The following is a 56,428-nucleotide window of genomic DNA, read 5'->3' on the forward strand; positions in this document are numbered from 1 at the left end:
AAGGCGATCAAATTGCTCCGACAAATAAGCAAGACCTTGTTTATTTTGGTCACGACAATATTCAATAAATGCTTTGTCAGCAAGTGCTGCTTTCGCTGCAGCTTGTGCCGCTCGCGACGTGTTGAATGGTTCACGTACCTGATTCGTATAACGAATGACATCAGGATGCCCAACGCCATAACCAATCCGCAATGCAGCTAGGCCAAAAATTTTCGAAAAAGTTCTCAGCACGATTAAATTGCGGTGTTCGCGCAGCAATTGTATTCCGTCTGGAAACTGCGGATCATCGATATATTCCCCGTAGGCTTCATCAAGGACAACAAGCACGTTCGTAGGCACCTGCTGCAAAAACTCAGAAAGCTCAGACAGTGTGACAATGGTACCCGTTGGATTATTCGGATTGCAAATCCAAATGATTTTAGTTCGCTCAGTAATTTTAGACAGCATTGCAGGCAAATCATGCTTGCCTTCTTTTAGAGGAACCTCTATGATCGTTGCATTCTCAATTTCTGCATTATGCTTGTATTGCGGAAAAGTTTCGTCCGCCATAATCGTTTCGTCGCCAGGAACGATAAACGCTCTATTAATCATAAGAATAATTTCACTGGAGCCCGTGCCAAAAATAATTTGGTTCGTATCTACGCCAAGCTCTTCCGCAAGTGCAGCCGTTAGTTCAACGCTCGCACCATCTGGATAAATATTAAAATTGCCTAATTCTTCAATGACTGCTGCTTTAACTTGTTCAGAACAGCCAAACGGATTTTCATTAGATGCAAGTTTGATGACTTCTTTTAACCCTAGCTCCCTCTTAACATCTTCAACCGGCTTTCCAGGTTGATAGACGGGAAGGTGGACGATATTACTTTTGGGCTGCATGAGCCGTTCACCTCTTTTATAATTGACTAGTCTCATTACTCGACATCCATTGTCTCATATCTGTGTTAGGTTTTAAAGTTTTTTTAACACAAGATTGGTCTATTGCGCAAGATTATATCGAAATTGTGATATATGTTTAATGAACTTATGATGCAAAAGGGTCTTTTTTTAATCAATGGTTCAGTTTCTGTATAAAAAATGAAGTGAAGAACATCCGCTTCCATGCCAAAAACAGTTTAAAACCATCGCTTGAAACAGTCTATTTAATTTCTTCATTCAAATAACGGACATCAAGATCCCTTATTTAATGATAATCATGCTTTTTCTCGATATAACGGACATAGGATCCCTTATATCGTAAATTTACATACAATTGAACGCCTTTTAGGCATAATAACGGATTCTATGTCCGTTAAATAAATATTTTAGCCAATTATTCTAAAATAACGGATCCTATGTCCCTAAGCTAGCTTCAAAAATTACTTTTCAAATCAACAGCTTCGTGCTTCTCCATTTATCCTTGTGCTTTACCATCCGTCCTCTCCACCCCCGAATCACCGTACCGAAATCCCTCCCAAACAGCTCCCTGCTACAAATCCCCCTCTTATCCCGATAAAGCAAAAAAAGCTCTCCTAGACCAAGTCTAGAGAGCTTTCCGCTATTTTTAATATCCTATGTCAATTACAAGCCACTTCCGCAGCGTATAACTTCAATTATCTAAAATAGTCTGCTTACCCTTTAAGCTGAGCAACAAAATCGCCGATTTGTTTAAGTCCCGCTTCACGCGTATCAGCAGAATTCAGTAGTGGAATGGCATCTTCTATCGTACGCACAATCGCACTGCCCACGATCACACCGTCACATTGCTTTTCAAAGCGAGCAACCTGCTCACGGCTGGAAATGCCAAAGCCTACCGCGATTGGCAAATCGGTCGCTTCGCGTACCATCGAGAGGAATTCATCAATACCCGTATGAAAATCAGCTCTCACGCCTGTTACGCCAAGTGATGAAACGCAGTAGACAAATCCTTTTGCTTTGCGTGAAATACGTGTGACCCGATCCTTGGATGTCGGTGCCACAAGAGGAATAAGATGTACATTAGCTGCTTCTGCAAGCAGCCTAACCTCTTCATCTTCTTCGATTGGCAAGTCAGGAATAATGAGACCACTGATGCCTTTGCTCTGTACAAGCTCGAAAAACGCTTCAAGCCCATATTGAAACACCGGGTTGTAATAAGTGAACAATATGAATGGAATTTTAACGCCGGCCTCACGCGATTGTTCAGCTATTTCAATACAATCCTTAATTGTAATGCTGTTATGGCGCAATGCTCGCTCAGATGCACGCTGGATAACAGGACCATCCGCTAGCGGGTCGGAATACGGCACGCCAAGCTCGATCATGTCAGCGCCTGCCTTCTCGAGCGTTTGGATGATAGCAACCGAAGTGGCTAGATCAGGATCACCCATCGTAACAAAAGGAATTAGCGCCGTTTTGCCTTCAGACTTCAGCCTTGCAAATGCTGTATCAATGAGATTCATGCTTATTTACCCCCAAGTAACCCATAATTGCTTCTACGTCCTTATCTCCACGTCCGGATAAGCTGACAACGACGACTTTGTCTTTATCAAGCGTAGGCGCAAGCTTAATCGTCTGAGCGATCGCATGTGCTGATTCCAGTGCTGGAATAATGCCTTCTGTGCGCGATAGCAGCTGCAACGCATCAAGCGCCTCGGCATCCGTTACAGGAACGTATTCAGCACGTCCGGAATCTTTCAAGTAGGCATGCTCTGGTCCAATACCAGGATAATCAAGTCCCGCTGAAATCGAATGAGCAGGTTGTACCTGTCCGTACTCATCCTGCAGCACATAGCTCATCGAGCCCTGGAATACACCGTGACGCCCTTTGGTCATTGTTGCCGCATGCTCAATCGTATCTACACCGAGGCCAGCAGCCTCAACGCCAAGCAGCTTCACGCTGTCATCATTGATAAATGGATAGAAGATACCCATTGCGTTGCTTCCACCGCCAACAGCTGCTACAACATAATCCGGCAATCGACCTTCTTCTGTTAATATTTGCTTACGAGCCTCGTCGCCAATGATACGCTGGAAATCACGAACCATCATCGGATAAGGATGTGGGCCTGTAACTGAACCCAAAATGTAATACGTATCTTCAACATGGCTAACCCAGTAGCGAAGGGTTTCATTACATGCATCTTTAAGTGTTCTCGTTCCAGACAGAACTGGCACAACTTCAGAGCCAAGCAACTGCATCCGGAAAACATTAAGCTGCTGACGCTTCATATCTTCCTCGCCCATAAATACTTTGCATTCTAGACCAAGCAAAGCAGCAATCGTTGCAGAAGCAACGCCGTGTTGTCCTGCGCCTGTTTCTGCAATGATTTTTGATTTACCCATACGTTTGGCAAGTACGCCTTGACCAATCGTATTATTAATTTTATGTGCACCTGTATGGTTCAGGTCTTCACGTTTTAAGTAGATTTTTGCGCCGCCAAGATGCTCGCTAAGTCGTTCTGCATAGTATAGTGAAGTCGGACGACCTGAGTATTTATGCAACAAGTAAGTAACCTCGTCTTGAAATGCTTGGTCCTTGGAATAATGCTGATAAGCTTCCTCTAGCTCTAATAATGCTGTCATTAATGTTTCTGGCACATATCTACCGCCAAATTTGCCGAAGCGTCCATTCTCATCTGGTACTTGTGTCATGCTTCCATCACCCTTCTTACAAATAATCGGATTTTCTCGATATCTTTCCGTCCATCCGTCTCAACACCGCTTGATACGTCTATCCCGTTTGGCGCATATGTCTTTAGCAGCTCTTGCACATTTCCTTCATGCAGACCACCAGCTACATACAGAGTAATGCCAAGCTCTTCAGCTGCTTGCTTATATTCTTTTATCGCTTCCCAATCGAAGGTTTGACCCGTGCCGCCGCCAGGTGCGTCTATCAGTACGGCATCAACAGCTGCTCGGTATGGCGTTAACCGCTCTAGAGCAGACATTGGCGTGCTGCCCTCGGCTTCCTTCTTCATGGAAAATACTTTCCATACTTTAACGTTCAGCTGCTCACGCACCATTTGGCAAAACGCTGCCGATTCATTGCCATGCAATTGAATCACATCTAAAGGAGCTTCTAACAAAAGATTTTGCAGATTAGCAAAGGTTTCATTTACGAATACGCCAACCGTTCTCGGGCGCTCACCGCCAGCTGCCTTTAACTTCGCAGCTGCTGATATAAGCAGCGATGCAGTCGACTTTTCCACCAATCGCTTGCTGGGTGCAAAGATGAAGCCGATTTCGTGAATAGGCAATCCATCCATCTGCTGAATCGTTTGCACATCCATCAGACCACAAATTTTGATACGCGTCTGCTGCTTCATCGAACGGTTACCGCACCCATTAAATCAGTAACCGATTGTCCAACTTGCTCATGCCGCATAAAATATTCACCAATCAATACACCATGAGCACCGATTGACTTTAAGTAATCCATATCGCTATTACCCGCAATTCCGCTCTCACTAATGACAGTAACATTTTTCGGCATAAGTCCGATTAACTCTTCGGTCGTTTTTAGATCCGTAACGAATGTTTTCAAATCGCGGTTATTAATGCCGATGAGCGTTGCTTTGTCCAGCTCAAGAACGCCTTCCAGCTCATCTTTGTTGTGCACTTCTACGAGCACATCCATCCCAATCGACTTCGCAAGATCATGAAACTCACCAAGCTGCGTTGGCGTAAGAATAGCTGCTATGAGCAAGATTGCGTCCGCTCCGATTAAGCGAGCCTCATAAATTTGACGATGGTCAATCGTAAAATCTTTTCTTAATAGAGGTACCTTTACCGTTTTTTTCACGGCTTGCAGAAATTCATTAGATCCTTGAAAGTAATCACGATCCGTTAACACTGAAATACAATCCGTACCAGCTGCTTCATATTGTGCAGCAAGCGTGGTTGGCTCAAAATCAGCACGAATCAGTCCTTTTGATGGCGACGCCTTCTTTACCTCGGCAATCAATCCCATACTTCTGTTGCGGCCAGCTGCCGATAATGCATGTTCAAAGCCGCGGCATGCTTCCATCTCCGAAATTTGTTTCTCCACCTGTGCAAGGTCAAAGCGAGCCGCCAGCTCCTCAACCTCAGTTCGTTTTGTAGCTACAATTTTATCCAGAAACATTTGCCAACTCTCCTGTCGTATGAATAAGACTAACGAGCTTCCGCTGCGCCTCGCCTGAATCGATCACCTTGGCAGCAATCTCTGCACCCTCGCGAAGCGATTGTGCCTTCCCGCCTACATATATACATGCACCTGCGTTGGCAAGCACGATATCACGATAAGCACCGCGTTGCTCTCCTGAGAAAATAGAACGAATAAGTGCTGCGTTAACTTCCGGCTCACCACCCATAACATCCGCAATCGGCCACCGTGTTAGTCCAAGTTCCTCTGGCGTAACATCGTAGGTTTTCACAACACCGTTTAATAGCTCAGATATTTGTGTAGGTGCAGAGATGCTAATTTCATCAAGCCCATCATGGCTGCTTACAACCATTGCACGTTTCAGTCCAAGCTCACCAAGCACCTCGGCAACCGTAGAGGTGCGGCTCCGATCGTAGAATCCAAGAAGCTGTCTATCTGCTCCAGCTGGATTTGTGAGCGGGCCAAGCATGTTGAAGATTGTTCGAATACCAAGCTCACGCCGCGGAGCAGCAGCATGGCGAAGCGATGGATGATACAACTGCGCAAACATAAAGCAAATGCCGATATCCTCCAAGCATTGTGCGGCTTGTTCAGGAGTTATCGTAATTTGTACGCCAAGTGCCTCCAGCACATCAGCACTGCCCGTTTTCCCAGACATTGCGCGATTGCCATGCTTGGCAACTCGGATGCCTGCCGCCGCAGCAATAATGGAGGAAGCTGTTGAGATGTTGAATTTATGAATACCTGATCCTCCGGTGCCACATGTATCGAGCAAACCTTCTTGTTCGGTATGGAGATGGCTCGAATGCGCGCGCATTGCCTCAGCGAACCCGGTTATCTCGTCCTTCGTCTCGCCTTTCATCCGCAGCGCAGTTACGACTCCGGCTATTTGAACAGCTGTTGCTTCACCGTTCATGATGATGTTCATCACCATTTCTGCTTGCTGCCTCGTCAAACTTGAGCCGCCAATAAGCTGGTTCAGCGCTTGCTGCATCGTTATCGCTTCGGTTGCCTGCATTATTGACCAATCCCCTCTCCGACCTTGACGTAATAATCCGAGTTAATGGAATTGAAGGAATCCGGTGCACTTTTTGGCTGTGCAAAAATCGCCTCAGCTGCACGAATCGCTTTAAGGCTGCCTTTCGCCTTGTTGACCGTCTCCAAATATTCGCTCTCCGGAACAGAATCCCAAACGATTCCCGCTCCTGCTTGTACATACGCTTTGCCGTTCTTAAAAATAATGGTACGGATCGTAATACAAGTATCCATTGTGCCGCCAAAGCCCAAGTATCCAATAGCGCCTGCATATGCGCCGCGTGCTTCATTCTCCAGCTCCGCAATGATTTCCATCGCTCTTAATTTAGGTGCGCCAGATACAGTGCCTGCCGGTAAACAAGAGACAAATGCGTCAAAAAAGTCTTTATCCTTGTGCAGCTTGCCAGAAACGTTCGATACAATATGCATGACATGGGAGTAACGCTCAATTTCCATAAACGAATCACATGTTACCGAACCAAACTCCGATACGCGTCCGATGTCATTGCGGCCAAGATCAACCAGCATTAAATGCTCAGCACGCTCTTTCTCGTCTGCAAGCAGTTCTACCTCGTAAGCCTTATCCTCTTCCGGCGTCTTGCCGCGCGGCCTTGTTCCCGCAATCGGTCTTGTTTCCACACGGTCGCCCGTTACTTTCACTAGCGCTTCCGGCGAAGCGCCGACAATAACTTCCTCGCCCATTTTCAAATAATACATATACGGTGAAGGATTCATCATGCGGAGCACGCGATATACATGCAATGGATCAACATCTGTATCAATGCTAAAGCGCTGTGACAATACGACTTGGAAAATGTCACCTGCTCGAATGTACTGCTTCGCCTTCTCAATGTTTCCGATGAATTGCTCCTTGGTCACATTTGATTGTACATCACCTAACTCGTAATCAACTTCAATTGAGCGCCCAGTCGTTACTGGAATGGTCACCGGCTGCTGCAAACGTTCTATGGTTGCTTCAATTTTGGCAACTGCCGCTGCATAGCTCTTCGCGATTTCCGCATCCGTAGAGCCTTCCGCGATATGAACATTTCCAACGATTTGCAGCTGCTGCTTAAAGTGGTCAAACACAATGATTTGATCACAAAACATAAACTGCATGTCATTCATATTCAAGTCGTCGATGCGGTGGGCAGGAAGCTTCTCATAATATTGCAGTAGGTCATAGCCAAAAAATCCGATTGCTCCACCTGTAAAAGGAGGAAGCTCTGGCAGCGACGGGCTGCGGAAGGAACGCAAATGAGCTTTTAGAAGCTCAATCGGCTTGTCATTAAGCACATGCTTCACGCCGTGATGCTCAAGCACCATCTCACCATTTTTACCGTAAAGCATCATGAACGGGTCCGTTCCTATAAACGAATAACGCGCCCATTTCGCTCCACCCTCGACACTCTCCAGCAGAAAAGCATGATCCTCTTTCGCAAAATGCTGGAATAGTCGAATTGGTGTTTCAGTGTCCGCCATCATATAGCGAACGATTGGAATTAAATTGTACTGACTGGCAAGACGGGTGACGTGCTGCAGCTCATTTGACATTCCGAACAACCTCCCTCAGTAGTGAAAATTCTATTATTAAAAACAAAAAAAGCTCCTGCCAGAGCAGGAGCGTTGGTTTAGATGATGACGGAAGTGTGTAAGCGGAAAAGACGCATGTGTAGATACGTTGAAGCAGCACTTTTACAATCCTGTGTGCCATTGCACATAAGATCGTTCAGCTTTTTCTCAAACTCGCGTATCTCTCATTGCCTAACTCTGCTTCTCTCAACTAATCTCGACTCATCTCTACTCAGCTCATAAAACTACTCTGCTACTCTCACTTACGTAACTAAATATACAACAACGTACAGCTATGCGTCAACAAAGGGATTTGTTCTTTATGAGCTAAAGTCAAAGCTTTATGCTTTAGACAAGTCTGGACGAAGCGCCTGCGCGCCGTTTAAATAAACGTGACGAATCTCCGCTTGCGTCTTGTCCGTGTTGATAAGAACCATTAATCTAATACAGCGCTCAAGACTGCCTTTAACCGGAACTTCAAGCGCGCACATAAGCGGAACAAGCTCCCAGCCCTTCATCTGGCGAATAGCTCTAGCAGGGAATGTCTCGTCCAGATCGCTCGTAACCGTCACGAACACGCTGCAAATATCGTCAGGCACGATCTCATTATCGGCCACAATTCCATTCAACATTTCAATTGTTGCATTCAAAATGGGTTGTTCTTCATTAGCATCTACAGTAATAGCACCACGAATTCCTCTAACACTCATTATTGTTGCACCTCCTGCTTTAATTGCTCTACGATCTCACGTACCCATTGGATGCGGACATCGGATTTTATTTCAACTGAACCTATTGCAGTTGGCACAACAAAAACCATCGTACCCTCAGCAAATTTCTTGTCATGCATCATTGCTTCCATAATCTTATCTACGTCCAAATGCTCAGGGAGCCGCACTGGCAGTCCTGCTTTCGCAAGAACGCGCTTCGTTATGGTATATACCTCTTCTGGAGCACCATATCGCATACCCAGCTTAGCCGAGCCTACCATCCCGATGGAAATGGCTTCCCCATGGAGCAGCTCCCCATATCCAGCTACCGCTTCTAGGGCATGGCCAATCGTATGACCCAGATTCAAGATCGCTCTCAAATCGTTTTCGCGCTCATCCTTCGATACGACTGCCGCCTTCACGCTGCAGCCTTTATACAAAGCATAACCAAGTGCTTCCGCATCAAGAGCGCGCAGTTTCTCCGCATTCTCTTCACACCATGCGACAAAGGATTCATCCCAAATTAGTCCGTGCTTGATCACTTCTGACAAACCAGCGCTTACTTCTCTTGGAGGAAGGGTTTGCAGCGTGTTCAGATCATACAGGACAAGCTCAGGCTGATGAAAAGCACCGATAATATTTTTGGCAAGCGGATGATTGACGGCAACTTTGCCGCCCACACTGCTGTCATGCGCCAATATTGTCGTTGGAACCTGTACGAATTTGATGCCTCTCATATATGAAGCGGCAACAAATCCAGCAAGATCTCCAACAACACCGCCACCAAGTGCAACGATAGCAGACTTGCGGTCGAGACCTTCCTCCAAAGCTTTAGCGACAAGCTTTTCGAGCATAGCTAGCGACTTTGAGCTTTCTCCAGCTGGAACAACGACGCTTGCCGTTTTAAAACCTGCGCCAGTAAGCTCAGACTCAAGCGTTTGCAAATGAATGTCTGCAATGTTCGAGTCAGTAATGATGAGCAGCGGCGATTTTTGGCTAATGCCATGCTTGATAAAATAAGAGGATGCCTCCTTCAAGAGGCCTTCCCCGATATAGATAGGATAAGAGCGATCACCAAGTTCAACTGTAAGCTCACGCATTTTTAATACCGCCCTAGCTGTTCAAGATAATTGTTCAAGTTGGTGCGAATTTCCTCAATGGAATCGCCGCCGAATTTTTCAAGGAATGCTTTGGCAACTTCCCATGCAACGACATGCTCCATAACGACGCTTGCCGCTGGGACTGCACAGCTGTCCGAGCGCTCTACTTGAGCCGTAAACGGTTCTTTAGTATCAATATCCACACTGCGAAGCGGCTTGTATAGCGTCGGAATCGGTTTCATTACACCGCGTACGACGATTTGCTCCCCGTTCGTCATGCCGCCCTCGAAGCCGCCAAGACGATTCGTTGCTCGATGATAGCCGCGCTCTGCATCATACATAATCTCATCGTGTACTTGCGAGCCGCGAAGCTTGGCTGCTTCGAAGCCAATCCCAATCTCACAGCCTTTGAATGCATTGATCGATACGACCGCTTGCGCGATACGTCCATCGAGCTTGCGATCCCACTGCACGTGGCTTCCTAGACCAATTGGCACGCCTTCGATAATACATTCCACGATACCGCCGATCGAATCGCCTTCTGCTTTAATTTGATCGATATAATCAGTCATCTTTTGTTCGGTTTCTTTGTCAACGACACGAACCGAGGATTCCTCCGTCAAACGGATCAACTCATCCACGGATAGTTGATTAGCTGGTGCTTCGATTTCACCGATGCGAATAACTTGTCCAGCTACTTTAATCCCGAATTCCGCGAGGAATTGACGAGCTACCGCCCCTACAGCTACACGTGCTGCAGTTTCACGAGCACTAGAGCGCTCAAGCACATTGCGCAAATCCTTCAAATCATATTTAAGTCCGCCATTCAAATCCGCATGACCAGGGCGCGGACGATGAACGCGGCGCTTATCTTCATCGCTGCCTTCAATCGGTTCAATATTCATAACGGAAGTCCAGTGCTTCCAATCGTTGTTTGCAACGATCAGCGCTACAGGAGCACCAGTCGTTTTGCCGTGGCGTACGCCCCCAACGATGTTTGCTGTATCCTTCTCGATTTGCATCCGGCGTCCACGACCATGACCCTTCTGACGACGGTGCAGCTGGAAATTCAGTTCCTCAAAATCAATTTTCAAATTGCTTGGCAATCCTTCAATAATCGCGGTTAATTGGGGACCGTGTGTTTCCCCTGCGGTCAAATATCTTAAAGTCAACTAAAGCTCCTCCTCAAGTGTAAACGACTAACACAGTCCATTGACGGCACAAGCTCGTTTCGCGATGAAATTTTAGCGATTTTATAAGTACATCACTTATAAAATTATAAATTTTCAAAACAGCTTTCAAGCGCCTGCTATGCTTTACAGCACTAAACATCTTTGCTCATTATAGTACACAGTTACAGGTTTGACAAGAATTTGGACACCTTGAAAGCCGCTGTAACCGTATAAAAAAAGGGCTGGTGGAACTGTCATCTAAAATGACAAATCCGCCAGCCCGGGCAGCGTGCAGTTAATTTGCTGTTAACCGATCTTTTCTAAGTATCGTCGTGCCTTCACTCGTCAGCAATGGATCATCAACAAGTCTTGTCATTTGTCCACTGTCCACTCCGATAATTTGCGCACATTCCTGAATAGAAATAAAACCACGCCTATAGGCAGCTATAACCTTACGTTTATCCATCGGTTGCTTCATCCTCCAAGTTTATTACATACTAACTAGTATAGGAGAAGATGGAAAACGGTATACATGCCGCTTATACCCGGCGATAAAAGAATGTATCTGCGGTCTCAAATCCGTATTGCGCAGGGGAAAAAATTTGTTCCGTACTGCCTACAAACAGCAGTCCGCCCGGTTTAAGTGCATTAGAAAATTTATGATACAATAAGTGCTTTGCTTCTTCTGTAAAATAAATCATTACGTTTCGGCAAACAATTAAATCAAATGATCCATCAAACGTATCATGGAGCAGATTTTGCTGCTTGAATTGAATAAATTGCTTCAGGGAGTCTGAAATCAAATACGCTCCCTCTGCCTGCTTAAAATATTTTTGCCGGCAAACCTGCGGAACATCGCGCAGCGATCGCTCTAAATAACTGCCTTCCATTGCCTTTTGCAGCACATTTGAATCGAGATCAGTTGCAAGTAGCGAGGAACGCTGCAAGGCGCTGAGCTCCGATAAAATCATAGCGAGCGTGTATGGCTCCTCGCCTGTTGAGCATGCCGCACTCCAAACCTTTAGACGATTAGAAGCAGCAAGCATCTCGGGGAAAAAGCGCTTTTGCAAAACTTCCCAGCGGGAAGGATTTCTCCAAAACTCAGAAACATTAATCGTCATACGGTCCAAAAACTCATTTAGCATCGTCCGATTTTGCTCAATCGCCTTCCAATACTCATCGAACGTTTGATAGCCGTGCTTCATTCGTAATGTAGTCAGCCTGCGTTTCATTTGAGCTTCTTTGTACTGCGACAAATCAATGTCGGTCTTTTGCTTTATTCGAGCAATAAACTGTGCAAAATCACGATCTTCAAGCATAGGCTCCTCCATCGCTTGTGGGCGAAATATTAAATCCACCGTTGAATTGTATGCTCATATTGCACCAGCTCCGCTGGCGTGAAGTAAATGCCGATCTCTTTTTCCGCATTAGCTGCCGAATCCGAGCCATGAATAAGATTGAAATTCGTATGTACAGCAAAATCAGAACGGATAGTGCCGGGATGAGCATCTAGTGCATCCGTTTTGCCAATAAGGGCACGCGTCAATGCAATGACATTGTCACCTTGCCATACCATCGCAAATACAGGACCTGACGTTATGAATTCGAGCAATGGCTCATAAAAAACTTTGCCTTTGTGCTCCTCATAATGCCGCTCGGCAAGCTCATGGCTCAAAACCATAAACTTGGCTGCTGCAAGCTGCAATCCCTTTTTTTCAAATCTCGAAACGATTTCGCCAATTAATCCGCGCTGAACGCCATCAGGTTTAATCATCAGAAAAGTTCTTTCCATCCCCAACCATTCCTTTCTATTTTGCACGATTAATAATTACGTTTACCAAACAAAATCGCAATATCGCTCAAGTTCTTCTTCGCTGTGACGTTCGGCAATCCCTCTAATGCTTTGAGAGCTTTTTTAATATATCGGTTTGCAAGCTGATCTGCTTGATCTCCGCCATCGCTCTTGCGAATCATTTCGATGGCTCGTCCAGCATCTCGTTTCCCGCCTTGCTCCCTGATTAAAGCAATTTCCTTTAACAAAGGATCGCGGGTTTTGGGGTCCTGCAATGCAAGGAGAACCGGCAATGTAATATTTCCTTGACGCATATCTGAGCCTGAAGGTTTGCCGATCTGTTTCTCTGTTCCATATAGATCAAGCAAATCATCACGGATCTGGAATGCCATACCCACATTATAACCATAGCGATATAAGCTATTTGCTGTTTTTCGGTCCGTTCCCGCAGCAACAGCGCCAAGCTGGCAGCTAATAGCAATTAATAAAGCTGTTTTGCGTCTAATCCGAAGCAAATAATGCCGTACCGATTGTTCTGTGTTGAAGAAATCACGAATTTGTTCCATTTCTCCGATACACATTTGTACAAGCGCATGTGACAAAATTTGATGTATCTGCGGATTTGGAAGCTGAGCAGCGATTGACAATGCTTTGCCATGAATGAAGTCGCCCGTATACATCGCTATTCGATTGTCCCACTTGGATTTTACAGTGAGCTGTCCACGACGTGTTTCCGCGTCGTCAATAACGTCATCATGTACAAGTGAAGCCATATGAATAAGCTCGAGAGGGACGGCGACGCGCTTCATTATATCCAGCTGATAATCGCCAAACTTGCCTGCCAGCAGGACAAACACCGGTCTAATCCGTTTACCGCCAGCTCTAAGCAAGTGCAAAGAAGCTTCGCCAAGCAGCACATGATCATCCGAAATGCTGCGCTCAAGCTCCTGCTCGATCTGATTTAGGTCGCCTTTCATCTTTGCATACAAATCTAGTAGTTTCATTCTTTCACCTATTGGGCAGATTGGTCTTCAAAAAAAGTAAGCTCCACGTCATTCGATAGCAACCCTAGCTGCTTAGAATAATTGAAATATAATTTAAGTCCTTCTTGCAGCTTGCTCCCAAAATCATATTGAAGCGAATGAAAATACATCTCCCAGTAAGTTGATTCTCCTCCAAGCTGCATACAGGCCTGTTCAATTAGTGGACCAAGATGGCTCTTATTATACTGTTTGCTCGCATTTAACGCTTTATATACTGCACGAACGGCTTCTGGGGCTGCAAGAGCTGCTTCTTTACGTGCAGCAACAACAGCGTAAGTCATGCCAAGTCCCGTCCACTCATTCCATAATTGTCCTAAATCAATGACATGAAGGCCGTGGTTTTGCCAAGAAGCATGAATGGCAGGATCGCCTATGATGAGTGCAGCATCGGCTGTCTCCAGCATACTTTCCAGATTTGGTGCGGCAGTGACATACTCTGGGTTGCATTCAAAGTGCAATGTCATCAAAATTTTCAACAGATTAACTGAAGTTGCTGATGTTGTCGTTACTGAAATTCGCTCAGGACGTTTACGGCTGATCGGCTCTTTCAGAAATAAAAAGATCGAGTTGACCTTCCCTACCGAACCTACGGACAATTCTGGCAGCAGCACATAATCATCCGCATTTAATCCATATGCAAATGATGATATAGCCGAAATATCCAATTCACCAGCTTGCAGAAGCCTATTTAATTCAGAAGGTACACGTTTAATGACCTCAAAGCTATCCCCATCCATTCGCTCTTCGAGCTGATGGAAAAGAGGCCATGCATTCGCGTAATCAATTCTTCCGATGGTGATCGGGCGATTCATGCCCATTCTGTTCATCTCCCCATCTTCTGTACAAATCATGTTCGATTGTCATATTATCAAGTACTTTACCAACTAAAAAGTCAATCATTTCATCCATCGTTTGCGGTTTGTAATAAAAAGCCGGCATAGCCGGTATGATCCTAACGCCAAGACGAGCCAGCGTCAGCATGTTTTCAAGGTGAATCGCATGAAGCGGCGTTTCTCTTGGAATAATAAGCAGCTTCCTGTTTTCCTTCAACATTACATCGGCGGCTCTAGTCATCAAATTATCGGAAATGCCGTGCGATATCGACGCAAGCGTCCCCATCGAGCACGGCACAATAACCATTCCTTGAACCCGGTAAGAGCCGCTTGCAATGCTTGCGCCAATATCCGCATTGGGATGAAAAACTAGTCTGGCTTCCGCGATAGCATCGCCAAAACGTTGTTCAAGAGCTGCTGAACGACGAGTCGTCTCCCAGCCCAGTTCTTCTTTTAGTACTCTCCAACCAGCTTCTGTTATGACGAGATGAACCTCGTATTTCATCTGAAGGAGAACTTCAATAAGCCTTATTCCATAAATTGAACCGCTTGCTCCTGTAATGCCTACTACCCATCGATTCGTCCAGTTGGTTTCGTTGCGGCCGTCTACCATTGGTGAATAACCAATAAATCAACGATAACAAACAGAAAAAGCACGACGCTTAATGTACCGTTCATTCCAAAAAAAGCAGTTTGGACGCGCGACAAATCGTGTGGCCGTACCATCCAATGTTGGTAGAACAGAAGCGAAATCGATATCAAAGTACCAAGCAAGTACATCCAGCTAAGGTCTGTCAGCCAAAACAATGCTATAAAACCGATTGCCGTAACGACATGAAAGGACCGAGCAATCCAGATAGCCCCTTTAATACCGAATCGAGCCGGAATCGAATGCAAGCCAGCATTGCGGTCATACTCAAAATCCTGTGTTGCATAAATAATATCAAATCCAGCAATCCATAAAGAAACGGTAATATATAATATCCAAGCAGCTAGATCAAATTGACCTGTTATGGCAACCCAGCCGCCAAGCGGCGAGAGTCCAATTGTTAATCCCAGCACAACATGGCATAACCATGTAAAGCGTTTTGTGTAAGAATAAAGAACAAGCAAAGCTACCGCGATTGGCATAAGTTTCATTGCGATTGGTGCCAAGTTCGCAGTTGCTACAAACAACAAAACGAAGGAAACAATGATAAATAACATGACTTCTGCTGATTTAAGCAAGCCAGCCGGAAGTGCTCTTTTTTCAGTACGCGGGTTGCGTAAATCGATAGCCTTATCTATCAGTCGATTCAAGCTCATAGCAGCGCTTCGAGCACCAAACATCGCAAGCGTTACCCAGCCGATCTCCCCCCATGAAGGAAGGCGCTGCTCCATCATTACTGCACCTAGAATCGCTCCCATAAAAGCAAAAGGCAAAGCAAACACAGTATGTTCAAACTTAATCATTTCCAAAATAATGCGTAATTTGCGAATCATTGCTATTTCTTCTCCTTTGTCCCCATATGCAGCGCAGCTACTCCACCGGTCAGAGGATATGCCTTCACCTGATGAAGACCCGCTTCTTCAAACAGCTCAGCAAGCTGCTGTCGACCGGGAAACATTTTCAGTGATTCGGGCAGCCATTTGTATTCACTGAAGCTTTTGGCTACCACTTTACCCATAACTGGCAATATACGTTCGAAATAAAGATTGTACATCGATTTAAATGGCTGCCAGGTTGGTTTGGATACCTCTAAACATACAACTAAACCGCCTGGTTTAACAACGCGGTGCATCTCCTTCAGTACCTGTAAATAATCAGGAACATTGCGCAGACCAAATCCAATCGTAACATAGTCAAAGGAATTATCCTCAAACGGCAAGCTCATTGCATTTCCTTGGACTAATGTAATTTGCTTATTCAAGCCCATCTTGTTTACTTTGACAGCACCCACATCAAGCATGTTTTGGCTAAAATCAAGTCCTACGATTTGTCCAGTACCGCTCGCTTCTGCAAGAGCAACCGTCCAATCACAAGTGCCGCAGCAAAGGTCAAGTGCTGTTTGTCCTTTTGCAACGCTCATTTTTTTCATCGTAAACTTCCGCCATGCCTTATGTCTTCTAAAGCTGATCAGATCATTCATCAAATCATATTTTGGAGCAATCCTCTCAAATACGCCATGCACATGGCTCTTGGAGTTCGTATCCACCCTTGCAAGTCACCTCGTCTAATTGAGTGCAGGCGTGTAATCGGTTTTTTCGTTCAATAGATTATCGACGATAGTCGTCAATTCTCCGAGCAACTTGTCCGATTCCAGCTTGCCAGCCAAAACCTTCACTGAATCTGCTGAGACCTTCAGCTTCGCTATAAGCTGGCTGCGCACCTTATATTTTTCCTCTAAACTGTTAATAAATGCAGGTTCATACATACGCTGAGAGAGCTGCATGCGCTCATCTTCTGACCCCGCTTGCATGATATGCCAATAGGACCAGCTTTTATCGAACGTAGCTGGGTTCTCGCTGCGCTTGATTTCATCAACTATAACCTCGCACCGGCAAATGCCATCCAGAATCCCTGGCCAGACGCGAGAAAGCTCGCCCTCCAGCACCTCTGTGAAAATCTGGAACAACGTGCTCTTAAGCTGAACCGCAAGACCTAAGTATTCTTCTGAGGTCATCTTAAGCTGCCTCATTCGAACGTAAAGATTAACTTTTAGTCTGTTGACCTCACTAACCGCGCTGCTGATTTTGGAAACCATCTCAATTTCGCCGGCTTGCGAGAGCAATTGATAAAAAGTTGCGCTAAAGTAGTCCCCTGCCAGCACCTTAAGCTGCCTTGAACGCATCTCCGGCTCAGAGCGCTGCTCTTGGTGTGTGTCGATTAAATCATGCGTATCCATTCCTAGCTGAACGAGAGATACGACGAGCGTGTAGAGCTCACTGTGGGTCTGTAGCGACGCTTGCTGGCTCAGGAAGGCGTGTAGCAAGCGAAGCCTTGCATTCGCTAAGTCAGGAAGAGACGTATGCTCCTCGATCATGTCATATTTCACATATTTTTGAGCTATTTCAGGTATACGGTATGTTCTCATTGGGGAAGCCTCCGAACAGAGAAGCGCAAATCGCCGCTCAATAATCTAAACTATTATAGCACAACTTAATCTAAAGAACATATGATTGAGCCTGCTTGTTCAACAAATTGCAATATACATCACCTTTATTGCTGCGAAATGGAGGAAGGCTTTACAGTAAATCCCGATACTGGTCCAAAACGTTTTTCCCAGGCCGATGTAAAGCTAACTCTTAGCCTCTTTCTCCACAGCTCATCATGCACAGGATCCGCTTGTACAAGATGATCCAGCTCCGTAATAAGCCAATCGTCGGTTTTCCGCACATCAACAGCAGCAAGCAGAGCATCGCCTTCTGATTGCGCCTCAATGATCCGAATCAGAACACGCTTCACATTCTCTAGCTGTATAAAAGAGACACGAATAAGCTTCTCAACATCCGAGAACCAAATTGCCGGCCGGCCTTCAATGGTGCTTACCCGCATATCGATCGATAAAACGCCGTTATTCCATTCCGCTTTATTCAACCGCTCATGAAGCTGAGTTGCAATGAGCACATCTACCAAATTGTTATTGGAGAGCCTTACGACCGGCGTCGTGCGAAAAACAGCCACGTCGCCGCGGTTTGCCGAATGCTGCCATCCTGCATGAGGAAGCCATGTAAATAATAATGTAGCTGCTATCGCAGTCACACAAGCTGTTAGAAGTGGTTTTCCGATGTTCACTCTGCACCTCCGAATATAAACTTATCACCTTAACCTTTAAATTCACTCGATCCGCATGAATATAAAGTCCCATCTCTCATTGTACGAGCGGTGCAGGATGATTATTCGGACTGCCGGCAGGCAAAAAAAAGCAGGCATAGCCTGCTTTGCACATTCGTTGTTACTGATCGGTTTCCATCGTACCGTATTTCGTCATCACGACCGCTTTACCTCGAATTTTTATAGCTGAAGTATGATCGGTAAATTGGCAAATTAAAATTTCGTTCTTATCCAACTTTTCCGTATGATGAAATTTTGTGTCAAGCCCGCGTGTTAATCCGATGACTTGAACGCCTTGATCTTTTGCCTTTACGACAATGTACTCGCCATGTGTAGGCTCCATCGTTATCCCTCCGCATCCGTAATTCCATACTATCCATGTGAATTATAGTGGATGTGTAACGTTTGTGCAATCCATTCTATCATGCAAATAAACAAATAACGCCCGAACGGTATCCCGTTCGAGCGAAATTAGACCGAATTATAAGCAGCAACATCAAGCTTATATTCCGTGGCATATGGATGCTTGCCGCCAAACATCGGCGTCAATGCAGTTAAGCTGGAGTATGCTTAATTGGATACGAGGTCCTTGAGTGATTTTCCTGGTTTGAATGCAGGCGTTTTGCTTGCTGCGATCTCAATAGGATCTCCAGTTTGCGGATTGCGGCCTTTACGTGCTTGGCGCTCGCGAACTTCGAAATTACCAAACCCAACCAATTGGACTTTATCCCCGCTTTGCAGCGCATCGGATATCGCATCAAAAACAGCATCAACTGCTTTCGTTGCATCTTTCTTCGAAAGATCAGTCAATTCAGCTACTTTTGTAATTAAATCTGTTTTGTTCATTGTTTCACCTCCTCCAAAGTGCTTTGTGTACTTTTTTTTGGTGTAAGCATATAAACTCTCATCTTATCCCTCTTATTAACGGAAAACTTCAAAAATATACCTTTTAACCGAACAAACCTATAGTAATACAGCCGTTTGCCAATTTCAAGTGCCAACCTGCATTTCCTGCAAAACAAATAAAACCGCTCCCTTTACGGCAGCGGCTTATTCGTATACTAGTATCGATCAACTACAGAATGATAGCAATCAATCCGCCGGAGCCCTCGTTGATAATACGTCCGAGCGTTTCCTGCAGCTTGTAGCGGGCATTATCCGGCATCATTGCAATTTTGCCCTGAATGCCTTCTCTCACAATCGAATGCAGGGAACGACCGAATATATCAGACTCCCAAATCTTGATTGGATCATTCTCAAAGTCTTGCATTAAGTATCTTACAAGCTCTTCGCTTTGCTTCTCCGTGCCGATAATCGGAGCAAATTCCGATTCCACGTCGACGCGGATCATATGGATGGATGGTGCTGTTGCCTTCAGTCTAACCCCAAAGCGTGAACCTTGGCGGATTAACTCCGGCTCGTCGAGTGCCATTTCCGCAAGTGTCGGTGCTGCAATGCCGTATCCAGTTGTCTTGACCATTTCCAGCGCTTCTGCAAAACGGTCATATTCCCTCTTGGCATGAGAGAACTCTTGCATCAACTGAAGCAAGTGGTCTTTGCCGCGAATCTCAACGCCGACTACTTCCATCAAAATACGGTCATACAGCTCATCTGGCGCGTACAAGTCGATTTCTGCTACGCCCTGCCCCATATTCATGCCGCTTAGTCCAGCTTTGGCGATGAAGTCATATTCCATGAACTGGGTTACTACTCGGTCCACATCGCGCAGCCGGCGAATATCTTTAACCGTATCGCGAACGGAGCTCTCATAGTTGCTGCGCAGCCAGTGCCGATCATTAAGCACCATGACCCAGCTTGGTAAATTAACATTTACCTCATGGACAGGGAATTCATAGAGCACTTCACGCAATACCGAGATGACTTCTTCCTCACCCATCGTAGCTACGCTAAGCGTCATTACTGGAATGTCATATTTAGCTTGCAGCTCGTTTCGCAGTTGCAGCGCCTCTTCACCCTTAGGACGAGTGGAGTTGATGATGAGGACAAATGGCTTGCCGACTTCTTTCAGCTCGTTTATAACACGCTCTTCTGCTACAACATAGGAGCTGCGCGGAATTTCTGCGATAGAGCCGTCTGTCGTAACAACAACACCGAGTGTAGAATGCTCTTGGATTACTTTACGCGTCCCGATCTCAGCCGCTTCCTGGAACGGGATCGGCTCATCGAACCAAGGAGTTGTAATCATTCGTGGACCATTTTCATCCTCATAGCCCTTCGCGCCTTCAACCGCATATCCAACACAATCGACGAGTCTCATGTTTACCTCAAGTCCATCGGTAACTCTGAGCTGCACCGCTTGATTCGGAACAAATTTAGGCTCTGTTGTCATAATCGTCTTACCTGCGGCGCTTTGAGGAAGTTCGTCCACGGCTCTCGCACGGTCTGATTCGTTCGCAATGTTCGGAAGTACAACCGTCTCCATAAACCGTTTAATAAACGTTGATTTGCCCGTCCGGACAGCCCCGACAACCCCGAGGTAAATATCCCCGCCGGTTCTTTCGGCTATGTCCTTGAAAATATCTACTTTCTCCACTGAATATCCCCTCCCAATTGATTTTTCCGGTTCGCCGCCATCCACCGGTCAATAGGGCAGGCCAGCGACGCAACTCGTACATGCTTTTTGGACTAGTAACATCTTATGTGCAAGCTTTCCGATTATGACGATTCCTTCAATGAAATCTTTTTTTGTTCTTCTGCGGGGCTTCCCTTCCAAGATTGAGTTATATGAGAAAATAAGCAAATCTATGACCCAAACAGCCAAAAAAACCTCTCCGAGACGATAGTCAAGGAGAGGTTTGGAACTAGCTTATTGAGGAATGTGCATGAAGTTAAGGTTTTACAGCTTGCGGCTCATTATTTACAAAGTGATAGACCGGAGCTTTGACAGGGACAAAGTCTGATCCATCGACGAGCAATGTACGCAAATCAAAATCTGCCTCAAAATCATTTTTTCCACTCTTTTGTATGTATTGCATGATATCTATCCCATAATCGGAAAATACTACCCCATTCTCATCCACGATTGCTTGAATCGTTTGTCCTGAAAACACGCTTCGAATCGTTGGGGCTGTTTTGCTCATTGCTTTGTAATCGATTTGATAAAACCCTGGGTATGTTTCCTCGCCCTTTGGAAGGACACTGTTTGTTTGGATATAAGAAGTTACCCAGCTCTGAATATCATTAATTTTTTGAAATGCCAAAATATCAAGCAGCTTCACTCTAGGCTTACTCTCTTCATCAATAATAAGGTAGCTGTAATTGCCGCCTTTCTCAAAAGCAGAAGAAGGTATATCCGACATATAGCCTGTCCGATTTAGCACTCCAAAATCAATATAAAATTTCTCATACTTCGGTGTGTCAGCGGTACTGTTTTTCATGGGCAGCATGCCCGTTTCGGACTGATATTGATCAATCGCCGCCTGAACATTGCGAACAGCTTCTTTCGGAGCAACTTGGTTTTGCTTCATTTGACTTTTCGGATACATGCAGCCCGATAAAGCAAATAGCAAAACAATCAAAGCAGAGAATGCTGCGAACTGGCGTATGTAACGGGGCAGCCTTCCCATAAATAATCCATTCATTTTTTTGTAACCTCCTAATGGTTTGCGAAGCAAACCTGCTTCGTAAGGATATGCTTAGGTTTGCGAAGCAAACCTGCTTCGTCGTTCAGCCTACCATAAATCATCGTTTTCCTCTGCTTGCCTTGCGAGCTGCCTTACAACTGCCGCTCGCAGCGGATCTAAAGGAATTTCCACATCCACTTTTCCAGCTACTCTAGCTTGGCATGATAAACGTTCATGATTTCCGTCTAATCCAGACAGTTTGTTTCTCTCCACATCACCAATCGGCTGCAGCTGGCTTCCCGGCCTCACAGTGACCTTGCACATGAAGCAAGCAGCTTTGCCCCCGCAACGTGTGCGAATCGGTATATTCGCACGTCTAGCAGCGTCTAACAGCGTTGTGCCCGGCTTCACCTTAATGCTCTTGCCCGATGGCCAAAAAGTAACTACTCCATCCATGACAAGCCACCGCCCTTTCGATAAGACAACAGCTGATGAAGAGTACGCCTTGCCTCAGCGGTGAATGTATTGTTAGTTTCAATCGCAAGGAATGCACCCTCATGCTGAGCAGGTGCTTTTGCAATCGCTTGAACGATTAAATCAACGCGATCCATCCGATCTCGCAAGAAATTAAACCACAGCTCATGCGCAAGCGGAACGATCGCTACTGAATAATTAGCATCGTTTAACAGCACTTGCTCTGAGAAAGGCATCAGTAATTTATTAACCATCGTCTCATACTTACTGCCTTGAGCACTCACCTCGAACCCGCCGACGAGCTCTACCTGTATTCCTTGTATAATAAAATGGCTGAGCGTTGATCGATACATCTCTGTCACGCTTAATGTTGGTTGATCCTGGGCAAAAGGCTCAAGAGCATCATAAATTTCTTGTACATTCTCTTCATCACAATAAATGTCCAAATCACGCGGATCGTTTGAAAGTTCAAGTCCTCGAAGCATTAGACTGGCGCTTCCGCCAATAATCCACTGCGCCTGACATGATTCTGTCGCTTTTTTAACGACAGCCAGCGCTTTATGAATGCGTTCATTTTCTGACATCGCTGGCACTTCCTTCATCAGTAGCTTATGCATTAAAAATAAGGCTTGTTGGCTGCTGCGATTTTCGCATCTGCACTTTTGACGATGGCCTGGCAGCCGAGCCGGTAACCTTCCTCAAACTCCTCCGGCTCAAGGCGGTCCCACTCCTCGTCCGTAATGCCTTCAAGATGCTCCATGCCTTCGGTTACCAAGCAGCGGCAACGGGCACAGGTTCCTCTCGCACAAGAGAAGCTCCAATCAATCTCATGCTTAAGTGCATGATCAAGCAGCGACAAGCCTTCTTCTGCTTTTACAACAGCTGTTTTGGTTCTACCCTTTAATTCAATCATTGTATGTCAAAATCTCCCTTTTGTTAGTGAACGACCGTCCCCTATGTAATAAGAACTAAATAATGGATATAAGTCCGCATACAAAACCAATAATTAGAACAATAAATGCAATTAACGAAAGAATAAATTTCACTGCGCCTTTCGTTTTCAAACGAGCAAACGTAATTAAAAGGGCCGCAATCGCCATCATTCCAATGCCGAATAGCGAAACCCACATTTTTGTCATAGCATCCATAGAAATTCCATTCTCCTAATCTATATCATAATGAATTCTCACCCATTATAACATCGCACAAAAAAAAGGACAAAAGCTGACAGAACACTTTGCCGAATAAAATATTCGGGGCGCTCCACGCTTTTGCCGCAATTTTTTATTTTTTTATCATCATTTTCATGATTGCTTCCATATTGCTGGCGCTCATGCCGCTGGCTTTGACAGCTCTTACGATATCATTAATCGTAGATTCCGTAACCTTGACCTTAGCCACTTCCGACACTTGCTTAATCAGCTTGCGAAGCTCAGCTTCGTCAGTCATCGTCTGTGCTGTAACTCCGCTGGCAAGCTTTTTGACTGAGCTCTCGGAAATTCCTTTGCCCGTCTTTTTATTGATCGAATTAAGAATGTCCTTGGAGAAATCCCTCGCCATACTCTACACCTCCAGCATGCGCATGTGTATTGCTCCATGCATCATATGAGAAGGCAAGAAGATTGGTGTAGGCGCTGGTCCTTAGCCTAACTCTTCGATCTCATGCGTCCGCAGCCTGCCCATCAAATGCTCAACAGCAGTCCTAGGCGCTTTGTTCGCGAACAATACCTCATATAACTGAAACGTAATCGGCATCTCAACATCGTACTCTTTGGCTAAACTGTAAGCCGCACGCGTCGTACGAACACCTTCTACGACCATTCCCATCCGAGTGAGCACATCATCTAGAGGCGTGCCATCTGCAAGCATGTAGCCAGCACGCCAATTTCGACTGTGCTTGCTTGTGCAAGTAACGACAAGATCGCCTACGCCAGCTAATCCAGCAAAAGTGAGCGGATTCGCCCCCATTGCCGTTCCAAGCCTGCTGATCTCCGCTAGGCCCCGAGTTAATAAAGCAGCCTTGGCATTGTCGCCAAACTGAAGCCCATCCGTCAAGCCTGCACCTAATGCAATAATGTTTTTGATGGCTCCAGCCACTTCCACACCAACGACATCCGGATTGGTATACACTCGGAAATGCGTATTTATGAGCGCATCCTGGGCTTGCTCAGCTGCTTTCAAATCAGTTGAAGCAACAACTACTGTAGTAGGCTGCTTCAAAATAACCTCTTCAGCATGGCTTGGTCCTGATAAAACAACAAGCTGTTCCATCGGTCGACCAAGCTCTTCCGAAAGTACAGTCGTCATCCGCTTCAAAGTATCCGTTTCAAAGCCCTTTGTTGCATGAACAACAAGTGTCTTATCCGATAGAAACGGTGCCGCTTGCTTAGCTACCTCGCGCATTGCACCAGAAGGCGCAACGAACAAAGCGAGCTCAGCATCCTGCAGTGCATCCTTTAAGTCCGTAGTTGCATGGATTAGCTCAGGAAGCTGTACACCAGGCAAAAACTTGCTATTCTCATGGCTGAGGTTAATGTTCTCCGCTTGTTCCGTACTGCGTGTCCATAGCTTTACATGATAGCCATTTCTCGCGAGTACAGAAGCAAGAGCAGTGCCCCAACTTCCAGCAACCAGCACTGCCGCATTTTTCATTGTTGATGAATCCTGCTTTGTCATGCGACGCTCACTACCCTTTCTTTGCACCTAACTTGTTTTCTGTTCCTTGAAACAGCTTTACAATATTCGACCGATGGCGTACGAATGCAAAAATACATATCAGAAGACTTGCACAAAGTAAAGGAACCGAATAATAGAACAAAGTAATAAATAATGGCGTTAAAGCAGCAAACAATAATGAGCCAAGCGATACGTATCTGGTCAAAGCAATTGTCGCAATGGCAATGGCTCCTGCACAAAGTGCAGGCACGAAAGCAAGGGTCGCAATGACACCTACAGTCGTTGCAATGCCTTTGCCTCCTTTAAAGCGGAACCAAATCGGCCAGTTATGGCCTATGATTGCGGCTAATCCGCACAAAACTGGAATCCAGTCGTTTTCACTAAGAGCGCGGCCAATAAATACAGCTGCTACCCCTTTGCCGATATCGAGTAAAAACACCAGTAAGCCCGGCCCTTTGCCGAGCACCCTGAGTGTATTCGTAGCACCAGCGTTTCCACTGCCGTGCTGACGTATATCGATACCTTTCACCCATTTTGCAATAACGATGCTAAATGAAATTGAGCCTAACAAATAGCTTAAAGCAACCGCGATTACTCCGTATAACAAGCTACTTCTCCCCTAATCTTCTTCGGACTTACGACGCGAGAATATGCGTATAGGAGTCCCTTCAAAATTAAATGCAGCACGAATTTTATTTTCCAAATAGCGCTCATACGAGAAATGCATAATTTCCGGATCATTGACAAAAACAACAATCGTCGGAGGTTTGATCGCTACTTGCGTAACATAGTTGATGCGTAGACGCTTGCCTTTGTCGGATGGCGGCGGATTAATCGCTACTGCATCCGAAACGACGTCATTAAGAAGATGAGTCTGAATGCGCATTGCATGCTGTTCAGAAACATGCTTCACAACAGGCAACAGCTTATGCAAACGCGTTTTGGTTAATGCTGATAAATAAACGATCGGTGCATAAGACATGAACAAGAAATGATCACGAATATTTTGCGAGAAGTTTTGCATGGTCTTCTCATCTTTTTCGATGACATCCCACTTGTTCACAACAAATATCGATGCTTTTCCTGCTTCATGAGCATAACCAGCAATATGCTTGTCCTGCTCGATGATGCCTTCTTCACCGTTAATCAGCACTAGAACAACATCTGCGCGTTCAATCGCTTTCATCGCACGCATTACGCTGTACTTCTCTGTGGATTCATACACTTTGCCGCGTTTACGCATGCCGGCTGTATCAATGAGCACATAACGCTGCCCATCACGCTCGAAAGGTGTATCAATGGCGTCACGAGTCGTACCCGCTACATTGCTTACAATTACACGGTCTTCGCCAAGCAGTGCATTCACTAGAGATGATTTCCCAACGTTAGGACGGCCGATTAATGCAACACGGATGACATCCTCATCGTAGCCATCATCGGTTAGATCAGGAAGCAAAGCGACAGCAGCATCAAGTAAATCACCGATACCTAGTCCATGCGAGCCGGAAATTGCGATTGGTTCACCAAAGCCAAGTCCATAAAACTCATAAACTTCATCCATGCGGCCATGATTATCAACTTTATTAACTGCAAGCACAACGGGCTTGCCCGAACGGAATAGCATTTGAGCAACTTCATCATCCGCATGCGTCAAGCCTGTTTTCGCATCCGCCATAAAGATAATTACATCTGCTTCTTCAATTGCGAGTTCAGCCTGCATACGCACAGATTTCATAATTTCATCTTCGCCATCGATTTCAATACCGCCAGTATCAATAATGCTGAACGGTTTTCCATTCCATTCTCCGGTGCCATAAAGCCTGTCACGAGTGACGCCCGGTTTATCCTCAACAATTGCTAGACGGTCGCCGATGACCCGATTAAAAATCGTGGATTTCCCCACATTCGGACGACCGACAATAGCGATAACGGGTCTTGCCATGTTTGTTTTCCACTCCTTCAAAAATACTCACGCTATCCATCATAGCAAAAAAGTGCGTTCTTGGCTAACTTTTCATATTATCGGTGATTGACCAGTATGATTGTACCGTTCTTTAAATCATGCGCACTCGCATCCAAAATCTTCTCGAGCAGAAACGAGGTTTCTTCCAATTTATCTACATTTTCTGCAATAAAAATCGGCGCTCCGCCACTAACCGCATCTGCATGAATGGATACCACAGCTAAGATTTCAGCCATTTCCCTCCGCCCCTTTCTTGTTCACAGATGCTTCTGTCGGCATGCGAACAGCAGATTCCAAAATCGGCACTCGCATGATAACTGCTTTCCCTTTATCTGCATCCAACTCCTGTGGCAATATAAATACAGCCAATCGTCCATCCTTCATATCCAGCTTCGCCATAGGTATTAAAGCAGGCTCTCCATCATCGCGATATACCCCTAAAATCGTAGCCAAATCGTAAAGAATAGCTTGCCGTTGACCAAGATTGCTTAAAGTAACTTTTCCATTTGAGTTGAAGGGAGTCAAAATAAACCCCATGCCACGCGCTGCAATGATTTCTTGGTTGCTCTTCAAACCTACGTTCATAATATAAACGTTATCAACAAACAAGTCCGGTCCATCCACTCGAACCTTCGCGGCTTGCACCTCAGCAATATGGGAGACAGCTTTGCCTGATTTCAGCTTCTCGACGACTAAGAGCGAGATAACTCCCGCTATCATCCCCACCCATATATTTACTAATATCCCAAATAGACTTGTAAGCAATGCCGTCATAATAACTAAGTAATTTCGCCCTTCAAATACCATGGCGATTCCTTCAATATATGTCGAACCGCGTCCTACCAGCTCCATACTGTCGATTTTCGTCAACGTTTCGCGTTCCATTTTTCGCACATCTCTAAATTGCTGAGCAGCTAAAGTTAGGAAAGTAATTGCAGTGTAATCTTTGTTAAATAGCGCCGGCACAGCAACAGCTCCTAATGCCGCTGCAATTACGCCTAATGATATGTGGATGATTCGACCATGAGGATAAGTTGGATACTGGCGATAATCCGTCCTAAGCATGAGCAAGCGAGAGATAAGCCCAAAAGCAATCCCAAGGAGGACACCGACCAAATATTTGTTTTCAACGAGAAAATGCTGCATTAGGATGGACGCCCTCCCTTTATATGCCAAAGTATTACGCTGAGCTTGGAAAACACTAATCGAACCGATTTTAGCAGCAAACTGCAAGTCATCGCTGTAGCCAGCGCAATCCAAAAACTGTCCCACCAAGCTAAATTGCCAATATGTGCGGTGTGTGCTCCTAATTGAAGGGCAGTGTTTAACGTTTCGCCAAGCACCGCTCCCCAAACGATCATCCCAAATTGATGTTTTACATGCGAGGTAAACGCGCCGCAAAAAATTCCACAAAGCAAAGGAGCATCCCAGCTCGGATCAATCCAATGAAAAACAGGATCAAAGCTATACATTTTGCGGATGAACCCCCATATGACAGCAATCATTATTGTGCACAATATTAAGTACCCTAGATAACTCCAATCCTCGGCTTTCTTAAATGTGAGTATGCCTAACAGCAATAGAAGACAAACACTCATTTGGAGCTCGACCTGAATATGGCCTTGTAACGGCTTCCACCAAAACGAAACACCCATCAGTGCGATTAATACAATGCTAAGAAGCGACAACATACGACGGCTGATATCGGGAGCTATAAACGGCTTCCAGCCTGTCGTAATAAGGATAAACATAATAATCATAATCCAAATCGACATATATCCGGGATTCAACGTTATCTCACCTCTTGTACCCCCTATTATGCACCAAAAAAAAGGAGCTATTCCTGCGAGTTTTCGCAGAAATAGCTCCTTTTTGTAAATATAAGAAAGTATATCATTTGCTTCTACTTATCTTACATTTCTCCGTCAAAGCTGCCTCAGCATCCAGAGGACGCTGAAGGCGTTTTTGATTGATATAATAAATATTATTTAAGGTTTTTAAGCTTGTCGCCGAAACGCTCTGCAAGTGAGTAGCTCATGCTCTCATTGCTCAAGCTTACATTCGGGTTATCGATTTTCTCGATTTTTGGTGAACGTGGTGCACGATCAGGTCTAGCGCTAGGAGCTGGTTGCTCAGGCGCTTCTTCTGTTTCTTTGATGCTTAGGCTAACGCGTTTTTCAGCAGGGTTAAAGTCAAGAACTTTCGCTTGAACTTCTTGGCCTTCTTGAAGAACTTCGTTAGGTGTAGCAATGTGACGGTGCGCGATTTGCGAGATGTGAACAAGACCTTCAACGCCTGGAGCGATTTCAACGAAAGCGCCGAATGGAACTAGGCGGCGAACAGTACCAGTTACGATATCGCCAATTGCAAATTGACCACCAGCAGAATCCCAAGGACCTGGTTGAGCGGCTTTCAAGCTAAGGCTGATTTTTCCAGCAGCTGGATCAACTTTAAGTACTTTAACGCGTACCGTTTGACCTTCAGAAACAACATCCTTCGGATGTGCAACATGCTGCCATGACAACTCGGATACGTGAACTAGGCCGTCAATGCCACCGATATCAACAAAAGCGCCGAATGGTGTAAGACGTTGAACCGTACCATCAAGTTCTTGACCTACTTCAAGCGCAGCAATAACTTGCTTTTTGCTTGATTCGAATTCAGCGTCAAGTACTTCTTTTTGAGACAAGATCACTTTGTTGTTCTCACGATCGATTTCTTTGATCTTAACGCGAAGCGTACGGCCTTTGTAACCTGCGAAATCTTCAACGAAATGACGCTCAACCATCGATGCCGGAATAAATCCGCGAACGCCTACGTCAGCAACAAGGCCGCCTTTTACAACGTCAGCAACAGCAACTTCAAATACTTCGCCGCTCTCAAAACGTTTTTCAAGAACATCCCATGCTTTTTCGCCGTCAACTTGACGTTTTGAAAGAACAAGCTTTTCTTTCTCGTCGTCGATGCTTACAACTTTAAGCTCAACCTCTTGACCGATTTGAACAGCATCCGCTGCGTTTTCAATCTGCACTGCAGAAAGCTCACGAACCGGAATAACACCGTCATATTTATATCCAAGGCTTACATAAGCTTGGTTATCTTCGATTTTGACGATCGTACCTTTAACGGAATCGCCTTTTTTCAAAGACACGAAATTATCCAAAGCGTCTTGGCTTACTTCTTCCGCCACGGATTCTTGCACATTAGTTTCTTCTGACATTGAAATAACCTCCTCAGTTCTAACCCCAACTTTATTTAAATCCGCAAGCGCCTAGAGCGAAAGCAGCATTTAAAACATAAATTAACGATTGTTTGCAGCTAACTCGCGAATGCGAGCCATAATGGCGTCTGTTACTTGCTCAAGCATATCAGGCGATGATTCTTCAATAATTGCAGTAAGATCAATAGGCTTGCCGTAACAAACGATTATTTTGCTGAATGGTCTATATTTACCGACAATGGCAACAGGAACGACTGCTGCGCCGCTGCGAACAGCAATCATGGCTGCACCCTTCTTGGCTGCTCCAGATTGATTGTTGCGAGAGCCCTCCGGGAAAATACCCATGACATTGCCTTCTTTCAGCAACGTGATCGCAGACTTGATAGCGTCCTTGCTCACACCGCCGCGTTTGACTGGAAACGCGCCAAACGAACGAATAAGAGGCCCAAATACGGGAACTTTAAATAATTCCTCTTTCGCCATAAAATAAACCTTGCGTTTCACCTTGACTCCAACCGTAGGCGGATCAAAGTTACTCAAATGATTCGAAGCGAGGACAACTGGTCCGTCGGCTGGAATATTTTCCGTTCCTCTAGCTTCTAATCGAAATAACACCGTGTAAATAACACGCAGGAGAAACCTAAAAATAAGATATGACATAGTTTACTTCGCCTCCGCCAATTTGGTTCGGCTTAATTTCACAATTGCATGAATTACTTCATCAATTGTCATGGCGGTGCTGTCGAGTACAATAGCATCCTCCGCACATATGAGCGGTGAGATGTCACGTTGCTCGTCCAAACGATCACGTTCTGCGATCTCCGCTTCCAATTGGGCAAGCGAAATGGTTTGAGTGTCCACTATTTCACGGTAACGGCGAAGTGCCCGTTCCTTAACGGATGCAGTCAGAAAAATTTTCAGTTCCGCATTTGGCAGCACATGTGAACCAATATCACGGCCATCCATTACAACGCCTTTACGCTCTGCAAGCTTGCGCTGCAAGTCGCCAAGAACTTCACGTACCGTTTCATTCGCAGCAATATGAGACACTTGAAGCGTCACTTCGCGCGAGCGAATCAATGCGGTTACATTTTCACCATTCACAAATACCGACTGGCCATGTTCACCAGGTTCAAGCTCAATCTCTAATGCTTTTACTAGTTCAGCAAGTTTGGCTGTCTGGTCCACCTTTACTTCTGCTCGCTGGGCGCTTAGTGTTACTGCGCGATACATAGAGCCTGTATCGATATACACATAGCCAAGCTGCTCGGCGACTTTCCGTGCAACCGTGCTCTTGCCCGCGCCTGCCGGCCCGTCAATTGCAATGTTCATACGGTCGCTGTCACCTTCGTGATGCACCACCTAAGGTCAACCCCCTTTTAGTAGAGACGGCTGGCCGAATGCATGTAAGAATGCGACGCAAACCTCTCAAGAAAAAAGCAGGCTTTGCCTGCGAACGTGAAAATTATACCACACTATATACGCAGATGCAAAAGCTGAGCGTCAGTTCATATGGGTTCCTTCCCACTGATCCACACCCGTCAGCCAATATCTAACCGTATCATTTTGCAATGCTGCTTGTGAGCATACGAGTAAAATAACGAGCGTAATGATGATTTTCTTCAATACACTGCTTACTTCATCCGTTAGTTTAATCATTTTTTTGCGGTTTGTTTTTTTATGTAACAGATTTCGTGTCATATGGACAACCCTTTCCTCTTTCTGGGTAGTTTTCCATATTAAACGAATGTTATTCAGCGATTGCGATATTCCAGCTGCTTCTCAAAGCAGTACCTGATAACCTTTTGCCGCTCTGAATCATTGATGCTCACATATTTAATCATAGCCTGCTTCCTTCCGGATTCAAGCTGGACAACTCGTACGACTTCCCCACGGAAAAAAGCATGTTCAATAGTCCCGTTCTTAAATGGAACTAGCAACCAGCACTCTAGTACTTGTTCAGGTGCGATCTGCCATTTTCCATCACAAATAAAGGAGATTCCGCCACCGCCAACATCATCGGTTTCACAGACAAACCGGATGTTGCTTGACATCTTAACTGCAATCTCGAGTTCAGCTGATACGCGCAAGAAGCTGCGTCTTTGAACTTTAGTAATGCGATCTAGTTCAGGCCTGCGAATTTTTATGAGTTTAACAACGCCATCCTCTTTGAATCCAAGGACATGTGAATCGAAATAATTTTTTATGCCATCCTCTGATACAAAATAAACAGAAAGCTCATCTCCTAAAAAAAGGCGCTTGTACCTTCCTGATTTCTCGCTGATTGGAACTTCTATTAGTAAGCCGTCCTCTTGCTCATCGGCAATACGGGACTTGTATTCAATCGCTGCTTCCTCTTCGTCTGACGATGCGATCTGATAGTAAAGCATTTGGTTCACTTTTGGCAACAAATTGACTCCCCCCATTTACATGTCATTATAACACGTCGATTTGAGGGGAGCCATATCGTTATTTGTCAGAAGCTGCCTTAGAATCTGCGTGAGACATTTCCTCAATCGATTCTTCCGTTCCGGTTTCTGCATTGATATATACGCGATAAATCGAACCGTTCATATTACCCGTATACTCATAGCAAAGAGCCTCTTTGCCTAAATCGTTGAAGATGATCGCCATTTGCTCTGTTTGCACCTTCATCTCCGGATTTAGCGCCTTCCTTGCCTCACCTTTTGTAATCGTTGGACTAGGTATCTTGCGAGTGTGATGTTGATACACATAATCATTAGCTTGCAAGCCTACGGTCTGCCCTTTATCAAGAGCAACCTTCAAGGTCAATTTATCAGGGTAAATAAGTACCCCGTTCTGCGTGCCTACATAAGTAAATGCACCTGTATTTTCATACTTGTCGTAGCTAATAGCTTTCATATTCTTAAATCCGTGTTTCTTCAAGAAGGAATCAGCCGATGCTTTTGCCTCTTCAAAAGTCACTTTCGCTTCTCCAATATCACGAGAATTCAAAAAGTAGAGAAGCTGGCCGCCTTTTTCCGTAAAATCCATTTGAAGCGTACTGTCCTTACCTTCTTTCACCGTTGCTGAGAACGAAGCATATTCAGTTCCCTTCGCATTTTCAACAACACGGATGTCAGCATTAGGAACATCAGTAAACTTAGCCGCTTCTTTTTTAATTTCTTCAGCGGTCACCATGTTTCCGCCAAGCATTTTAATCGTACGCTTCTGATACATGCTGCTAACGGAAGGGCCCCAATTGATTTCTGGATATTCACTTACCTTCTTTTCTACCGATCTAAAGCCATCAATGATAATGTTGGGGTCACTTGCGTTTTTGGCAGCTGCGATTTCAGCGTCCATCCAGCGCAGACGGTTGTTCAACACATCCTTCTGCATCTTTGACAAATCCTTCGATATTTCCTGTGAATTTGTATAGAGCGTCTTAAGCGTCTTGAATTCATCAGGCGAAAGCGGCTGCTTCGTCAAGTCGCGAACAGATGTCTTGTATGCAAAGTTTGCAATGCGCGACAGGAAGTCTTCTGCTTCATTGAAAGGAAGCATCGATACAGGAAGCTGGTTGATCTCATTTTGCGCTTGGCTCGTTAAACGCCATACATTGACAAGCCCTTTGCGATGAAAGGCTTGTGAGGTGGAGTTAACAGCTAGCGTGTTGCCTAATTGCTGATGCAGCTGCTCAACATGGTTAGTCAAATCGTGGAACGCTCGTTGATATTGATTTTCTGCCTTTATCAAAACTGCGTTTTTCTCTTGTTGCTCTTGATAACCCCAGTAGGCAGCGCCGATAAACAGCACGGTCATAATGGGAAATAGAATTGAACTGAGTCGACGGTACATAATACAAAAGCTCCTTTCTTGTGCAAAACCTGGTTTTAGTTTGGTTTGCCCAAGGGAGCTTTATGCATCCATCTATTTATTTGTCATTGCTGCATGTATTTCCCTAAAATACGCTATGCTCTTCAATTTCCAGATCATTTGCATTGTTGCAAATGCATTGCTTAAAGCCAGTATCAATCGAATCTTTTTCTCTTCGTCCGCGAAGCACAAATTTTTCTCCGCATAGATTGCATCTAATCGTTACCTTTATTCTTGCAGCCTCCATAAGACCCTCCTCAGCCATTATTCGAACGCCATCATTTCAGGCATTACAATATAATGTAAGTATGGACGGATCGACTACAGTTTAATCTCATCTTCACGGACCATAAATCGAAAGGGCGACCGTGCATTCGCATGACTCATTTTGCGCAAGCCCCATATCCAAAGCACGATCATAAACGGAATAATAAAATACATCCAATTTGTGCGCAACGTAATCATGATCCAATCGTAAGTACCATGTAGAAGCACTGGCAGCAAAAGTGAAATGCCTAAGAAATAGACGGTTTTGTTTTTTGGAGCAAACTTCGCTTTCCCTAAATAGTAGCCCATCATTATACCGAACAAGGCATGGCCAGAAACGGGAAGCAGCGCCCTCACAAGAAGCGTGCCGAACGTAGCAGGCGAGTAAATGGCATACAAAACATTTTCTAAGGTTGCGAAGCCAAGCGAAATGGCTGATGCATAAACGATTCCGTCATAAGGCTCGTCAAATTCGGTATGGTTGTATATGACATGATACAGTACGAACCATTTTACGAACTCTTCTACGCCTGCGGATTCTCCAAAGGCAAATATGAGCGAGTGATCGCCAAGCCAAAGCTGAAGTCCCCGCTGAATAACCATGATCGGTACAACGACAAGAATGCCTAGCACAAACATTCTTGCTACCATGTGGATAGGCTCCGCTTCATAACGATCTCTCAAATATAAATAAGTAAGCAGCGAAACGCCTGGCGCAACAGCCGCAGTCAAAACGGAAAACAACAGCATTCTTCCCCTACTTTCTTACACCCAGCCACGATAGCGTACAGCTTCAGCCATTTTGCGTACACCGGCCATATAAGCAGCAAGACGCATATCGACCTTACGGGTGCGGTGTATTTCATACACTTGGTTGAAGCCCCTTATCATCATAAGCTTCAGCTTATCATCCACTTCTTGTTCATCCCAATAATAGCCTTGATTATTTTGCACCCATTCAAAATAGGACACGATGACGCCACCGCTGCTCGCGAGCACATCCGGAATAAGCAAAATGCCTTTGTCCGACAGGATTCGCGTAGCTTCCAGCGTCGTTGGGCCATTCGCTGCTTCTACTACGATGGTTGCTTTAATGAGATGGGCATTTTGTTCCGTTATTTGATTCTCGATTGCCGCAGGCACAAGCACATCACAATCGAGCTCGAGCAGCTCAGCATTCGTTATTGTGTTCGTAAACAAGTTCGTTACATTGCCAAAGGAATCTCGACGATCGAGCAAATATTCTATATCGAGTCCTTCTTTATTATACAACGCCGCGTTCACATCGGAAATACCAATCACGCGCGCACCGGCCTCATGCATGAATTTGGCAAGATAACTTCCAGCATTACCAAAGCCTTGAATGACGATTCGCGCATCTTTAATGTCTATATTTTTCATGTTCAAAGCCTCATGGATCATCATAACGACCCCTCTGGCTGTAGCTGTCTCTCTTCCTTTGGATCCGCCAAGCACAAGCGGCTTCCCTGTTATAAAGCCTGGAGAATCAAATTCACGAATGCGGCTATACTCGTCCATCATCCAAGCCATAATCTGTGAATTAGTCATCACATCAGGCGCAGGAATATCTTTGCTTGGTCCTACGATTTGGCTGATGGCCCGCACATACCCTCGGCTTAAATTCTCAATTTCTCGGAAAGACATCGTTCTTGGATCGCAAATAACGCCGCCTTTACCACCGCCATAGGGCAGATCAGCAATTCCACATTTTAGACTCATCCAAATGGACAAAGCCTTAACCTCGTTTTCAGTGACGGCTGGATGAAAACGCACACCGCCTTTTGTAGGTCCTACCGCATCATTATGCTGTGCTCGATAACCCGTAAACACTTTTGTTTTGCCATCATCCATCCGAACTGGAATACGGACGGTCAGAAGCCTCATGGGCTCCTTCAATAAATCAATCATATCCTGATCATAGCCAAGCCTGCGCAGCGCTTCTTCAATAACAATCTGAGTAGAATGCAACACATCGTTTGCTTCTTTATCACTCATTCCATTCACCGCCTTTGTCTATATCTAATATGAGCGCCTTTTCCTTCGTATATTCCATTATTATGACATGCTACATGCAAGAAGAGCATCGTACAGACAAAATCAGCCTGCAGATGCTCTATCCGTGTACATTTGATTAAAAACTAAAATGATTACATATTTCCCTTACCGCTGTTTCGGGTATAATCACTTTTCCGTACTCTTCCAGCATGGCATAGGTTACCGATGTTGCTTCACCATACTCAGCGAGCAATGCAATAACAGCGTTATGCCTGGAAGCCTCGATAAGAGCAGGTTCCAGCGCTAATATATATTTGCCATGATAGGAGTACAATCGTCCGTCTTCCGTAAGCGTAGAGCTTAGCAATTGCTTGCAAACCGATATAACATCCTCAAAATCGCGGAAAGAGTACATCACAATATCGCTTTGCTCAAGCGTCACTTCCATCTCGTATATTTCGTCTTCCGTGTCGTCATCTTCAGTTGGCCTATCGCCTGCATGACTGTTCATTTTGCCACGGGTGACAATCACTACCATACCTTGAGCGGGGAGGGCAAACACTTCGACCGCTAATGGGCCGCTGGCATCGAATCCAAGTTCACTATATGCTTGATCCATCATTTCACTGAATAGTTCGTGTACTTTTGGAATTTCGCGCCACATGTCGTCCTTCTGGATCCCCCGTTCCAGCAGGTCGTCGAACGTCAGGAAAATTCGAATCTTATCCTGGCTCAGTCGTTCGATTTTCATGACAGGATCCTCCTCTGCAGCATCTGTTGTAATAGCGTATGAATTTCTAAGTAAGATGTGATCAAATTGACCAAATCATGCTATGTAACTACTTTATCATGTCTTTTCACTGATTGCACTAATAATGAACGAAAAAAAGAATCGTTTGATCGCATCGCATTTCTGCTTTGCGTCCCTACGATTCTGCATGCTTGCTGCTTTACTTAGTGGGAAAAGGCTGACGATTCCGCTTTGATCTTGTCCGCTTCCTTCTTCAATGAGGGATCGCTGTTTACGATAGCCTCAATTTGTCCCCAAGCGGCTTCGGATTTTACGGCGGTATCGTCTGAATGCTTTGGGGAAAGCGCAGACGCATTTTCCTTCACAGATTTACTCATCATTTTCGCAACAGAATTGCGTGCAACATTGGAACAAACGTCAGAAAACGCATGTGCTGCCCATGATACTGCTCCAGGCTTTCTGCGCGAGAGATATACCGTTGCTGCTGCGCCAATTATTCCACCGACTAAAAAGCCACTTAACCTCATGATCTCGAACACCTCTTTCCTAATTCATCTTGCGTATTCAGTTGTTAGTTTGACCGACAAGCAGAAGCGCCATTCCATATAAAATAAGGAAATCATCCTTATCCTTCGATTAGGCAAATATGATACAATGATGTCGTTTCAGCAGCATTTACATCAAAATTATGGAGGGCAAGCATCATGAAGCGTAACCTGCCTATAATCATTCTGCTTCTCGGGTCGCTTCTAACGGCCTGCAGTGCGCAGCAGCAAAACGAGAGCCTGCAGTCTTCAACTGAAGCCACTGAGACAGCAGCCGTACCCGAGACTTCACAAAGCTCAAACAATGCAATAAACGATGAGACAGTCGTAACGAGTGAGGAACCTACACCAACCGCTTCGAGTGAGCAGGAAACCAGCATAACAGCACTATATCGAATGAGCGAAGCCTATCGCTTCGTACCGATTGAGGAGAGTACATCAAGCAAGGTTGTTTTGCTTACTTTCGATGATGGGCCAAAAGATGAAACCGTCTTAACCAGCATGCTCGATACTCTTGATAAACATAAGGCTAAAGCGATTTTTTTCGTAAATGGTTATCGGGTGAAAAAAAATCCCAATTTGTTGAAGCTCATTGATGAACGCGGACAAACAATCGGCAACCACTCTTGGGATCATAACGATTTGAAAAAAGAAGCTAAAGAAGTCGTTGAACAGCAAATCGGCGATGTTCAAACAGATGTCGAAGCTTTAATAGATAAAAAACCATTGTTTTTCCGCCCTCCGTACGGATCTGGCGGTGATACGGTCAAGGAAATTGCAAAAAACCACGGCATGCTTTACATGACGTGGTCAAATGGTTCCCTTGATTGGGATAAAACAGCCAAAAACAAGCCTGAGGTTGTCATTAAAAATGTGCTGGAGCAGCTGCATCCCGGCGCCAACATACTTATGCATGAGCTTCAATGGACTGCCGATGCTCTTGATGAGTTGCTCACCTCACTTGAAAACAAAGGCTACGGATTCATCGATCCAGCCACCATTGAGGTCACTCGCTAAATTTTAAGCCATACCAAAAAAGTCCACCAACTAAACTTACAAACAACAGGAACAATAAATTATAATAAAACTTTGTAACCTTATTCATTTGTGTAGGATGTTTCTTTCGCCGAGGCGGCAGAGCTTCTCCCTGATTGGAATCCGTTCCGATGATGGACGGCTCTGCCGTCTCTTCATGCTGTGCTGAAGCTCTCGAATTTCCAAACTTTTCTTTCCTGCTCATGACTCCCTCCTGAATCTTATAATTAAACCCATGATGAAATCGATCAAAAAGTGTGCAATAATTGGTGCCCAAATCGTACCTGATTCCATATAAATCCAGCCTAAGCCATAGCTAATCGAAAATACGAGTCCGGTGGGAATCCAATGTTTTAAATACCTTACATGAATAGTAGCAAAAATTATGCTTGTCCAATAGGGACCTATGGCATGCTGAATCGCCCCGCGAAAGAGCAATTCCTCACAAATAGCCACAACTAAGGAAATAACTGCAATATGCCAAACCTTCCGCGTCCGAAAAATACGATCATTTACTCCGCCATCATCGCTTGCTTCTTCTGGAACAAAGCGCGAAATAAGCAGGTCAACTATGATAACTGCTGCTGCTAAGCCTGCACCCCAATAAACAAAAGCAAGCTCCTTTGGAGGCGTAAATAAAGCAATCACATTTTGATGCTGAAATAAAACCCATATTAAACCGATAATAAAAGTAAATGCTTGCGTAGCATATAAATTGATTAACAGCATGCGGTCATCTAGCTCATCAACGGACACCTTTCGAATGCGAATATTGCGAATATCAAATTTCTTCATAGCTTCCCGCCTGTCTGGAACGTTCATATTTTCTTTTTCGACCTTTTCACCTATACTGGTAGAACAAATCGACAGAATTATTTTTTTACATAGAAGGAGATAGAGATAGAGATGGAAAAAAAATTAACGACAACCGCAATGTTATTCAGTGTTGGATTTGTATTTCTACTTATTTGTACAGTTGGAGCCTTTTTCTATGGCATTCAAATTGGCACTGAAAAGACTAAAGCCCGCTATGTGAATGAAGCAGATGACGCAAAAACAACAACCGCTTCAGCAACCCCTTACCAGCAACAAGACTTGGTATCGTTCTATCATACTGTATTTCTGCCTTATCGTGAATTTCAAAACGAATGGTTCGCAGCTATGAACAAATTATCGCAAGGAAAGTCATTTGAAGCAACTTCTATGTTTAAAGATTTGGCAAGACTTGCTAGTACCAAAGCAGATGAAGCAAGCTCGATTGATATGCAAAAATCTCCACTGCTCGGAGAAGCTCAGGTTAGTTACATACGAAGTCTTAAACTATTTAATGAAGCTGCTGTCAACGCAGCGGCTAGTGCAAAGAAATTATCCTTTAATGAATTGATGAAAAATGTCGAACAAGATAAAACCTATCTCTCTGCCGCTCAATTTGCACTAAACGCTCAGCAGCAATATTACTCCGCTATGCTGAAATGGTCAGCAACGGTAGATCTTGATATTCCTTCAGAATACAAGGCTCCAGCTCTGCTGGAACTGTCAGCATGGAAAAACTTTAACATTACAATAAAAAACAAAGTAATGGCTGATCAGTTAATGACTCGCAAAAAACTTACTGCCTATTATCCGCAGGATTTAACAAGTCGAGTAGATGAGCTTGTCCAATCTGGACAAGCAACTAAGTTAAAATTGCATTCCGTATCTGCTGTTGTTGATTTGTTGATTAATACGGAAGCCGTTCGTTCAGGTGACTTCAATGAGAGCAAATCAAGACTTTATCAACAGGCACTTCTACCGCAGCTGCCTTTTTTCTACCCTGAAACAAATTAAATTCCAATTCCTTTGTTAATCATATTGAAACCCTTGTAAAGAGGCTATAGCCGCCATCCCACCGGTAACGTTGTGAAGGCTGCTGTAGCCTTTTTCTTCTAAGTAATTGCAAACCGCTACACTTCGTACGCCATGTGCGCAGATGATATAAATAGGCAGCGTGTCGTCAAGCTCATTCAGACGTACAGGAATCGTGTTCATTGGAATTAATTTTGATGTCTCCAAATGATAAAACTCCCATTCAAACTCTTCTCTTACATCTATGATTTGACTTGCTTCTACTTGTCCATTCCCTAGCAGTTCAAGCAAAAATTGCGGTGTCACATCCTGCCATTTCGTCATGAATAAAGACCTCCAATGTCGTAAATTGTTGCTTATGATGCTTGAATCATAACGAAATTTTCACAATTCAGCAAGTTTGAGGATTGCTTTTGTCCACCACATTGCTTTAAAATAGAAAAGTCTAAGTTCGATGATCAAACTCTCGACCCGCTGCTGCACAACGGTGCCGGGTAGAGGGTTTTTCTGTTCATATTAAGCGAAGCCTAATAGCTTCGCCCCATTTTAGGAGGCATACTTCACATGTTTAAAGTGTTAGTTTCCGATCCAATCAGCGATTTGGGCATTCAGCAGCTTGTTGATGCGTCAGATGTCGCAGTCGACAAAAAACCTGGACTCAGCGAAGACGAATTAGTTGCAATTATTGGTGAATACGATGCGTTGCTAGTACGCAGCCAAACCCGCGTAACAGCAAAAATTATGGAAGCTGGCAAACAGCTTAAAGTAGTTGGCCGTGCAGGTGTTGGCGTCGATAATATTGACCTAGACGCAGCAACTCAGCGCGGTATCATCGTAATCAATGCACCAGATGGCAACACCATTACAACTTGTGAGCATACATTTGCTATGATGATGGCGGTAGCCCGTCATATTCCACAAGCGTACATGAAAACAGTAAATGGAACATGGGATCGCAAATCCTTCCTAGGCGTTGAGCTTCGCGGCAAAACGCTAGGCGTACTCGGTATGGGACGTATCGGCAGCGAAGTTGCCAAACGCGCAAAAGCCTTCGGCATGGATATTTTGGGTTATGACCCGTTTATGACAGAAGAAAGAGCCACAAAAATCGGCGTGAAGCTTGCTAGCGTGGATGAAATTGTTAGAGGTGCAGACTTCATGACTGTACATACACCTTTAACGCCTGAAACTCGCCATATGATCGGCAAAGCTCAATTTGAAGTGATGAAGCCCGGCATGCGTATTGTAAACTGCGCTCGCGGCGGCATCATCGATGAGATTGCTTTGGTTGATGCAGTGGATGCTGGTATTGTCGCTGGCGCCGCATTCGACGTGTTCGAAGTGGAGCCTCCTGCTAATGACCATCCTTTCTTGACACATCCAAAAATTATCGTGACTCCGCATCTTGGCGCTTCGACTGTTGAAGCACAAGAAAATGTTGCGATCGACGTTTCGGAGCAAGTTCTTCATATTCTCCGCAGCGAGCCATTTATCAATGCAGTTAACATGCCTCCGATTCCGGCAAACCTGCAAAGCATTCTTCAGCCGTACTTTACGCTTGGCGAGAAGCTTGGCAACTTTATTGCACAATCTACTGAGGGTGCTGTTACGGAAATCGTGGTTGGTTACGCAGGTGAGCTTGCAGAGGTTGATACGCAGCCACTTACTCGTTATATCGTTCGCGGCGTTCTAGCGCATCACCTTGGCGCAGAGCAGGTTAATGTGGTTAACTCCCTTCACCTTGCGAAAGTGCGCGATGTAAACATCGTCGTTCAAAAATCGCATGCTTCGAAAGACTTTACGAACTTAGTAACTGTATCCCTTCGTACGAAAAAAGAAGAACGTGTTGTTTCCGGCACATTGCTAACTGGTTACGGACCTCGTATTGTTCAAATCGACAAGTTCCCAGTTGATGTGACGCCTGAAGGAAACCTAATTCTAATCTCGCATAACGATAAGCCTGGTATTATCGGACGAGTTGGAACGCTTCTGGGCAACAATGACGTTAACATTGCAACGATGCAAGTAGGTCGTCAGCTTGTTGGCGGCTCCGCAATCATGGTTCTGCGTGTGGATAAAGCGACACCTAAGGAAGTGCTTGAGCAGCTTACAAGCATGCCTGAGCTAAACACAGCCAAAGAAATTACACTTTTTTAAATAAATTTGTTTACTATATAGGAGAAGAGCCTGCCGATTCATTCGGCAGGCTCTTCTTTTGTTTCACGAACAACAAGAATTATCTTCTGCTTTCTACAAAAAAAGCGCCCCCAGAAGGAGCGCTTTGACAACTATTGATGAGCTTCGACAGGAAGTAAGATTGTAAACGATGTGCCTGTGCCCGCACTGCTTTCGACTACAATTCGACCCTGATGAAGATCGATCAGATTTTTTACAATGGCAAGTCCAAGTCCCGTTCCACTTGATGAGCCGCGTTTACGCGCTTTATCTGCCTTATAGAAGCGTTCGAATATAAAAGGCACATCCTCGGTTGGAATCCCTTGCCCCTCGTCTCTGACGCGAAGCTCCACATACTGTCTTCCGTTTACATTTGCATGCTGACCTGAAATAGTAATCGACTTGCCCGATGGCGTATGCCGCAATGCGTTGTCGAGAAGATTAGTCAATACTTGCTCCAATCTATCCTCATCAGCTTCCTTTACAAGCAGCGACTCATTGGGCAGATCCGCGACCAGCCTCACTTCGCGCTCCTTCGCATACACCTGGAATTTCCGATGTACCCGCTTCAAGACATGTGCGAGATCTATCTCTTGGAAGTTCATATCGACGTGGCCGGCTTCCATTCTTGCGATATCCAGAAAATCATTTACGAGTCTGCCCATTCGCAGTGATTCATCATAAATGACTTGAACCAGCTCCTTGCGATCTTCCTCCGAAACGACAATATCATCAAGCAATGCTTCACTATAGCCTTGCAGCATCGATAGAGGCGTCCTGATCTCATGTGAGATGTTAGCCACAAAATCTCGTCTCAGCTTCTCAAGCTTATGTTCCTCCGTTACGTTACGGATAACGGCAACAGCCCCGCGAATAACATCCTTCGACTGCAGCGGAGCCATTACAACTGACCACACGCTGCTTAGAACATGAACCTTGTCGGTAACATCCCTGCCCTCTTCCATCACTCTTTGAAACAACTCGCGGAGTGGCATTGGAACCTCGGAATATGAAGTCGAGCTTTCGGACTCATCCTCTTGCCAAGCAAGCTCTACTCCTGACCACTGATTGATTAGCAAATGACCAACTGGATTCGTGAGTATGACTTTACCTTCCGCGTCGAAGGTAATAACTGAATCTCCCATGCTTCGCAAAATGCTCGCAAGATGGTTTTTCTCATGATTGATGTCATGAATCAGCTTGTTCAGCTGCTCCGTCATATGGTTAAACGTATCTGCAAGCTCGCCGATCTCATCGCTGGAGCGTATATGAACTCGGGTTGTATAATTGCCTTGAGAAATCGATACCGCTGCATCCTTTAATTGAAGCAGCGGCTGTTGAATTTTTTTGGATAAGAAGAAAGCAAAAAATGTTGATAACAAAAATCCGATAATCGCTGTTACAACAAATAGCACTTTCACCTGATGCGTATTGTTTTCTTTAAACCATATGTCAACGTATTGAAGTAAAAATACGCCAACGATGAGCAATACGACAGCAACAAGCAGCATGATTGTCGCCCAGAGCTTTCCAACTACACTGCGGTACAATTTGCCAATCGAACGATGCCACAAGCTCATTTACTTAGGTACCTCTAGCTTATAGCCGACTCCCCATACGGTAGTAATCATGGATGCCGCATCAGGAGACACTTTATTCAATTTCTCGCGCAAACGTTTTACATGGGTGTCGACAGTCCGCAAGTCACCGAAAAACTCATAGTTCCATACATCCTTCAAAAGCTCTTCACGGGAGAACACTTTATCAGGCGATACTGCCAAGTAATGCAGCAGCTCATATTCTTTAGGCGTTAAGCTTACCTCTTGTCCACCAGCTGTTACACGGTGAGCATCATGCTCAATAACCAAATGTGGGAATACGATGTTATTGCTTGAATTAATTTCTTTTGTTAAGAACGCAGTAGCCGAGGAACGTCTCAAGATAGCCTTCACTCGGTAGATAACCTCGCGTGGACTAAATGGCTTGACGACATAATCGTCCGCGCCAACCTCAAAGCCCTGCACACGGTTCATTTCTTCACCTTTAGCCGTTAGCATAATGACAGGAGTAGCCTTCACTTGACGCAGACGAGAGCACACTTCTACGCCGTCGATTCCTGGCAGCATCACATCAAGCAGAATGAGCGCGTAATCCGTATTTGAAGCTAATCTTAGGGCAGTTTCTCCGTCTTCTGCCTCGTCGATTGTGTAGCCTTCCTTCTCTAAATACATTTTGAGCAAGCGACGGATCCGTTCTTCATCATCTACGACCAAAATACGGCTTGAATAATCAGACATAAGGCAATTCTCCTCTCAATCTAAGTTCTAAACACCGGAATAGGAATGCAAACCTGCAATGACGAGGTTAACCCCAACGAGCGTAAATAGTACAACCACGAAGCCAATTACAGCGAGCCATGCAGAAGGTTTTCCCTGCCAGCCGCGCGATAAACGGAAATGCAAATACGCACTGTAGTACAGCCATGTAATTAAAGCCCAAACCTCTTTCGGGTCCCAGCCCCAGAAACGGCCCCATGCAATATTGGCCCATATCATCGCGAATATTAATGCACCGAGTGTAAAGATCGGAAATCCAATTGCGATGGATCTGTAGCTGATTTCATCCAAATCTTCTGGATCTACGCCATCCATAACAGGATGAATAACCGCTCCGAGCGGCTTTCTGAACACTAAGCGCAGCAAGCCATAAAGCAAGGAGCCTGCAATAATCGTCCATATAACGGTATTAAACTTGCGTCCTGAATTTGCGCCTTCCATCCAAGATGGTGCTTCGAATAATGGCTTGCTCATACCGAGGAATGATTCATATTCGACCACCTGGCTGTTATAAGGTTTAACAATTGGCGGCAGTGTATAATTTACTGTCTCCGAAGTTGTCGACTCTATTCCCTTGGCATCAATAGTAGATGTTTCTTGAATAAATTTCGCTTCATAGCCCATTCCGCGGAACGCGAATACAGCAACGATAAAACCTACAATTAGAATAATCGTATATAAAGAGAACTCGACCCAGAACTGCGATCTTTTTGCTTCTTTTGTTTTGCTTTTGAAATCAACCACTCTTAGCAAATACATGAGGCCGGCAGCAAAACCAACGGCAAAAAATGCTTCGCCTAGAGCGGCAGTCGTTACATGTACTTTTAGCCAGTAGTTGTTCAGAGCCGGTATTAGCGGCTGTACCTCTTGCGGAAACACAGATGCATACGCAACAATAATTACAGTTAGCGGCAATGAGAACATGCCCAGCAGCGGTTTTCTGTAAATACTGAAGACAATCGTAAATGCAATCATGATTGCCATTCCTAGGAAAGTCATGAATTCATACATATTGCTCGTTGGAATTTGACCGCTTCCCGCCCATCTTGTAAAGAAGAAGGTCAAATGCGATGCAAGACCAAGACTCGAAGTAATGAATGCAATTCGTCCCCAACGCTTCTCATGCTGCAAAGGATCACGATTGCTCCATTTCTTACCCGCAATGGCAATGACATAAAACATAAATGCGAAGCAATACAGGAAAAATGCGACAATAAATGCGTCGCTGCTAAAATCGACTAAGCTCACGCGTTGTTCCCTCCGTTATCTAGCGACTTCGGATCTACGGTTATCCCTATTTTTTTAAGGGCTCCCGCTACATCTGAGCGCATACCGTACCAGTTTTTATTCGTATGAGCGCCCAATGAAAGCTCTCCATTGTCCACTCGCAGCCAAATTCGGCGGTGCTGCCAATAGGATCCCATCAGCAAGCCGAGCATGGAGAACACTGCACCAACCCAAACATATGGCAGCGCCCTGTCCATCCTTACGTTCAAGTAAGTGGATGCTTCAGAGAAATCTACATTTTCCATGCCGTCCACTCGAATTTCTATCTTATCCGCAATACCGTGATTAATGGCATCCTGCGAAAATTTAACTTTATCCTTTTGCATTGGGAAATACATATACGGCTCGCCTTTTGGATCAAGCCCCGGACCTTTAACCGTGTATACGAACGCCGGAGCAATCGGCTCACGTGATAAAGTCGTTGGCTCGCCATTGTCGCCGATTGCAAATTCCATGTAATTCGCATATAAATCAAGGGTGTATGGCCCGAGCTTATGCTGCAGCGCTGAATCCTTCATTGGAAGATCGAACGGACCATATTTCTCTCCCGTCGCTTTATCTATGAGAATGGGATGCACAGCGTTCAAGCGAGGCGTCGTATCATAATCAAATTGATACAGCTTTAATCCTTTGTACTTTAGCGGCTCGTTGACGATAATATTATGCCGCTCTACTTCTTTAAGCTCTGGTTTCTTTGTTTGGTCACTGCAGTTGCTAACGCATTCATAAAGAACCGCTTTTGTCTCAAAAAGCTTTGCACGGCTTATTCCTTTAAGCTTGTCCGGCAATTCTTCGTCTTTATAATACTCTACAGTAAACTTTTCGTTTTTTACAAAATAATTCGTATTCGCTATTTGGACCGTATCCCCATCAGGAACCATTATGTAGCTATCCATTTGCCAGCTCGGAATGCTTCTTGCCAATATGGCTAAAAGAAACAAGATAAGGCCGATGTGGTTGATATAGGGTCCCCAGCGGCTAAAACGGTTTTTCTCCGCAAGCAGCGCAGAGCCATCTCGATGAATGCGATAACCTTTGCGTTTCAGCTGCATGCCGAAATTTTCAACCCATTTTTCCTCATCGCCTTCAATCTGATATTTAAATACCGTCTTCTGACGATGGATAAACTGCAGATGCTTACGAATTTGCTGCTTGCTTAGCGCACGATAAAGCGGGAGCACACGATCCAAGCTGCAAATAACAAGTGAGGTGCCAATCATCACAAGCAAGCCAATGAACCACCAGGATTCGTACGTATGCGATAATCCTAGCAAATAATACATTTTGCCAAGAAATCCATAAGTTTCTTCATAATACACGGATGGATCCAAGTTATTTATGAATGTGTTTTCCTGTGGATAAATTGTTCCAAGCATCGCAGTCAAAAAGGTAATGACGATCAAATAAATCGCAATTTTGACTGACGAGAAAAAATTCCATATTTTATCGATATAATTGGGATTGCTTTTTTGCGATCGACGAGCAACACCATCGTAACGCATTTCTAACGGTAAATCGGAAACCGTATCGTTCAAAAGCGGTTTGCCGCAGCTTTCACATAGTACGGTGCCTATCGAATTTTGATGACCGCACTCACATTTTGTGTTTTCAACCACTAACACAATAATACCTCCTACAGCTGAAGAAGCCGTTCAATCCGTTCATCAATTTCCTCTTCCGTCATGCCTCCTACTTTTATTTCCATAATCGTCCCATTTGGATTAATGAAAAAAGTAGTAGGGTATGACTTTAGACCATAGCTGCGTTCTGTTTTGCGATTTACATCGCGCAGAATCGGATAGTTCAAATCAAAGCGACGGACAAAATTGTTTACGGTCAACGTGTCCTCGCTTAAATTTATAGCCAAAATCACAAGGCCTTGATCCTTCCATTTCGCGTACTGTCGTTCAAACTCCGGCATTTCCTTCACGCACGGTGGACAGAATGTGCCCCAGAAATTAATGACGACAGCTTTCCCCTCATAATCAGACAGTTGTCTAGGATTACCCTCTAAATCAACAAGCTCAAATGCAGGCGGCTTCCCGCCTTCCTTTAAAGGACCTTTGTCATCCGCGTCAAATAAGGTAGATCCAATTGCGTACCCACCTATGATCAAGACGGCAATCAAAATGACAATTTGTACCGTCTTGCGCGATTTTCCCATAATTGTTTTTCACCACCAGCTTCTTTCTATGCAGCCACGAATATTACCATTATAACGAAAAGTCGACGGCAATTACTGCCGCCGTCGATTACTTTTTATGAACTTTATGTGTCTTGCTTTGCGCTATCGCAAGCAATTCTTTAATTTCCTGAGGCGTGAGATGACGATACTTTCCTCTGCCTAGGTTTTCAAGCCCAACCTCGCCAAAACGAATTCTTTTCAGCCTAATCACCTTATGTCCAATAGCTTCAAACATCCGGCGAACCTGACGGTTCCGGCCTTCAAAAATCGTAATTGTAATCGTTGCTTCATTTCCGTCCGTATCTACATCATGATATTCCACTTCTGCAGGCGCGGTCATTCCATCCTCTAGCTTAATCCCTTTTTGCAATTGCTCCAATGCCGTTCCATGAGGAACGCCTTTAACGGTCGCACGGTATGTTTTGGGAACATGATGACTTGGATGTGTTAACAAATTAGCGAATTCGCCATCATTCGTTAGGATAAGCAGTCCTTCCGTATCATAATCCAATCGACCGACCGGATATACTCGCTCTTTAATACCTGGCAAAAAATCAGAAACCACTTTGCGGCCTTGTGGATCTTTGGCGCTAGTTATGACTCCCTTGGATTTATTAAGCATGAGATAAAGCTTCTTCTCGCTCCGAATCGGCTTGCCGTTAACCGTAATTGCATCAACCGCTGGATCAGCCTTAACGCCTAGCGTTGTAACCTTCTCACCATTAACTTCAACCATTCCTGCCAAAATCATTTCTTCACATTTGCGACGGGATGCGATTCCCGCTGCTGCTAATATTTTCTGTAAACGTTCCAATGCTTTCACCTCAATCTCCATCATAACGATATGAAGGAGAAAGTACAAGCTTCACTAGCCGAATATGTATAAGCAAATGAAAATTGCTGCGAAAAAACCTACTATATCGGAAAATAAACCAACTTTTAACGCATAACGTGACTTTCTTATTCCAATCGCTCCAAAATATACAGTAAGCACATACAAGGTTGTATCCGTGCTGCCTTGAATCGTGGAAGCAATTCTGCCAATCATAGAATCCGGGCCAAAGTTTTGAATGAGGTCAGTCGTGAAGGCTAACGAGCCTGCACCAGTCAAAGGCCGCAAAATCCCGAGCGGCAGCACCTCGCTTGGAATACCAACCCAATCAAAGAGAGGTCGAACTGTAGATAGCAGCAATTCCAAGGCTCCAGATGAGCGAAACATACTGATAGCAACCATCATGCCAACCAAATGAGGAATGATATTAATCGCTGTTCCGAAGCCATCCTTGGCCCCTTCAACAAACGTTTCATATACAGGCACTTTGCGTCTTAAAGCTGCATAAAGCGGAATAAATACGATAATGGCAGGAATCATCCAAGCGGATAAGCTTGTAAAAATATTATACAATTGCCTCACCTCCGGAAGCTGGTAAAGCAGACTTCTTATTCTCAGGTATAGGCGGTGATGGAGCTATGGGTGGCGGTGATTTTCTTCGATACCAGCGGTCGGCAAGTATTGCAGCCGTAGTAGCAACAAATGTCGCTGCAAGCGTTGTACCGATAATTTCAGCAGGGTTAGCTGAACCATAATTCATTCGAATGGCAATAAGCGTGGTGGGAATGATCGTAATGCTGGATGTATTTAGTGCAAGCAGCGTGCACATGGCTGGAGTTGCTGTAGCAGGATCAGGATTAAGCTTCTGAAGCTCCTGCATCGCTTTTATTCCCATTGGCGTGGCTGCATTTCCTAACCCAAAGAGATTAGCGCTTAAATTACTCATTATATAACCGAGAGCTGGGTGATTGGGAGGAACGTCAGGAAAAAGCTTGCGCACCACAGGCCCGAGCATTCTAGCAAGTGTACGCAGCAGCCCTGCATCCTCCGCTATTCGCATCATGCCAAGCCAAAACACCATGATACTAATTAATCCGAAGCTCACGGTGACACCCGACTTGGCTCCTTCAAAAGCTGCTTGCGTTACCGCATCCATCTTACCTGTTATCGCAGCCACTACAACACTCGCTACGATGAAAAACAACCAAATCCAGTTAACCATTTAGGTCGCCTCCCCCTCTACGCACCTATACTGTTTTGCAATCAATCAGCGTCTCCCGCGCGAATTAATTGCTAATGTTCAAATAATGCATCTAATACTTTGATAAAAGAGCCAAACAACGGCCCGCGCTGATCCAGCTTTTTTGCTTTCTGAAAATCAGCCAGCGATTGTAATGATTTTTGCGATGTCATTGAAAGTTGAAGCCTACTGCTGTTAGGATCATACACAGGAACAGCACCAATTTGCTGCTCGTTTAAATACCATTCCAGAAATCCGCGTTCTCCTAACAAATATCGTGTAGTTCCCGCTTCAAGCAGCACAAGACGTGATTGAACGTTTCCCATTTCCTGCTCTTCCAGCGGGTATTTAAAAGATTGTCCAACAGCATAAGGATAACCAGAAATTTGCTGCCCTTTAACAGCTATCTCTTGAAGCGGATAATGACCAAAACCCCAATCGAGCATTTTTCGGTGATCTGCCCAATCATCGCTGTCATTTATCGTCACTGCAGCAAGCTGTTGACCATTCCTAGTGGCGGAGCTAACTAAGCAGCGCAATGATTTTTTGGTATACCCCGTTTTTACTCCGTCAGCACCTTCGTACATCGTTAGCATTTTATTTTTGTTCGTATAGCTGTACTCCCATTTCTCATGCGGATTGGGCACTTTTTTTACACGCGTGCTTACGATTTCTGCAAATACATCATTTTTCAAAGCATATGCAGTCAGCTTGGCCAAATCATTAGCTGTGGAATAATGCTCATCATCATCCAGCCCATGCGGATTTTTAAATTGCGTATGTTTCAAACCTAGAAAGGTCGCTTTCTCATTCATTAAATGAACAAAACCTTCCTCCGATCCTCCAACATGCTCCGCGATTGCCGTTGCCGCATCGTTGCCGGACCTGAGCATCAGACCATACAACATATGATGCAAACTCATTTCTTCGCCAAGCTGAAGATAAATCGAAGAACCCTCTTTACCAACTGCTCGTTTGCTTGTCTTCACCATATCAGTCAGCTTCCCATGATCTATCGCAACAATAGCTGTCATGATTTTCGTTAAGCTTGCTATTCGCATCGGGGTATCGCCATCACTGCTATACAAAACTCTTCCTGACTCGACATCAATTAGAGCCGATGCTTTGGCATTCGTATACAGCTTGCTTGGATTTGCGCTTATTGGGGGCAATACGCTTGTCCCAACCAATAAAGCAGATAACATTCCAACTGCAATAAATCGTTGCAGTTTTTTGAAATTCATATTCATACTTGCCCCTCCCGCAGCGATAGTAGATAAAGCTTGTGTGTGCGTATTTCAGTATATGCCTGTACATGTGGCTCTAGACGAGAAGTAGCTAACAAAAATGAAAAACTGCCCTCTCGGGCAGTTATGTCATCAGTTGTGTTCGTTTGCTTCTACACGTCCACTGATCACAGTTTGAGACGTATCCGCATATACACCTGTACTCGAAGGTTGCTTCATCATCGATTGCAGCTTATCAAATACATGCGGAGCTGAGTCAATTACCCGCTCAAGCAGATGTGTTTGATTATCGAGCGGAACAATTTTTACCCCATGTGTTCCTACGACCAAAAAAGCAATTGGCGTAATCGACACGCCGCCACCGCTACCGCCGCCGAATGGAAGCGAAACGGAAGCATGCTGTGCATCAGATTGAGAGCCGTTCTTATGATCGGCATCATCTAATCGAATGTCACTGCCTCCTGCTACAAACCCAAAGCCTACTTTGGAGATTGGCATAATAATGCTGCCATCCGGCGTTTGGACAGGGTCGCCTACAATAGTATTGACGTCAACCATCTCTTTAATATTTTCCATTGCGGTTTGCATTAAGCCTTGAATAGGATGTTCTGCCATACCTTGACGCCTCCTTTCAATTTCCTCATCCGAACTAAAAGCTGCAGTCCGGCAAGAATAGCATAACCGAAGCGGATTTGAGCTATGCATGACCATTCCGTTGTAAAAGCAGATCGTTGATAAATAGGCTGAACCATCATTTTCGGCTCCGTTTTGAGTTTAACCATTTGGGACAATACGCCAATGATCGATGTTTTTATAGACCAAACAAATCCAGTCGCCATAGCCGTCCACATTGCGTCACCGGTTCCTACTGATGTGGACCAGTTCCATTCTAAAAGACGGACCTTCGTTAGCGATTTTCTAACCCAACCCGTTAAGTTTTTCGTCATTTGTAACAAATGTTTTGTTCTTTCCATTAGATGCGCTATTTTTTCTGCGTCAATGTCCTCGTTATATTGTTTCCAAGTGTCAACGGCCACATTCTTTTTTGAAACCTGTTCCTTAAGTTGGATGGAGGTTCCTGTGAACTGAATAATCGGCACTTTAAAGCGGTATCTGAGGATTCCAAATAAGGCCTTAATATTCAACTCAAAATCATCGTTTTGATCTATTCTCCTCAGATGGCCTCTTAATTCGACCTGCGAAGTGAGGCAGACGACCAAAATGAGCAAAAAAAAGAGACCGACCGCCGTCATCCAACCGTAGGGGTAACCGAGCATCATGATGCTTCCTCCGTTTCCCTAATATGGGTTGAATATAGTATGACCCGGCGGCCAAATCTCATTCTTTTATTTCTTCAATTGTCATCTGCGTGCCATCTAATCTCTCGAATAGCAGCTGAGTTTGTTCCTCCAAGGCATCATCGATATCAACGCTGCCTGGTTCTGGCAATTCTTTTATGGACGGCAATCCAAAATAATCTAAAAATGATTTCGTTGTTCCGTACAAAATAGGTCTGCCAATCTGCTCGGCGCGGCCAACCTCTTCGATTAAATCCTTTGATACAAGCGATTGAATCGCTCTGTCGCTCTTTACGCCGCGAATTTCTTCAATCGATATTCTTGTTATCGGCTGGCGATAAGCGACGATGGACAGCGTTTCTAATGCAGCTTGTGACAGCTGCGATCTCGTAGGTGTGTATGCCATACGCTCAAAATAAGGCGCATGCTCCAAATGCGTCGTCAGCCGATAGGAGGCTGCCACCTCTGCGATTTGAATACCTCGCCCCTCGCGCTCCAAATCGCGCTGCAAATCATAAACCAAATCGGAAGCGAGCTCGGCATCCAGCTCCAAAATATCAGCTAGCTGCCGCTTCGTAAGGCCTTCATCACCTGCCATAAACAGCAGGCCCTCAATAATTGTCTTCAACTTCGGATAATCCAATTTGCGACGACTCTCCTCTCCAATGAATGACGATGTCGTCAAATAACTGATGCTGAAAACAACGAATATGTTTCATTTTCATTAATTCCAGAATGGCTAGAAAAGTAACCACGATTTCATGCCTGTCCATGTTCTCGCGAATAAGCCGTGAAAAACGAACCGTTTCGAATTGCTTGAGCACCTCGACAATGTCCCGTATTCGATCTTTAACGGAAATCTCGTCTCGATGAATGGTAGCAACGACATTACGCCTTGATGCGCGGCGCAGCGCCTTTTGAAAGGCAGTAATCAAATCCGACAAGTGAAGACCCTCCACCGGATTAACAATCTCTTCTTTCAAAAATGGCGTCATATCCTCAGGTTCCCTTGAATAGACAAGGCTGCGCTCGAATTCCTTCTCGCGCAGCTGCTCGGCTATTTGTTTGAATTTCCGGTATTCTACGAGCTTCTGGATGAGCTCATCGCGTGGATCCAATCCGTCATCCGGCCAATCCTCATAGTCTTCTTCAAATACAGGCGGCTTTGGAAGTAGCTGCTTGCTCTTTATCGCCAAAAGGGTTGCCGCCATAACTAAAAATTCACTCGTGACCTCAAGCTCGAGCTCTTTCATCGCATGAAGATAATCCATATATTGAATTGTGATCTCACTGATAGACACCTCATGGATATCGATCTCCGCCTTGTCGATCAAGTGAAGCAGCAGATCCAGCGGCCCCTCAAAAGAATCCAGCTTATAAAGCACTGACACTTACATTTCCTCCCGCCTAGCCTTATCTTCGCTGCTTAGCCTTGCAATTGTTTGGTTAGGTTCGCCATTTCAATTGCGCTTGTAGCAGCCTCATAACCTTTGTTGCCTGCTTTTGTACCAGCACGCTCAATGGCCTGTTCAATCGAATCAACAGTCAATACACCAAAAATAGTCGGAATGCCTGTTTTCAAAGCGATTGCCGCAACACCCTTTGCTGCTTCGTTGCAAACAAAATCGAAATGCGGTGTAGAACCACGAATAACAGCGCCAAGCGTAATGACAGCATCATACTTTCCGCTTTCCGCCATTTTTTGCGCGATTAAAGGAATTTCAAACGCTCCCGGAACCCATGCTACCTCAACATCTGAATCCTGTGCGCCATGACGTTTGAAAGCATCAAGTGCGCCTCCAAGCAGCTTGCTTGAAATAAACTCGTTAAAACGTCCTACTACTACCCCATATTTTAAACCTTCTGATACTAAATGTCCCTCATAAATTCGTGTCATTTGTCATCTTCCTTCCATTATTTTAAATGATGTAGTCAATATCTTCAAAGCTAAGTAAATGACCAAGCTTAGATTTCTTTGTGCTGAGATAACTTTTATTATCTTCCTTTAACTCCATTTGTATAGGAATACGTTCTACAACCTCTAGTCCGTAGCCTTCAAGACCTTTAATTTTCCGAGGATTGTTCGTCATCAACCGCATTTGGCGAACGCCAAGATCCTTCAAAATTTGTGCGCCTATACCATAATCGCGCAAATCCGCCGGAAAGCCAAGCTTTAAATTAGCATCTACCGTATCAAAACCTTCTTCTTGCAGTGCATAGGCCTTCAATTTGTTAATCAGACCAATGCCTCTGCCCTCTTGGCGCATATAAAGCAGAACGCCGCTGCCTGCTTCTTCGATCTGTTTTAGCGCCGCTTCAAGCTGCGGTCCGCAGTCGCAACGATGCGAATGAAATACATCGCCGGTTAAGCATTCAGAGTGCACCCTCACAAGCAAGGGACGTCCAGGATCGATGTCGCCTTTAACGAGTGCGATATGCTCTTTATTATCCACTAAATTTGTATAAGCAATAGCGCGGAAAGTGCCAAAATCAGTTGGCAGCTTCACATCAACTGCTCGCTCAACAAGCTTTTCTTTCTCGTTGCGATATTGAATCAGCTCTTGAATCGTGATGAGCTTCAGATTGTGCTTTTCTTTAAAGACAAGCAAATCTGGCAAACGAGACATCGTGCCGTCTTCATTAATGATTTCACAAATCGCTGCTGCTGGCGCCGAACCGCACATGACCGCCAAATCTATAGCCGCCTCAGTATGTCCAGCACGGCGAAGTACGCCACCAGGTCTTGCAATCAAGGGGAAAATATGACCTGGCCTGCGGAAATCTGCTGCTTTCGTCGTTGGATCAATGAGCGCTTTAACCGTTTCTGAGCGTTCAAATGCGGAAATCCCAGTAGTCGTTCCAATATAATCAACGGAAACGGTAAATGCCGTTCCGTGATAATCGGTATTATGCGTAACCATTGGCGGAAGGTCAAGCTGGTCTGCTCGCTCTTGCGTAATCGGAACACACACAAGACCTCTAGCCTCTGTAATCATAAAATTAATGACCTCAGGCGTCATTGTATCAGCAAGTGCAATAAGGTCGCCCTCATTTTCCCGATCCTCGTCGTCAACGACAATAATCGGCTTGCCAAGCTTAAGATCAGCCAAAGCAGCTTCAACTGAATCAAATGGTTTTTTATCTGTTTGTTCCATATGGGTTTCCCTCCTTTGTGACAACCAAACCTTAATAAGGCTTCTACCTTGCCTTCTAAGGTTATTTTAAAGTTTAATAACAGTTCAATACCAAACCTTAAAGACTTTTCGAACCCACCCAAACCCTCCCTTCCAAGGGAGGGCCCCAAGGACTGCGTCCTCTGGACACCTGCAATTGGACTAACGTAGGCATGACTCAGGTGGCTGTGTGCTAACCTTGGTAAAAGATCGCTTTCGTCCCTGCGGGACACGCTTGCTGTTTGTGCACTCGAGTTTTCAAGACAA

Annotated in this window: 67 protein-coding genes (1 of these 67 only partly in view); 3 read left to right on the forward strand and 64 right to left on the reverse strand. The window is 44.9% G+C overall.

All coding sequences use genetic code 11. From position 1 onward, the window contains the following. From hisC to MHH56_RS19480, 46 genes are all read right to left on the reverse strand, one after another. Nucleotides 1–876: the 5' portion of a histidinol-phosphate transaminase gene (gene hisC / locus MHH56_RS19255; RefSeq protein WP_339203255.1), read on the reverse strand. It extends 222 nt beyond the left edge of the window; only the first 876 of its 1,098 coding nucleotides appear in the window; it begins with the start codon at nucleotides 874–876; the stop codon falls past the left edge of the window. A 731-nt stretch (nucleotides 877–1,607) separates the two neighbouring features. Then, a complete protein-coding gene (gene trpA, locus MHH56_RS19260) occupies nucleotides 1,608–2,417 on the reverse strand; it encodes a tryptophan synthase subunit alpha (RefSeq protein WP_339203257.1) in 810 nt (269 codons plus the stop codon). Then, complete coding sequence (gene trpB / locus MHH56_RS19265; RefSeq protein ID WP_339203261.1) at nucleotides 2,404–3,609, reverse strand: tryptophan synthase subunit beta; 1,206 nt, start codon at nucleotides 3,607–3,609, stop codon at nucleotides 2,404–2,406. Before trpB ends, trpA begins: the two co-directional genes overlap by 14 nt. Then, a complete protein-coding gene (locus MHH56_RS19270; protein ID WP_339203262.1) occupies nucleotides 3,606–4,283 on the reverse strand; it encodes a phosphoribosylanthranilate isomerase in 678 nt (225 codons plus the stop codon). Before MHH56_RS19270 ends, trpB begins: the two co-directional genes overlap by 4 nt. Then, nucleotides 4,280–5,080: an indole-3-glycerol phosphate synthase TrpC gene (gene trpC, locus MHH56_RS19275; protein WP_339203263.1), complete on the reverse strand. Its 801-nt coding sequence runs from the start codon at nucleotides 5,078–5,080 to the stop codon at nucleotides 4,280–4,282. Before trpC ends, MHH56_RS19270 begins: the two co-directional genes overlap by 4 nt. Continuing rightward, complete coding sequence (gene trpD, locus MHH56_RS19280; protein ID WP_339203265.1) at nucleotides 5,067–6,119, reverse strand: anthranilate phosphoribosyltransferase; 1,053 nt, start codon at nucleotides 6,117–6,119, stop codon at nucleotides 5,067–5,069. The genes trpC and trpD overlap by 14 nt, the downstream gene beginning before the upstream one ends. After that, the gene (gene trpE, locus MHH56_RS19285; protein ID WP_339203266.1) at nucleotides 6,119–7,690 is read right to left on the reverse strand and encodes an anthranilate synthase component I; all 1,572 of its coding nucleotides are present in this window, start codon (nucleotides 7,688–7,690) and stop codon (nucleotides 6,119–6,121) included. Before trpE ends, trpD begins: the two co-directional genes overlap by 1 nt. A gap of 359 nt (nucleotides 7,691–8,049) precedes the next feature. After that, nucleotides 8,050–8,418 (reverse strand): chorismate mutase, encoded by a 369-nt coding sequence (aroH, locus tag MHH56_RS19290; protein WP_076271337.1) that lies wholly within the window; start codon nucleotides 8,416–8,418, stop codon nucleotides 8,050–8,052. Next, nucleotides 8,418–9,518, reverse strand: a complete 1,101-nt coding sequence (aroB, locus tag MHH56_RS19295) for a 3-dehydroquinate synthase (RefSeq protein WP_339203267.1) — start codon at nucleotides 9,516–9,518, stop codon at nucleotides 8,418–8,420. Before aroB ends, aroH begins: the two co-directional genes overlap by 1 nt. Nucleotides 9,519–9,520: 2 nt before the next feature. Beyond that, nucleotides 9,521–10,690 carry a chorismate synthase gene (gene aroC / locus MHH56_RS19300; protein WP_339203268.1) on the reverse strand — a complete coding sequence of 390 codons (1,170 nt, stop codon included), beginning with the start codon at nucleotides 10,688–10,690 and terminating at the stop codon, nucleotides 9,521–9,523. Nucleotides 10,691–10,985: 295 nt separating this feature from the next. Further along, nucleotides 10,986–11,156, reverse strand: coding sequence for a hypothetical protein (locus MHH56_RS19305; protein WP_339203270.1), 171 nt, complete (start codon nucleotides 11,154–11,156; stop codon nucleotides 10,986–10,988). A 73-nt stretch (nucleotides 11,157–11,229) separates the two neighbouring features. After that, on the reverse strand, nucleotides 11,230–12,009 hold the full coding sequence (locus MHH56_RS19310) for a protein-glutamate O-methyltransferase CheR (RefSeq protein WP_339209674.1): 780 nt from the start codon (nucleotides 12,007–12,009) through the stop codon (nucleotides 11,230–11,232). Nucleotides 12,010–12,038: 29 nt separating this feature from the next. Continuing rightward, entirely contained in the window at nucleotides 12,039–12,482 is a 444-nt protein-coding gene (ndk, locus tag MHH56_RS19315) for a nucleoside-diphosphate kinase (protein ID WP_076271341.1), read from the reverse strand. 29 nt (nucleotides 12,483–12,511) lie between these two features. Further along, the gene (locus tag MHH56_RS19320) at nucleotides 12,512–13,486 is read right to left on the reverse strand and encodes a polyprenyl synthetase family protein (protein ID WP_339203272.1); all 975 of its coding nucleotides are present in this window, start codon (nucleotides 13,484–13,486) and stop codon (nucleotides 12,512–12,514) included. A gap of 8 nt (nucleotides 13,487–13,494) precedes the next feature. Next, entirely contained in the window at nucleotides 13,495–14,343 is an 849-nt protein-coding gene (locus MHH56_RS19325; protein ID WP_339203273.1) for a menaquinone biosynthesis protein, read from the reverse strand. After that, a complete protein-coding gene (locus MHH56_RS19330) occupies nucleotides 14,306–14,971 on the reverse strand; it encodes a UbiX family flavin prenyltransferase (RefSeq protein WP_339203275.1) in 666 nt (221 codons plus the stop codon). Before MHH56_RS19330 ends, MHH56_RS19325 begins: the two co-directional genes overlap by 38 nt. Then, complete coding sequence (locus MHH56_RS19335; protein WP_076271344.1) at nucleotides 14,965–15,840, reverse strand: UbiA-like polyprenyltransferase; 876 nt, start codon at nucleotides 15,838–15,840, stop codon at nucleotides 14,965–14,967. Before MHH56_RS19335 ends, MHH56_RS19330 begins: the two co-directional genes overlap by 7 nt. A gap of 2 nt (nucleotides 15,841–15,842) precedes the next feature. Then, nucleotides 15,843–16,553 (reverse strand): demethylmenaquinone methyltransferase, encoded by a 711-nt coding sequence (locus tag MHH56_RS19340; RefSeq protein WP_339203276.1) that lies wholly within the window; start codon nucleotides 16,551–16,553, stop codon nucleotides 15,843–15,845. A gap of 18 nt (nucleotides 16,554–16,571) precedes the next feature. Then, nucleotides 16,572–17,432, reverse strand: coding sequence for a heptaprenyl diphosphate synthase component 1 (locus tag MHH56_RS19345; protein WP_339203277.1), 861 nt, complete (start codon nucleotides 17,430–17,432; stop codon nucleotides 16,572–16,574). 125 nt (nucleotides 17,433–17,557) lie between these two features. Continuing rightward, nucleotides 17,558–18,133 carry a hypothetical protein gene (locus tag MHH56_RS19350; protein ID WP_339203278.1) on the reverse strand — a complete coding sequence of 192 codons (576 nt, stop codon included), beginning with the start codon at nucleotides 18,131–18,133 and terminating at the stop codon, nucleotides 17,558–17,560. Between the two features lie 160 nt (nucleotides 18,134–18,293). After that, complete coding sequence (mtrB, locus tag MHH56_RS19355; protein ID WP_054024369.1) at nucleotides 18,294–18,515, reverse strand: trp RNA-binding attenuation protein MtrB; 222 nt, start codon at nucleotides 18,513–18,515, stop codon at nucleotides 18,294–18,296. 227 nt (nucleotides 18,516–18,742) lie between these two features. Further along, complete coding sequence (locus MHH56_RS19360) at nucleotides 18,743–19,018, reverse strand: HU family DNA-binding protein (RefSeq protein WP_053376669.1); 276 nt, start codon at nucleotides 19,016–19,018, stop codon at nucleotides 18,743–18,745. 229 nt (nucleotides 19,019–19,247) lie between these two features. Then, nucleotides 19,248–20,726, reverse strand: coding sequence for a stage IV sporulation protein A (gene spoIVA / locus MHH56_RS19365; RefSeq protein ID WP_076271348.1), 1,479 nt, complete (start codon nucleotides 20,724–20,726; stop codon nucleotides 19,248–19,250). A 295-nt stretch (nucleotides 20,727–21,021) separates the two neighbouring features. Further along, nucleotides 21,022–21,774, reverse strand: coding sequence for a hypothetical protein (locus tag MHH56_RS19370; protein WP_339203279.1), 753 nt, complete (start codon nucleotides 21,772–21,774; stop codon nucleotides 21,022–21,024). 90 nt (nucleotides 21,775–21,864) lie between these two features. Continuing rightward, a complete protein-coding gene (locus MHH56_RS19375; protein ID WP_339203281.1) occupies nucleotides 21,865–22,212 on the reverse strand; it encodes a 2Fe-2S iron-sulfur cluster-binding protein in 348 nt (115 codons plus the stop codon). Beyond that, on the reverse strand, nucleotides 22,200–22,847 hold the full coding sequence (locus MHH56_RS19380; protein WP_339203282.1) for a hypothetical protein: 648 nt from the start codon (nucleotides 22,845–22,847) through the stop codon (nucleotides 22,200–22,202). Before MHH56_RS19380 ends, MHH56_RS19375 begins: the two co-directional genes overlap by 13 nt. Continuing rightward, nucleotides 22,847–23,143, reverse strand: a complete 297-nt coding sequence (locus MHH56_RS19385; protein WP_076271352.1) for a 2Fe-2S iron-sulfur cluster-binding protein — start codon at nucleotides 23,141–23,143, stop codon at nucleotides 22,847–22,849. The genes MHH56_RS19380 and MHH56_RS19385 overlap by 1 nt, the downstream gene beginning before the upstream one ends. Nucleotides 23,144–23,198: 55 nt before the next feature. Beyond that, on the reverse strand, nucleotides 23,199–23,378 hold the full coding sequence (locus MHH56_RS19390; RefSeq protein ID WP_076271353.1) for a DUF2768 family protein: 180 nt from the start codon (nucleotides 23,376–23,378) through the stop codon (nucleotides 23,199–23,201). 136 nt (nucleotides 23,379–23,514) lie between these two features. Then, nucleotides 23,515–23,790: a stage VI sporulation protein F gene (locus MHH56_RS19395; RefSeq protein ID WP_076271354.1), complete on the reverse strand. Its 276-nt coding sequence runs from the start codon at nucleotides 23,788–23,790 to the stop codon at nucleotides 23,515–23,517. An 81-nt stretch (nucleotides 23,791–23,871) separates the two neighbouring features. After that, the gene (locus MHH56_RS19400) at nucleotides 23,872–24,906 is read right to left on the reverse strand and encodes an NAD(P)H-dependent glycerol-3-phosphate dehydrogenase (RefSeq protein ID WP_339203284.1); all 1,035 of its coding nucleotides are present in this window, start codon (nucleotides 24,904–24,906) and stop codon (nucleotides 23,872–23,874) included. A 10-nt stretch (nucleotides 24,907–24,916) separates the two neighbouring features. Further along, the gene (gene plsY, locus MHH56_RS19405) at nucleotides 24,917–25,513 is read right to left on the reverse strand and encodes a glycerol-3-phosphate 1-O-acyltransferase PlsY (protein ID WP_076271355.1); all 597 of its coding nucleotides are present in this window, start codon (nucleotides 25,511–25,513) and stop codon (nucleotides 24,917–24,919) included. A gap of 12 nt (nucleotides 25,514–25,525) precedes the next feature. Further along, entirely contained in the window at nucleotides 25,526–26,848 is a 1,323-nt protein-coding gene (der, locus tag MHH56_RS19410; protein ID WP_076271356.1) for a ribosome biogenesis GTPase Der, read from the reverse strand. 77 nt (nucleotides 26,849–26,925) lie between these two features. After that, nucleotides 26,926–27,105: a hypothetical protein gene (locus tag MHH56_RS19415; protein WP_076271357.1), complete on the reverse strand. Its 180-nt coding sequence runs from the start codon at nucleotides 27,103–27,105 to the stop codon at nucleotides 26,926–26,928. Then, nucleotides 27,098–28,015, reverse strand: coding sequence for a YIEGIA family protein (locus MHH56_RS19420; RefSeq protein ID WP_339203287.1), 918 nt, complete (start codon nucleotides 28,013–28,015; stop codon nucleotides 27,098–27,100). The genes MHH56_RS19415 and MHH56_RS19420 overlap by 8 nt, the downstream gene beginning before the upstream one ends. Beyond that, a complete protein-coding gene (locus tag MHH56_RS19425; RefSeq protein WP_339203289.1) occupies nucleotides 28,015–28,659 on the reverse strand; it encodes a hypothetical protein in 645 nt (214 codons plus the stop codon). Before MHH56_RS19425 ends, MHH56_RS19420 begins: the two co-directional genes overlap by 1 nt. Nucleotides 28,660–28,853: 194 nt before the next feature. Further along, on the reverse strand, nucleotides 28,854–30,089 hold the full coding sequence (rpsA, locus tag MHH56_RS19430) for a 30S ribosomal protein S1 (RefSeq protein WP_339203290.1): 1,236 nt from the start codon (nucleotides 30,087–30,089) through the stop codon (nucleotides 28,854–28,856). An 81-nt stretch (nucleotides 30,090–30,170) separates the two neighbouring features. After that, on the reverse strand, nucleotides 30,171–30,749 hold the full coding sequence (locus tag MHH56_RS19435; protein ID WP_339203291.1) for a lysophospholipid acyltransferase family protein: 579 nt from the start codon (nucleotides 30,747–30,749) through the stop codon (nucleotides 30,171–30,173). A gap of 3 nt (nucleotides 30,750–30,752) precedes the next feature. Then, complete coding sequence (cmk, locus tag MHH56_RS19440; RefSeq protein ID WP_339209675.1) at nucleotides 30,753–31,421, reverse strand: (d)CMP kinase; 669 nt, start codon at nucleotides 31,419–31,421, stop codon at nucleotides 30,753–30,755. Nucleotides 31,422–31,592: 171 nt separating this feature from the next. Further along, nucleotides 31,593–31,790, reverse strand: a complete 198-nt coding sequence (locus tag MHH56_RS19445) for a hypothetical protein (RefSeq protein ID WP_076271362.1) — start codon at nucleotides 31,788–31,790, stop codon at nucleotides 31,593–31,595. A gap of 53 nt (nucleotides 31,791–31,843) precedes the next feature. After that, nucleotides 31,844–32,500, reverse strand: a complete 657-nt coding sequence (locus MHH56_RS19450; RefSeq protein ID WP_076271363.1) for a flagellar brake domain-containing protein — start codon at nucleotides 32,498–32,500, stop codon at nucleotides 31,844–31,846. Nucleotides 32,501–32,558: 58 nt separating this feature from the next. Next, nucleotides 32,559–33,911: a germination protein YpeB gene (ypeB, locus tag MHH56_RS19455; RefSeq protein WP_339203294.1), complete on the reverse strand. Its 1,353-nt coding sequence runs from the start codon at nucleotides 33,909–33,911 to the stop codon at nucleotides 32,559–32,561. Between the two features lie 103 nt (nucleotides 33,912–34,014). Further along, nucleotides 34,015–34,176: a hypothetical protein gene (locus tag MHH56_RS19460; protein WP_179089937.1), complete on the reverse strand. Its 162-nt coding sequence runs from the start codon at nucleotides 34,174–34,176 to the stop codon at nucleotides 34,015–34,017. A gap of 74 nt (nucleotides 34,177–34,250) precedes the next feature. Further along, on the reverse strand, nucleotides 34,251–34,946 hold the full coding sequence (prsW, locus tag MHH56_RS19465) for a glutamic-type intramembrane protease PrsW (RefSeq protein ID WP_076271365.1): 696 nt from the start codon (nucleotides 34,944–34,946) through the stop codon (nucleotides 34,251–34,253). Nucleotides 34,947–34,961: 15 nt separating this feature from the next. Next, a complete protein-coding gene (locus MHH56_RS19470; RefSeq protein WP_076271366.1) occupies nucleotides 34,962–36,212 on the reverse strand; it encodes a Glu/Leu/Phe/Val dehydrogenase in 1,251 nt (416 codons plus the stop codon). Nucleotides 36,213–36,348: 136 nt separating this feature from the next. Next, entirely contained in the window at nucleotides 36,349–36,963 is a 615-nt protein-coding gene (locus tag MHH56_RS19475; RefSeq protein WP_339203296.1) for a genetic competence negative regulator, read from the reverse strand. Between the two features lie 203 nt (nucleotides 36,964–37,166). Next, nucleotides 37,167–37,490: a hypothetical protein gene (locus MHH56_RS19480; protein ID WP_339203298.1), complete on the reverse strand. Its 324-nt coding sequence runs from the start codon at nucleotides 37,488–37,490 to the stop codon at nucleotides 37,167–37,169. 177 nt (nucleotides 37,491–37,667) lie between these two features. Here MHH56_RS19480 and MHH56_RS19485 point away from each other — a divergent pair, with 177 nt between their 5' ends. Then, complete coding sequence (locus tag MHH56_RS19485) at nucleotides 37,668–38,525, forward strand: polysaccharide deacetylase family protein (RefSeq protein WP_339203299.1); 858 nt, start codon at nucleotides 37,668–37,670, stop codon at nucleotides 38,523–38,525. Here the strand turns inward: MHH56_RS19485 and MHH56_RS19490 are convergent. Both MHH56_RS19490 and MHH56_RS19495 read right to left on the reverse strand, forming a co-directional pair. Then, entirely contained in the window at nucleotides 38,515–38,748 is a 234-nt protein-coding gene (locus tag MHH56_RS19490) for a hypothetical protein (protein WP_076271370.1), read from the reverse strand. The two genes, MHH56_RS19485 and MHH56_RS19490, sit on opposite strands and share 11 nt — an antisense overlap. Then, nucleotides 38,745–39,338, reverse strand: coding sequence for a CPBP family intramembrane glutamic endopeptidase (locus MHH56_RS19495; protein WP_339203301.1), 594 nt, complete (start codon nucleotides 39,336–39,338; stop codon nucleotides 38,745–38,747). Before MHH56_RS19495 ends, MHH56_RS19490 begins: the two co-directional genes overlap by 4 nt. Nucleotides 39,339–39,449: 111 nt before the next feature. Here MHH56_RS19495 and MHH56_RS19500 point away from each other — a divergent pair, with 111 nt between their 5' ends. After that, on the forward strand, nucleotides 39,450–40,370 hold the full coding sequence (locus MHH56_RS19500; RefSeq protein WP_339203302.1) for a hypothetical protein: 921 nt from the start codon (nucleotides 39,450–39,452) through the stop codon (nucleotides 40,368–40,370). Between the two features lie 15 nt (nucleotides 40,371–40,385). On the opposite strand, the gene MHH56_RS19505 is transcribed toward MHH56_RS19500, so the two are convergent. Beyond that, nucleotides 40,386–40,712, reverse strand: a complete 327-nt coding sequence (locus MHH56_RS19505) for a rhodanese-like domain-containing protein (protein ID WP_339203303.1) — start codon at nucleotides 40,710–40,712, stop codon at nucleotides 40,386–40,388. A gap of 240 nt (nucleotides 40,713–40,952) precedes the next feature. Between MHH56_RS19505 and serA the strand changes: the two genes are divergently transcribed. Beyond that, nucleotides 40,953–42,545, forward strand: a complete 1,593-nt coding sequence (serA, locus tag MHH56_RS19510; RefSeq protein WP_076271374.1) for a phosphoglycerate dehydrogenase — start codon at nucleotides 40,953–40,955, stop codon at nucleotides 42,543–42,545. A gap of 131 nt (nucleotides 42,546–42,676) precedes the next feature. Here the strand turns inward: serA and MHH56_RS19515 are convergent, their stop codons facing one another. The 15 genes from MHH56_RS19515 to MHH56_RS19585 all read right to left on the reverse strand — a co-directional run bounded on the left by MHH56_RS19515 (nucleotide 42,677) and on the right by MHH56_RS19585 (nucleotide 56,143). Then, nucleotides 42,677–44,143, reverse strand: coding sequence for an ATP-binding protein (locus tag MHH56_RS19515; protein WP_339203305.1), 1,467 nt, complete (start codon nucleotides 44,141–44,143; stop codon nucleotides 42,677–42,679). Continuing rightward, a complete protein-coding gene (locus tag MHH56_RS19520; RefSeq protein WP_053376699.1) occupies nucleotides 44,144–44,860 on the reverse strand; it encodes a response regulator transcription factor in 717 nt (238 codons plus the stop codon). A gap of 27 nt (nucleotides 44,861–44,887) precedes the next feature. Next, the gene (gene ccsA / locus MHH56_RS19525) at nucleotides 44,888–46,147 is read right to left on the reverse strand and encodes a cytochrome c biogenesis protein CcsA (protein ID WP_339203306.1); all 1,260 of its coding nucleotides are present in this window, start codon (nucleotides 46,145–46,147) and stop codon (nucleotides 44,888–44,890) included. Further along, nucleotides 46,144–47,802, reverse strand: a complete 1,659-nt coding sequence (locus MHH56_RS19530) for a cytochrome c biogenesis protein ResB (protein WP_339209676.1) — start codon at nucleotides 47,800–47,802, stop codon at nucleotides 46,144–46,146. Before MHH56_RS19530 ends, ccsA begins: the two co-directional genes overlap by 4 nt. Nucleotides 47,803–47,819: 17 nt before the next feature. Next, nucleotides 47,820–48,350, reverse strand: a complete 531-nt coding sequence (locus MHH56_RS19535; RefSeq protein WP_339203307.1) for a redoxin domain-containing protein — start codon at nucleotides 48,348–48,350, stop codon at nucleotides 47,820–47,822. 88 nt (nucleotides 48,351–48,438) lie between these two features. Next, nucleotides 48,439–49,185, reverse strand: coding sequence for a pseudouridine synthase (locus MHH56_RS19540; RefSeq protein ID WP_054026970.1), 747 nt, complete (start codon nucleotides 49,183–49,185; stop codon nucleotides 48,439–48,441). A gap of 54 nt (nucleotides 49,186–49,239) precedes the next feature. Further along, nucleotides 49,240–49,776 (reverse strand): spore maturation protein, encoded by a 537-nt coding sequence (locus MHH56_RS19545; RefSeq protein ID WP_076271378.1) that lies wholly within the window; start codon nucleotides 49,774–49,776, stop codon nucleotides 49,240–49,242. Then, complete coding sequence (locus tag MHH56_RS19550) at nucleotides 49,769–50,425, reverse strand: nucleoside recognition domain-containing protein (RefSeq protein WP_339203309.1); 657 nt, start codon at nucleotides 50,423–50,425, stop codon at nucleotides 49,769–49,771. Before MHH56_RS19550 ends, MHH56_RS19545 begins: the two co-directional genes overlap by 8 nt. A 71-nt stretch (nucleotides 50,426–50,496) precedes the next feature. Continuing rightward, nucleotides 50,497–51,687 (reverse strand): D-alanyl-D-alanine carboxypeptidase family protein, encoded by a 1,191-nt coding sequence (locus tag MHH56_RS19555; RefSeq protein ID WP_339209677.1) that lies wholly within the window; start codon nucleotides 51,685–51,687, stop codon nucleotides 50,497–50,499. Between the two features lie 135 nt (nucleotides 51,688–51,822). Further along, entirely contained in the window at nucleotides 51,823–52,305 is a 483-nt protein-coding gene (ytfJ, locus tag MHH56_RS19560) for a GerW family sporulation protein (protein ID WP_339203310.1), read from the reverse strand. Next, nucleotides 52,278–52,970, reverse strand: coding sequence for a DUF2953 domain-containing protein (locus MHH56_RS19565; protein ID WP_339203312.1), 693 nt, complete (start codon nucleotides 52,968–52,970; stop codon nucleotides 52,278–52,280). Before MHH56_RS19565 ends, ytfJ begins: the two co-directional genes overlap by 28 nt. A 58-nt stretch (nucleotides 52,971–53,028) precedes the next feature. Beyond that, nucleotides 53,029–53,631, reverse strand: coding sequence for an SMC-Scp complex subunit ScpB (scpB, locus tag MHH56_RS19570; protein WP_076271382.1), 603 nt, complete (start codon nucleotides 53,629–53,631; stop codon nucleotides 53,029–53,031). Then, complete coding sequence (locus MHH56_RS19575) at nucleotides 53,600–54,379, reverse strand: segregation/condensation protein A (RefSeq protein ID WP_339203315.1); 780 nt, start codon at nucleotides 54,377–54,379, stop codon at nucleotides 53,600–53,602. Before MHH56_RS19575 ends, scpB begins: the two co-directional genes overlap by 32 nt. A 35-nt stretch (nucleotides 54,380–54,414) precedes the next feature. After that, complete coding sequence (ribE, locus tag MHH56_RS19580) at nucleotides 54,415–54,885, reverse strand: 6,7-dimethyl-8-ribityllumazine synthase (protein WP_053376708.1); 471 nt, start codon at nucleotides 54,883–54,885, stop codon at nucleotides 54,415–54,417. Nucleotides 54,886–54,907: 22 nt separating this feature from the next. After that, nucleotides 54,908–56,143: a bifunctional 3,4-dihydroxy-2-butanone-4-phosphate synthase/GTP cyclohydrolase II gene (locus MHH56_RS19585; RefSeq protein ID WP_339203316.1), complete on the reverse strand. Its 1,236-nt coding sequence runs from the start codon at nucleotides 56,141–56,143 to the stop codon at nucleotides 54,908–54,910. Nucleotides 56,144–56,428: the final 285 nt, after the last annotated feature.

The sequence above is a fragment of the Paenibacillus sp. FSL K6-3182 genome, from assembly GCF_037976325.1.
Classification (GTDB): domain Bacteria; phylum Bacillota; class Bacilli; order Paenibacillales; family Paenibacillaceae; genus Pristimantibacillus.

What these genes read in the sequence shown, in the direction of transcription:
- trpA (WP_339203257.1), bottom strand. Translation starts at nt 2,417, where the DNA reads ATGAATCTCATTGATACAGCATTTGCAAGGCTGAAGTCTGAAGGCAAA.
- trpB (WP_339203261.1), bottom strand. Translation starts at nt 3,609, where the DNA reads ATGACACAAGTACCAGATGAGAATGGACGCTTCGGCAAATTTGGCGGT.
- MHH56_RS19270 (WP_339203262.1), bottom strand. Translation starts at nt 4,283, where the DNA reads ATGAAGCAGCAGACGCGTATCAAAATTTGTGGTCTGATGGATGTGCAA.
- trpC (WP_339203263.1), bottom strand. Translation starts at nt 5,080, where the DNA reads ATGTTTCTGGATAAAATTGTAGCTACAAAACGAACTGAGGTTGAGGAG.
- trpD (WP_339203265.1), bottom strand. Translation starts at nt 6,119, where the DNA reads ATGCAGGCAACCGAAGCGATAACGATGCAGCAAGCGCTGAACCAGCTT.
- trpE (WP_339203266.1), bottom strand. Translation starts at nt 7,690, where the DNA reads ATGTCAAATGAGCTGCAGCACGTCACCCGTCTTGCCAGTCAGTACAAT.
- aroH (WP_076271337.1), bottom strand. Translation starts at nt 8,418, where the DNA reads ATGAGTGTTAGAGGAATTCGTGGTGCTATTACTGTAGATGCTAATGAA.
- aroB (WP_339203267.1), bottom strand. Translation starts at nt 9,518, where the DNA reads ATGCGTGAGCTTACAGTTGAACTTGGTGATCGCTCTTATCCTATCTAT.
- MHH56_RS19305 (WP_339203270.1), bottom strand. Translation starts at nt 11,156, where the DNA reads ATGGATAAACGTAAGGTTATAGCTGCCTATAGGCGTGGTTTTATTTCT.
- MHH56_RS19310 (WP_339209674.1), bottom strand. Translation starts at nt 12,009, where the DNA reads ATGCTTGAAGATCGTGATTTTGCACAGTTTATTGCTCGAATAAAGCAA.
- ndk (WP_076271341.1), bottom strand. Translation starts at nt 12,482, where the DNA reads ATGGAAAGAACTTTTCTGATGATTAAACCTGATGGCGTTCAGCGCGGA.
- MHH56_RS19320 (WP_339203272.1), bottom strand. Translation starts at nt 13,486, where the DNA reads ATGAAACTACTAGATTTGTATGCAAAGATGAAAGGCGACCTAAATCAG.
- MHH56_RS19325 (WP_339203273.1), bottom strand. Translation starts at nt 14,343, where the DNA reads ATGGGCATGAATCGCCCGATCACCATCGGAAGAATTGATTACGCGAAT.
- MHH56_RS19330 (WP_339203275.1), bottom strand. Translation starts at nt 14,971, where the DNA reads ATGGTAGACGGCCGCAACGAAACCAACTGGACGAATCGATGGGTAGTA.
- MHH56_RS19335 (WP_076271344.1), bottom strand. Translation starts at nt 15,840, where the DNA reads ATGATTCGCAAATTACGCATTATTTTGGAAATGATTAAGTTTGAACAT.
- MHH56_RS19345 (WP_339203277.1), bottom strand. Translation starts at nt 17,432, where the DNA reads ATGAGAACATACCGTATACCTGAAATAGCTCAAAAATATGTGAAATAT.
- mtrB (WP_054024369.1), bottom strand. Translation starts at nt 18,515, where the DNA reads ATGGAGCCTACACATGGCGAGTACATTGTCGTAAAGGCAAAAGATCAA.
- MHH56_RS19360 (WP_053376669.1), bottom strand. Translation starts at nt 19,018, where the DNA reads ATGAACAAAACAGATTTAATTACAAAAGTAGCTGAATTGACTGATCTT.
- MHH56_RS19370 (WP_339203279.1), bottom strand. Translation starts at nt 21,774, where the DNA reads ATGAATGGATTATTTATGGGAAGGCTGCCCCGTTACATACGCCAGTTC.
- MHH56_RS19375 (WP_339203281.1), bottom strand. Translation starts at nt 22,212, where the DNA reads ATGGATGGAGTAGTTACTTTTTGGCCATCGGGCAAGAGCATTAAGGTG.
- MHH56_RS19380 (WP_339203282.1), bottom strand. Translation starts at nt 22,847, where the DNA reads ATGCATAAGCTACTGATGAAGGAAGTGCCAGCGATGTCAGAAAATGAA.
- MHH56_RS19385 (WP_076271352.1), bottom strand. Translation starts at nt 23,143, where the DNA reads ATGATTGAATTAAAGGGTAGAACCAAAACAGCTGTTGTAAAAGCAGAA.
- MHH56_RS19390 (WP_076271353.1), bottom strand. Translation starts at nt 23,378, where the DNA reads ATGGATGCTATGACAAAAATGTGGGTTTCGCTATTCGGCATTGGAATG.
- MHH56_RS19395 (WP_076271354.1), bottom strand. Translation starts at nt 23,790, where the DNA reads ATGGCGAGGGATTTCTCCAAGGACATTCTTAATTCGATCAATAAAAAG.
- MHH56_RS19400 (WP_339203284.1), bottom strand. Translation starts at nt 24,906, where the DNA reads ATGACAAAGCAGGATTCATCAACAATGAAAAATGCGGCAGTGCTGGTT.
- der (WP_076271356.1), bottom strand. Translation starts at nt 26,848, where the DNA reads ATGGCAAGACCCGTTATCGCTATTGTCGGTCGTCCGAATGTGGGGAAA.
- MHH56_RS19415 (WP_076271357.1), bottom strand. Translation starts at nt 27,105, where the DNA reads ATGGCTGAAATCTTAGCTGTGGTATCCATTCATGCAGATGCGGTTAGT.
- MHH56_RS19420 (WP_339203287.1), bottom strand. Translation starts at nt 28,015, where the DNA reads ATGCAGCATTTTCTCGTTGAAAACAAATATTTGGTCGGTGTCCTCCTT.
- rpsA (WP_339203290.1), bottom strand. Translation starts at nt 30,089, where the DNA reads ATGTCAGAAGAAACTAATGTGCAAGAATCCGTGGCGGAAGAAGTAAGC.
- MHH56_RS19435 (WP_339203291.1), bottom strand. Translation starts at nt 30,749, where the DNA reads ATGTCATATCTTATTTTTAGGTTTCTCCTGCGTGTTATTTACACGGTG.
- cmk (WP_339209675.1), bottom strand. Translation starts at nt 31,421, where the DNA reads ATGAACATTGCAATTGACGGGCCGGCAGGCGCGGGCAAGAGCACGGTT.
- MHH56_RS19445 (WP_076271362.1), bottom strand. Translation starts at nt 31,790, where the DNA reads ATGACACGAAATCTGTTACATAAAAAAACAAACCGCAAAAAAATGATT.
- ypeB (WP_339203294.1), bottom strand. Translation starts at nt 33,911, where the DNA reads ATGTACCGTCGACTCAGTTCAATTCTATTTCCCATTATGACCGTGCTG.
- MHH56_RS19460 (WP_179089937.1), bottom strand. Translation starts at nt 34,176, where the DNA reads ATGGAGGCTGCAAGAATAAAGGTAACGATTAGATGCAATCTATGCGGA.
- prsW (WP_076271365.1), bottom strand. Translation starts at nt 34,946, where the DNA reads ATGCTGTTGTTTTCCGTTTTGACTGCGGCTGTTGCGCCAGGCGTTTCG.
- MHH56_RS19470 (WP_076271366.1), bottom strand. Translation starts at nt 36,212, where the DNA reads ATGAGTGATAAAGAAGCAAACGATGTGTTGCATTCTACTCAGATTGTT.
- MHH56_RS19475 (WP_339203296.1), bottom strand. Translation starts at nt 36,963, where the DNA reads ATGAAAATCGAACGACTGAGCCAGGATAAGATTCGAATTTTCCTGACG.
- MHH56_RS19480 (WP_339203298.1), bottom strand. Translation starts at nt 37,490, where the DNA reads ATGAGGTTAAGTGGCTTTTTAGTCGGTGGAATAATTGGCGCAGCAGCA.
- MHH56_RS19485 (WP_339203299.1), top strand. Translation starts at nt 37,668, where the DNA reads ATGAAGCGTAACCTGCCTATAATCATTCTGCTTCTCGGGTCGCTTCTA.
- MHH56_RS19490 (WP_076271370.1), bottom strand. Translation starts at nt 38,748, where the DNA reads ATGAGCAGGAAAGAAAAGTTTGGAAATTCGAGAGCTTCAGCACAGCAT.
- MHH56_RS19495 (WP_339203301.1), bottom strand. Translation starts at nt 39,338, where the DNA reads ATGAAGAAATTTGATATTCGCAATATTCGCATTCGAAAGGTGTCCGTT.
- MHH56_RS19500 (WP_339203302.1), top strand. Translation starts at nt 39,450, where the DNA reads ATGGAAAAAAAATTAACGACAACCGCAATGTTATTCAGTGTTGGATTT.
- MHH56_RS19505 (WP_339203303.1), bottom strand. Translation starts at nt 40,712, where the DNA reads ATGACGAAATGGCAGGATGTGACACCGCAATTTTTGCTTGAACTGCTA.
- serA (WP_076271374.1), top strand. Translation starts at nt 40,953, where the DNA reads ATGTTTAAAGTGTTAGTTTCCGATCCAATCAGCGATTTGGGCATTCAG.
- MHH56_RS19515 (WP_339203305.1), bottom strand. Translation starts at nt 44,143, where the DNA reads ATGAGCTTGTGGCATCGTTCGATTGGCAAATTGTACCGCAGTGTAGTT.
- MHH56_RS19520 (WP_053376699.1), bottom strand. Translation starts at nt 44,860, where the DNA reads ATGTCTGATTATTCAAGCCGTATTTTGGTCGTAGATGATGAAGAACGG.
- MHH56_RS19535 (WP_339203307.1), bottom strand. Translation starts at nt 48,350, where the DNA reads ATGGGAAAATCGCGCAAGACGGTACAAATTGTCATTTTGATTGCCGTC.
- MHH56_RS19550 (WP_339203309.1), bottom strand. Translation starts at nt 50,425, where the DNA reads ATGGTTAACTGGATTTGGTTGTTTTTCATCGTAGCGAGTGTTGTAGTG.
- MHH56_RS19555 (WP_339209677.1), bottom strand. Translation starts at nt 51,687, where the DNA reads ATGAATTTCAAAAAACTGCAACGATTTATTGCAGTTGGAATGTTATCT.
- ytfJ (WP_339203310.1), bottom strand. Translation starts at nt 52,305, where the DNA reads ATGGCAGAACATCCTATTCAAGGCTTAATGCAAACCGCAATGGAAAAT.
- MHH56_RS19565 (WP_339203312.1), bottom strand. Translation starts at nt 52,970, where the DNA reads ATGATGCTCGGTTACCCCTACGGTTGGATGACGGCGGTCGGTCTCTTT.
- ribE (WP_053376708.1), bottom strand. Translation starts at nt 54,885, where the DNA reads ATGACACGAATTTATGAGGGACATTTAGTATCAGAAGGTTTAAAATAT.
- MHH56_RS19585 (WP_339203316.1), bottom strand. Translation starts at nt 56,143, where the DNA reads ATGGAACAAACAGATAAAAAACCATTTGATTCAGTTGAAGCTGCTTTG.